This is a genomic window from Bradyrhizobium sp. SZCCHNR1017 (genome assembly GCF_032381375.1).
Taxonomy (GTDB): Bacteria; Pseudomonadota; Alphaproteobacteria; order Rhizobiales; family Xanthobacteraceae; genus Bradyrhizobium.
Genome location: NZ_JAUHIR010000025.1, coordinates 1 through 55,672, shown reverse-complemented (window position 1 = coordinate 55,672; position 55,672 = coordinate 1). Strand labels below are relative to the sequence as shown.

General features: G+C 66.2%; 54 protein-coding genes and 1 riboswitch (1 of these 55 cut by a window edge). Of the genes, 34 read left to right on the top strand and 20 right to left on the bottom strand.

The features are described from left to right. Window positions 1-858 carry the 5' portion of an ABC transporter substrate-binding protein gene (locus tag QW863_RS34300; RefSeq protein WP_315718416.1) on the bottom strand. 546 nt of this gene lie to the left of the window's left edge, so only the first 858 of its 1,404 coding nucleotides appear in the window; its start codon is at window positions 856-858; its stop codon lies off the left edge, out of view. A 331-nt stretch (window positions 859-1,189) separates the two neighbouring features. On the opposite strand from QW863_RS34300, the gene QW863_RS34295 reads away from it, so the two are divergent. Both QW863_RS34295 and QW863_RS34290 read left to right on the top strand, forming a co-directional pair. Then, window positions 1,190-1,852 (top strand): hypothetical protein, encoded by a 663-nt coding sequence (locus QW863_RS34295; RefSeq protein ID WP_315769951.1) that lies wholly within the window; start codon window positions 1,190-1,192, stop codon window positions 1,850-1,852. A gap of 878 nt (window positions 1,853-2,730) precedes the next feature. After that, the gene (locus QW863_RS34290; RefSeq protein ID WP_315718467.1) at window positions 2,731-3,120 is read left to right on the top strand and encodes a DUF1236 domain-containing protein; all 390 of its coding nucleotides are present in this window, start codon (window positions 2,731-2,733) and stop codon (window positions 3,118-3,120) included. Window positions 3,121-3,172: 52 nt separating this feature from the next. On the opposite strand, the gene QW863_RS34285 is transcribed toward QW863_RS34290, so the two are convergent. The 3 genes from QW863_RS34285 to QW863_RS34275 form a co-directional block, all read right to left on the bottom strand. Beyond that, window positions 3,173-3,526 carry a VanZ family protein gene (locus QW863_RS34285; protein ID WP_315718418.1) on the bottom strand — a complete coding sequence of 118 codons (354 nt, stop codon included), beginning with the start codon at window positions 3,524-3,526 and terminating at the stop codon, window positions 3,173-3,175. 130 nt (window positions 3,527-3,656) lie between these two features. Beyond that, complete coding sequence (locus QW863_RS34280; protein WP_315718419.1) at window positions 3,657-4,256, bottom strand: thiamine pyrophosphate-dependent enzyme; 600 nt, start codon at window positions 4,254-4,256, stop codon at window positions 3,657-3,659. After that, the gene (locus QW863_RS34275) at window positions 4,253-4,804 is read right to left on the bottom strand and encodes a thiamine pyrophosphate-binding protein (RefSeq protein ID WP_315718420.1); all 552 of its coding nucleotides are present in this window, start codon (window positions 4,802-4,804) and stop codon (window positions 4,253-4,255) included. The genes QW863_RS34280 and QW863_RS34275 overlap by 4 nt, the downstream gene beginning before the upstream one ends. Window positions 4,805-4,955: 151 nt before the next feature. Here QW863_RS34275 and QW863_RS34270 point away from each other — a divergent pair, with 151 nt between their 5' ends. Next, on the top strand, window positions 4,956-6,005 hold the full coding sequence (locus tag QW863_RS34270; RefSeq protein WP_315718421.1) for a hydroxyacid dehydrogenase: 1,050 nt from the start codon (window positions 4,956-4,958) through the stop codon (window positions 6,003-6,005). 431 nt (window positions 6,006-6,436) lie between these two features. Next, window positions 6,437-6,649, top strand: coding sequence for a hypothetical protein (locus QW863_RS34265; protein WP_315718422.1), 213 nt, complete (start codon window positions 6,437-6,439; stop codon window positions 6,647-6,649). 9 nt (window positions 6,650-6,658) lie between these two features. Here the strand turns inward: QW863_RS34265 and QW863_RS34260 are convergent, their stop codons facing one another. After that, on the bottom strand, window positions 6,659-7,231 hold the full coding sequence (locus QW863_RS34260) for a GNAT family N-acetyltransferase (RefSeq protein ID WP_315718423.1): 573 nt from the start codon (window positions 7,229-7,231) through the stop codon (window positions 6,659-6,661). An 8-nt stretch (window positions 7,232-7,239) separates the two neighbouring features. Next, entirely contained in the window at window positions 7,240-9,597 is a 2,358-nt protein-coding gene (locus tag QW863_RS34255; protein WP_315718424.1) for an Orn/Lys/Arg decarboxylase N-terminal domain-containing protein, read from the bottom strand. Window positions 9,598-9,740: 143 nt separating this feature from the next. Here QW863_RS34255 and cobT point away from each other — a divergent pair, with 143 nt between their 5' ends. From cobT to QW863_RS34240, 3 genes are read left to right on the top strand one after another with little or no spacing between them, the layout of a single operon-like run. Continuing rightward, a complete protein-coding gene (gene cobT, locus QW863_RS34250; RefSeq protein WP_315718468.1) occupies window positions 9,741-10,796 on the top strand; it encodes a nicotinate-nucleotide--dimethylbenzimidazole phosphoribosyltransferase in 1,056 nt (351 codons plus the stop codon). Further along, window positions 10,796-11,389: a histidine phosphatase family protein gene (locus QW863_RS34245; protein ID WP_315718425.1), complete on the top strand. Its 594-nt coding sequence runs from the start codon at window positions 10,796-10,798 to the stop codon at window positions 11,387-11,389. The genes cobT and QW863_RS34245 overlap by 1 nt, the downstream gene beginning before the upstream one ends. Next, window positions 11,386-12,105, top strand: coding sequence for an adenosylcobinamide-GDP ribazoletransferase (locus QW863_RS34240; RefSeq protein WP_315718426.1), 720 nt, complete (start codon window positions 11,386-11,388; stop codon window positions 12,103-12,105). Before QW863_RS34245 ends, QW863_RS34240 begins: the two co-directional genes overlap by 4 nt. Here QW863_RS34240 and cobD read toward each other — a convergent pair. Further along, on the bottom strand, window positions 12,102-13,133 hold the full coding sequence (gene cobD, locus QW863_RS34235; RefSeq protein WP_315718427.1) for a threonine-phosphate decarboxylase CobD: 1,032 nt from the start codon (window positions 13,131-13,133) through the stop codon (window positions 12,102-12,104). The genes QW863_RS34240 and cobD overlap by 4 nt on opposite strands. 37 nt (window positions 13,134-13,170) lie before the next feature. Between cobD and cbiB the strand changes: the two genes are divergently transcribed. Next, window positions 13,171-14,142 carry an adenosylcobinamide-phosphate synthase CbiB gene (gene cbiB / locus QW863_RS34230; protein WP_315718428.1) on the top strand — a complete coding sequence of 324 codons (972 nt, stop codon included), beginning with the start codon at window positions 13,171-13,173 and terminating at the stop codon, window positions 14,140-14,142. On the opposite strand, the gene QW863_RS34225 is transcribed toward cbiB, so the two are convergent. Genes QW863_RS34225 through cobU form a run of 3 tightly spaced genes read right to left on the bottom strand, consistent with a single transcriptional unit; the run spans window position 14,129 to window position 16,788 of the window. Further along, window positions 14,129-15,622, bottom strand: a complete 1,494-nt coding sequence (locus tag QW863_RS34225) for a cobyric acid synthase (RefSeq protein WP_315718429.1) — start codon at window positions 15,620-15,622, stop codon at window positions 14,129-14,131. The genes cbiB and QW863_RS34225 overlap by 14 nt on opposite strands. 4 nt (window positions 15,623-15,626) lie before the next feature. Beyond that, complete coding sequence (cobO, locus tag QW863_RS34220; protein WP_315718430.1) at window positions 15,627-16,235, bottom strand: cob(I)yrinic acid a,c-diamide adenosyltransferase; 609 nt, start codon at window positions 16,233-16,235, stop codon at window positions 15,627-15,629. Window positions 16,236-16,251: 16 nt separating this feature from the next. Beyond that, window positions 16,252-16,788, bottom strand: a complete 537-nt coding sequence (gene cobU / locus QW863_RS34215; RefSeq protein ID WP_315718431.1) for a bifunctional adenosylcobinamide kinase/adenosylcobinamide-phosphate guanylyltransferase — start codon at window positions 16,786-16,788, stop codon at window positions 16,252-16,254. A gap of 34 nt (window positions 16,789-16,822) precedes the next feature. After that, a riboswitch (cobalamin riboswitch) is annotated at window positions 16,823-17,016 on the top strand. A 118-nt stretch (window positions 17,017-17,134) separates the two neighbouring features. Here cobU and QW863_RS34210 point away from each other — a divergent pair. The 8 genes from QW863_RS34210 to cobJ are packed head-to-tail and all read left to right on the top strand — an operon-like array spanning window position 17,135 to window position 26,068. Next, entirely contained in the window at window positions 17,135-17,767 is a 633-nt protein-coding gene (locus QW863_RS34210) for a HupE/UreJ family protein (RefSeq protein WP_315718432.1), read from the top strand. Between the two features lie 3 nt (window positions 17,768-17,770). After that, window positions 17,771-18,166: a DUF1636 domain-containing protein gene (locus QW863_RS34205; protein WP_315718433.1), complete on the top strand. Its 396-nt coding sequence runs from the start codon at window positions 17,771-17,773 to the stop codon at window positions 18,164-18,166. A 20-nt stretch (window positions 18,167-18,186) separates the two neighbouring features. Next, window positions 18,187-19,224: a cobalamin biosynthesis protein CobW gene (gene cobW / locus QW863_RS34200; RefSeq protein WP_315718434.1), complete on the top strand. Its 1,038-nt coding sequence runs from the start codon at window positions 18,187-18,189 to the stop codon at window positions 19,222-19,224. Window positions 19,225-19,233: 9 nt separating this feature from the next. Continuing rightward, window positions 19,234-22,653: a cobaltochelatase subunit CobN gene (cobN, locus tag QW863_RS34195; RefSeq protein ID WP_315718435.1), complete on the top strand. Its 3,420-nt coding sequence runs from the start codon at window positions 19,234-19,236 to the stop codon at window positions 22,651-22,653. After that, window positions 22,650-23,924, top strand: coding sequence for a precorrin-3B synthase (gene cobG / locus QW863_RS34190; protein ID WP_315718436.1), 1,275 nt, complete (start codon window positions 22,650-22,652; stop codon window positions 23,922-23,924). The genes cobN and cobG overlap by 4 nt, the downstream gene beginning before the upstream one ends. Further along, window positions 23,917-24,549, top strand: a complete 633-nt coding sequence (locus QW863_RS34185; protein WP_315718437.1) for a precorrin-8X methylmutase — start codon at window positions 23,917-23,919, stop codon at window positions 24,547-24,549. Before cobG ends, QW863_RS34185 begins: the two co-directional genes overlap by 8 nt. After that, window positions 24,546-25,304 (top strand): precorrin-2 C(20)-methyltransferase, encoded by a 759-nt coding sequence (locus tag QW863_RS34180; protein ID WP_315718438.1) that lies wholly within the window; start codon window positions 24,546-24,548, stop codon window positions 25,302-25,304. Before QW863_RS34185 ends, QW863_RS34180 begins: the two co-directional genes overlap by 4 nt. Next, complete coding sequence (cobJ, locus tag QW863_RS34175; RefSeq protein WP_315718439.1) at window positions 25,301-26,068, top strand: precorrin-3B C(17)-methyltransferase; 768 nt, start codon at window positions 25,301-25,303, stop codon at window positions 26,066-26,068. The genes QW863_RS34180 and cobJ overlap by 4 nt, the downstream gene beginning before the upstream one ends. On the opposite strand, the gene QW863_RS34170 is transcribed toward cobJ, so the two are convergent. After that, window positions 26,032-26,805: a cobalt-precorrin-6A reductase gene (locus QW863_RS34170; protein ID WP_315718440.1), complete on the bottom strand. Its 774-nt coding sequence runs from the start codon at window positions 26,803-26,805 to the stop codon at window positions 26,032-26,034. The two genes, cobJ and QW863_RS34170, sit on opposite strands and share 37 nt — an antisense overlap. Before the next feature lie 14 nt (window positions 26,806-26,819). On the opposite strand from QW863_RS34170, the gene cbiE reads away from it, so the two are divergent. From cbiE to cobM, 3 genes are read left to right on the top strand one after another with little or no spacing between them, the layout of a single operon-like run. Beyond that, window positions 26,820-28,055: a precorrin-6y C5,15-methyltransferase (decarboxylating) subunit CbiE gene (gene cbiE / locus QW863_RS34165; protein ID WP_315718441.1), complete on the top strand. Its 1,236-nt coding sequence runs from the start codon at window positions 26,820-26,822 to the stop codon at window positions 28,053-28,055. After that, on the top strand, window positions 28,052-28,456 hold the full coding sequence (locus QW863_RS34160) for a cobalamin biosynthesis protein (RefSeq protein ID WP_315718442.1): 405 nt from the start codon (window positions 28,052-28,054) through the stop codon (window positions 28,454-28,456). The genes cbiE and QW863_RS34160 overlap by 4 nt, the downstream gene beginning before the upstream one ends. After that, window positions 28,453-29,214, top strand: coding sequence for a precorrin-4 C(11)-methyltransferase (gene cobM, locus QW863_RS34155; RefSeq protein ID WP_315718443.1), 762 nt, complete (start codon window positions 28,453-28,455; stop codon window positions 29,212-29,214). Before QW863_RS34160 ends, cobM begins: the two co-directional genes overlap by 4 nt. Here the strand turns inward: cobM and QW863_RS34150 are convergent. Then, entirely contained in the window at window positions 29,184-30,314 is a 1,131-nt protein-coding gene (locus QW863_RS34150; protein WP_315718444.1) for a cobalt-precorrin-5B (C(1))-methyltransferase, read from the bottom strand. The genes cobM and QW863_RS34150 overlap by 31 nt on opposite strands. A 47-nt stretch (window positions 30,315-30,361) precedes the next feature. Here QW863_RS34150 and QW863_RS34145 point away from each other — a divergent pair, with 47 nt between their 5' ends. After that, window positions 30,362-31,702: a cobyrinate a,c-diamide synthase gene (locus QW863_RS34145; protein WP_315718445.1), complete on the top strand. Its 1,341-nt coding sequence runs from the start codon at window positions 30,362-30,364 to the stop codon at window positions 31,700-31,702. Next, window positions 31,699-32,355, top strand: coding sequence for a 5,6-dimethylbenzimidazole synthase (bluB, locus tag QW863_RS34140; protein ID WP_315718446.1), 657 nt, complete (start codon window positions 31,699-31,701; stop codon window positions 32,353-32,355). The genes QW863_RS34145 and bluB overlap by 4 nt, the downstream gene beginning before the upstream one ends. Here bluB and QW863_RS34135 read toward each other — a convergent pair whose 3' ends face one another. After that, entirely contained in the window at window positions 32,356-33,081 is a 726-nt protein-coding gene (locus tag QW863_RS34135; protein ID WP_315718447.1) for a formyltransferase family protein, read from the bottom strand. 18 nt (window positions 33,082-33,099) lie between these two features. Then, window positions 33,100-34,431 (bottom strand): hypothetical protein, encoded by a 1,332-nt coding sequence (locus QW863_RS34130; protein ID WP_315718448.1) that lies wholly within the window; start codon window positions 34,429-34,431, stop codon window positions 33,100-33,102. Window positions 34,432-35,372: 941 nt separating this feature from the next. Between QW863_RS34130 and QW863_RS34125 the strand changes: the two genes are divergently transcribed. The 13 genes from QW863_RS34125 to cyoB all read left to right on the top strand — a co-directional run bounded on the left by QW863_RS34125 (window position 35,373) and on the right by cyoB (window position 49,446). Continuing rightward, window positions 35,373-36,077, top strand: a complete 705-nt coding sequence (locus tag QW863_RS34125) for an RNA polymerase sigma factor (protein ID WP_315718449.1) — start codon at window positions 35,373-35,375, stop codon at window positions 36,075-36,077. A 138-nt stretch (window positions 36,078-36,215) separates the two neighbouring features. Then, window positions 36,216-37,040, top strand: a complete 825-nt coding sequence (locus QW863_RS34120; protein ID WP_315718450.1) for a flagellin — start codon at window positions 36,216-36,218, stop codon at window positions 37,038-37,040. 61 nt (window positions 37,041-37,101) lie between these two features. Beyond that, entirely contained in the window at window positions 37,102-38,817 is a 1,716-nt protein-coding gene (fliD, locus tag QW863_RS34115) for a flagellar filament capping protein FliD (RefSeq protein ID WP_315718451.1), read from the top strand. Further along, window positions 38,817-39,242, top strand: a complete 426-nt coding sequence (locus tag QW863_RS34110) for a flagellar export chaperone FliS (RefSeq protein WP_315718452.1) — start codon at window positions 38,817-38,819, stop codon at window positions 39,240-39,242. Before fliD ends, QW863_RS34110 begins: the two co-directional genes overlap by 1 nt. A gap of 231 nt (window positions 39,243-39,473) precedes the next feature. After that, window positions 39,474-39,746: a hypothetical protein gene (locus tag QW863_RS34105; RefSeq protein WP_315718453.1), complete on the top strand. Its 273-nt coding sequence runs from the start codon at window positions 39,474-39,476 to the stop codon at window positions 39,744-39,746. Window positions 39,747-40,110: 364 nt separating this feature from the next. Then, window positions 40,111-40,776 carry a flagellar hook assembly protein FlgD gene (locus QW863_RS34100; protein ID WP_315718454.1) on the top strand — a complete coding sequence of 222 codons (666 nt, stop codon included), beginning with the start codon at window positions 40,111-40,113 and terminating at the stop codon, window positions 40,774-40,776. Between the two features lie 22 nt (window positions 40,777-40,798). After that, window positions 40,799-42,037, top strand: coding sequence for a flagellar hook protein FlgE (flgE, locus tag QW863_RS34095; RefSeq protein WP_315769942.1), 1,239 nt, complete (start codon window positions 40,799-40,801; stop codon window positions 42,035-42,037). A gap of 2 nt (window positions 42,038-42,039) precedes the next feature. Further along, window positions 42,040-42,309 (top strand): hypothetical protein, encoded by a 270-nt coding sequence (locus tag QW863_RS34090; RefSeq protein WP_315718456.1) that lies wholly within the window; start codon window positions 42,040-42,042, stop codon window positions 42,307-42,309. Window positions 42,310-42,324: 15 nt separating this feature from the next. Then, on the top strand, window positions 42,325-42,777 hold the full coding sequence (locus QW863_RS34085; RefSeq protein ID WP_315718457.1) for a flagellar protein FlgN: 453 nt from the start codon (window positions 42,325-42,327) through the stop codon (window positions 42,775-42,777). A gap of 27 nt (window positions 42,778-42,804) precedes the next feature. Continuing rightward, the gene (flgK, locus tag QW863_RS34080) at window positions 42,805-44,562 is read left to right on the top strand and encodes a flagellar hook-associated protein FlgK (RefSeq protein WP_315718458.1); all 1,758 of its coding nucleotides are present in this window, start codon (window positions 42,805-42,807) and stop codon (window positions 44,560-44,562) included. Window positions 44,563-44,577: 15 nt separating this feature from the next. Then, complete coding sequence (locus QW863_RS34075; RefSeq protein ID WP_315718459.1) at window positions 44,578-45,486, top strand: flagellin; 909 nt, start codon at window positions 44,578-44,580, stop codon at window positions 45,484-45,486. Window positions 45,487-45,657: 171 nt separating this feature from the next. Next, window positions 45,658-47,427, top strand: coding sequence for an SDR family oxidoreductase (locus QW863_RS34070; RefSeq protein ID WP_315718460.1), 1,770 nt, complete (start codon window positions 45,658-45,660; stop codon window positions 47,425-47,427). Window positions 47,428-47,442: 15 nt separating this feature from the next. Continuing rightward, window positions 47,443-49,446 carry a cytochrome o ubiquinol oxidase subunit I gene (cyoB, locus tag QW863_RS34065; protein ID WP_315718461.1) on the top strand — a complete coding sequence of 668 codons (2,004 nt, stop codon included), beginning with the start codon at window positions 47,443-47,445 and terminating at the stop codon, window positions 49,444-49,446. A gap of 60 nt (window positions 49,447-49,506) precedes the next feature. Here cyoB and QW863_RS34060 read toward each other — a convergent pair whose 3' ends face one another. The 6 genes from QW863_RS34060 to QW863_RS34035 form a co-directional block, all read right to left on the bottom strand. Next, window positions 49,507-50,019 carry a hypothetical protein gene (locus QW863_RS34060; protein WP_315718462.1) on the bottom strand — a complete coding sequence of 171 codons (513 nt, stop codon included), beginning with the start codon at window positions 50,017-50,019 and terminating at the stop codon, window positions 49,507-49,509. A gap of 140 nt (window positions 50,020-50,159) precedes the next feature. After that, complete coding sequence (locus QW863_RS34055; RefSeq protein WP_315718463.1) at window positions 50,160-50,561, bottom strand: BA14K family protein; 402 nt, start codon at window positions 50,559-50,561, stop codon at window positions 50,160-50,162. A gap of 124 nt (window positions 50,562-50,685) precedes the next feature. Then, entirely contained in the window at window positions 50,686-51,468 is a 783-nt protein-coding gene (locus QW863_RS34050) for an alpha/beta hydrolase (protein WP_315718464.1), read from the bottom strand. A 4-nt stretch (window positions 51,469-51,472) separates the two neighbouring features. Beyond that, window positions 51,473-52,768 (bottom strand): O-acetylhomoserine aminocarboxypropyltransferase, encoded by a 1,296-nt coding sequence (locus QW863_RS34045; RefSeq protein WP_315718465.1) that lies wholly within the window; start codon window positions 52,766-52,768, stop codon window positions 51,473-51,475. Between the two features lie 92 nt (window positions 52,769-52,860). Then, the gene (locus QW863_RS34040; RefSeq protein ID WP_315718466.1) at window positions 52,861-53,481 is read right to left on the bottom strand and encodes a nitroreductase family protein; all 621 of its coding nucleotides are present in this window, start codon (window positions 53,479-53,481) and stop codon (window positions 52,861-52,863) included. Window positions 53,482-53,562: 81 nt separating this feature from the next. Beyond that, window positions 53,563-54,492, bottom strand: a complete 930-nt coding sequence (locus QW863_RS34035) for an aliphatic sulfonate ABC transporter substrate-binding protein (protein WP_315718469.1) — start codon at window positions 54,490-54,492, stop codon at window positions 53,563-53,565. Window positions 54,493-55,672 lie beyond the last annotated feature (1,180 nt).

Genomic DNA, 55,672 nt, shown 5'->3' with positions numbered 1-55,672 from the left:
CTTGGCTTCTGAAAGCTCCTTCTTGGCCAGGATCAGGTGATTGACGCTGATCGTGTCGACCTTGTCCTCCGGCCAGGCCGGTTTCGCGTTGAAGACGCTGGCTGGAATTTCCTCGGCCTCGTAGCGCGGATGCTTCAGGGCAATGGCCTCCGATGCTTCGATCGGAAGAAACGTCGGAGCTCCGCGGGCTCGGGAGGTCGCGGTGATGGCGTCCACCGTGATCCTGCTGTCGAGCGGACCGACGGCGAGATACGCATCGAGGGTAAGGTCTTGCGCAAGCTTCTCGATCTCGTCTGTCCCGAATTGAGCCGTGGCAACCTTATCGGGTTGCACGCCGGACCCCTCCAGAATGGTCTGGAGCACTGCGACGTTTGCTCCGGTCCTCCCGATGATGCCGACCTTGTGACCTGCCAGATGGGCGATATCTGCGATCTTGCCGCCGGCCTTCTGCTTGGGCTCGCTGCCGCGTCGCCCGGAGGGCGACCACAGCACGACATAGTTCTTGCGTAGGACCGCCAGCGTTTGCGCGTCGGGCGGCATGCCGAGGTCACCGCGGCCGACCGCCAGATCGGTTCTGTCGGCGGCCAGCAGGGCCAGGGATTCAGCCGCTCCGCCGGTCGTGATCGGGGAGAGCCGGACGGTCCTGCTTTCCTCACCGAAGGCGTCGGCCATCGCCTGGACCACCTTGTGGTCGTCGCTCGCCGCCGGTCCGACGGCGATCCGGAGAGTCTCGGGTTGCAAGACGTAGAACAGGCCGGCCGCAGCGGCGCCAAAGGCGACAAATCCCAAGGCCAACACGATCAGCAGCCTTCGTTGACGGCGGTCGTGAGCACTCCTGACCACATAGGACGATGACATCAGCGGACCCCTTGAGAAAACGCGTGTCGGCTCCAAGCGCACTGGAACTTGGGCGAACCGGTGTCAACCCGGAATGTTCCGTCGGCTGGATCAGGTACAGGGAACTTGGGGTCGACCTCGTCGATGTGCAAATGTCCGGTGCGCCATGGACCAGCTGTGGATGAAGCCCCCGCAACGGTGCTCTCAGAGAACAGACGTTTCTTGCGTCCAGTCGGAAGGTCCGCCGCCTCGGGCCGCAAGCAGACATGACCATCGCGCGTCTTTCGAAGCGATCATTTCATGGCTTATCAATCTGCGGTCAATATGATTGGAGCTTGATAGAGGAGTTGGAATGAAGCCCAGCCGATCATCTCAGCCGTGCCTTATGATTCTACGCATCTTGGTCATGGGTCTCGGGCTTCTCCACCCGCACCGGGCGACGGCCGCTGACGAGCTGCAATATTTCCACGACTGCGTGAAGCACGAACTGCCCGCGGCTTTGCGCCGCTTCGTCATCGCAAATGGTCCAGACAGACTGAACCGCGCGGAGGACAGTGCAAGAACTGACATTGTTAATGACCTGTTTTCGGCCTGTCGGCAGAGCGCATTGGATAGCGCGCGCCGCGCAGATGAGCGGTCCTACGTTGACGAGGCCGTAGGATCATTCTTCAAGGAGATCCCCTGGATCGTCGAACTGCAGCACCGGACGGAGCAGCTCTTGAAGACGGATCCAGATAAGGCGTTCGAAGAGCAAGCTGTACGCGCCTATTCCTTCTGTCTCGAGGGCACTGCTCGGCGGTTGGCTCAAACGTCCGAAGATCCTATCGACACGATTGAGCAAGGGGCACTCGTAGGGTGCAGCAGAAACAGACAAGTTGTCTTCGATACATATTCAAGTCATGGAAAGTCCTTTGCTCCAGTGGAGATGAAGGCTTTGGAGAAGGAGTTTCATGATAAAGTGTCTGCCATCGTGACAAAAATCCGGAACGATGTGCGTAAGACAAAGCAGCAGTAGCTGTGTCTGCTGTCGTCATTGATTTCAACCTCTTTGGAAACGTCAGAGTTGAGCTCGTGCCACGGCCTTCTTTCGTGCTCGTCGGGCAAATCACTGATGGGACTCGGCATGCGCCGTCCCATTTCGCGGTCGGATCGCCGAAGGTGTGTCCTTGAATCGATTCGAAAATCGCTAACTTGCTCAATCAGATGTCATCGATCGCCGTTGAGGAAGTGAGAATAGATGTTTCTTTTTTACAGAAATCATGCATGATGCACCCATCCTGTCTCGCCGAGAGGGGCGTTGCGCGCGATCGTCACGACACGTGGGGCAGGGATGCGGTGGCCGTGAGGTGTCGCAGCATGCGCTTACGCGCATGTGGACGAACGATGCAGCACGGACGCGAAGTCGTGTGGTCCTGGCCTCCCGGTGCCGAGGTCAAGCGCGCGACGAGGGCTCATGCCCTCGCGCGGGCGACGGGGTCAATCAGCCGGTCCCCGAGGAGAGCGCGAAAGAAGCGTTAAGACTGCCGCGCAGGGAATGCCGGTTGATCGGCTGAACCTGTGGTACCTGCCGCCTGCATTCTTTCAGCAGGCGGGCCATGGGTGAGGCCTTCACCCGGCATTCCCTGCGCCCTCTCGATTCATCGAAGGGCCGTCGATCGCGGGACTCGGGCGTGATCCGCCGCGAGAGTGCGAACCTGCGCGCGGTTGTTTGAAACGTGGATAGCAACTGAGCAATCTCTCCATCATCTCCGACGATGGTGAAGAGTTCGAGGTTTGGTTCCCTTGGCATGATGGTTCCCTTGGCATGATGAAGTTTCGGCCATTTGGAACCGGAACTGCAGGCGATCCCTTGGTGTTGAACGGCATCTCGAAAGCACTGGAGGAGAGACAATGATGAGAACCCGTCTTGCCGTTTCGCTGATCGCCACCTCGCTGCTGGCGTCGACCGCTGCGTTCGCCCAGTCCACGACCGTCGAAGGTGCCGCCAATGGTGCTGCGGCCGGCGGCGCCGTTGCCGGTCCGGTCGGCGCCATGGTTGGTGGCACGGTCGGCGCCGCCGTCGGTGCGGGCCTGGAGATTCCGAACGCGGTCATCAACTCGATCGAGGCCGAGCGCGCGCCGTCGGTGGTCGTCCATGAGCGTGTCGTGGTCGGCGAGCCGCTGCCCGCCACCGTCGAACTGCGTCCGGTACCGCGCTACACCGAGTATCGCTACGCCGTCGTGAACGATCGCCGCGTGATCGTCGATCCGCGCACGCGCCGCGTCATCAAGATCATCGAGTGATCTGACATTCTGACAGGCAGGGGCCTCGTCGCATCAGCGGCGGGGCCTCTTGTCATGCGGTTTGCGTGCGGATCTGTCGGATGAGCCAGTCGATGGCCGCGGACAGGCCGAATCCGATGCAGGCGGTCGCGGCGTCGACGACGAAGTCTTCCAGCCGTGCGTGACGCCCTGGCGCCAGGAACTGCGCGAGTTCGAGTGCACCGATCAGGATCACCGCAATCCCGGTGGTCAGCAGCCGATGACTGCGATAGGCGAGGCCGAACGCAAGGCCGATCAGGATGAAGGCGAGGGCGTGTTCGCCGTCCTGTCCAAGCTGCGAATGGGGCCTATAGCTGGGCGGGCCCAGCGTTGCGAAGGCAACGGCTGCGGCGAGCAGCCAGGCCGAGAGGCGGATCGCGATCTTCATGGACGCTGCTTAGCACGTTCCGGGCCACGAACCGGGGTCACGGTCGCTTGAGGCACCGGTGTAGTTAATGCGGCTCGGAAGCCGGACGTTGGCCTTCCCATCGTACCGCAGACAGCTTTCGTCAGGCGCCTCAGATCGGCTGCCGGACTCCCAGACCCTGCATGAAGCGCTCGCGGATCTGTGCCGGATCGCGCCTGGTGGCGCCCACACCGGGCTTGTCGTCGATCTTCGCCGCAATCAGCACCGGGCCGGGCGCCTCGAACGCAACATCGATCAAGCGTTCGAAATCTTCCTCGTCTGCGGCCCAATGGCTGGCGCCAATGCCGCAGCCGGCGGCAATGGCGACGATGTCGGCGTTCCGGGCCGGCGTCGGCTGGTTTCCGGTGATCTGGTAGACGCCATTGTCCATGACGATGATGGCCAAATTCTTCGGCGCCAGCGTCGCAATCGTGGTCAGGCAGCCGAGCTGCATCAGCAGCGAGCCGTCGCCCTCGAGCGCGAACACCCGGCGCTGCGGCTGCGCCAGGGCGACGCCGAGCGCGATCGGGCAGGCAAGCCCCATGCTGCCGAGCATGTAGAAATTCTGCGGCCGCGGGCCCGCCGCCCACAGATCGAAATTGGTGTTGCCGATGCCGCCGATGACAGCTTCCTCGTGCTTGAGTTTTGCGACCAGCCGGCAGGTGAGGTCAGCGCGGTTCATGACCTTGGTGTTGCTGATGGTCGCGCTCATGCGAACACCTTTCCGCCGGTCAGCAGCGGCGACAGGATGAGCGCCACCGGCGCCTGCGTCGCCACCGCCTGCTTGATCGAGCGGTCCATGATGAATTCGAGCTCGTCGAGGCGCGTCATGGTGTGATGCTCCATCGCCAGCGCATCGAGCACGGGGCGCATGGTCCGGCACACCAGCGACTGGCCGTAGTTGAATTCGCCGAGCGTGCCACGCTCGGACACGATCATGATCAGCGGGATCTGGCAGGGCACGACCAGCGAGGCCAGCACGTTGGGCAAGGTCGCGAAGCCCGATGTCTGCATCAGGAGCGCGCCGCGCCGCCCGCCCATCCAGGCGCCTGCGAGAATGCCGACCGCTTCCTCCTCGCGCGCCGTCGCAAAGGTCGTGAAGAACGGATCGTCGTGCAGGCTGTGGATCAGCGGCGTCAGGACACGGTCGGGAACGTAGGGGATGAGGTCGAGGGCGTTGCGCTTGAACGTCTGCAGCACGATCTCGTGCCAATTCGGCACGGTGCTTGCGGATCGCGCCGCATCGGCATCGGCGGCCATTGCTATTCCTCCGGTCGTCCCTGATGGGGGGCGCTGTTTGGCGCTGAGCTTGACGGCACCGGGACGATTGTCAACATGCCGGCCCGGCCGGTCAGGCATCCGCCTTTCAAGTCCGACATCAAGAACCAAGACACCAGGAGGTCGCCTGTTCATGGCCGCGAATTCCAAGCGCGTCTTCTACGTCAAATATCTGGCCCACCCGATCTTCAGCGAGCTGCTCGCCGTACGCCCCGACGTCCGGCTCGACCGGCTGGAGAACGAGAGCTCCGAGGCCGAGACGGCGCCGATCCTCGCGGCGGCCCACGCCTACCAGATCGGGGCGGCCCGCGACGAGCTCGCGCCGCGCTTCCATGTCGATGCAGACCTGCTGCGCCGCGCCCCAAACCTCCTCGTCGTGTCGAGCAACGGGGCTGGATACGACCCGGTCGACGTCGACGCCTGCACCGGGGCCGGCGTCCTCGTCGTGAACCAGTCCGGCGGCAACGCGCATTCGGTGGCCGAGCACACGCTCGGCATGATGCTGACCCTGTCGAAGCGCATCATCCAGTCCGACCGCCGGCTGCGGCGGGAGCGCGACGTCAACCGCAACGATCTGATCGGCAACGAGGTGCAGGGGCGGACGATCGGGATCGTCGGGCTTGGCCATGTCGGCCGCCGGGTTGCCGAGCTGTGCCGCGGCCTCCTCGGCATGGCGGTGCTGGCCTATGACCCGTATCTCTCGCCGGAGGAGATCGCGGCACGCGGCGCGGAGAAGGTGGAACTCGATGACCTGATGCGGCGCTCTGATTTCGTCTCGATCAACTGCCCGCTCACCAAGGAGAGCCGGGGCATGATCGGCGCCCGCGAGTTCGCACTGATGCAGCCACACGCCTATTTCGTCACCACCGCCCGCGGCTTCATCCATGACGAGGAGGCGCTGTTCGCCGCCCTCAGCGAAAAGCGCATCGCCGGCGCCGGCCTCGACGTCTGGGCCAAGGAGCCGCCGCCGCCGGACCATCCGCTGCTCCAGTTCGACAACGTGCTGGCGAGTCCCCATACGGCCGGCGTGACCCGCGAGGCGCGACAGAACATGGGCCGGATCGCCGCCGAGCAACTGCTCGCCGCGCTCGACGGCGGGCGGCCGCCGCGCCTCATCAACCCCGAGGCCTGGCCGCGCTACAGCGCCCGTTTCCGCGAGGCATTCGGAGTGACACCCGCCTAGCCGGGAGAGGGGAATTGCGAGGAGAAGATTTCATGCGTCGCAAGCCGCGAGGTGGCGACAAATCTTCTCTCCCGGGCGGCTTCCGCGAAGCGGACATTGCTATTTTCCGAGCTGTCTCGACAGCTCGATGAAGGCTGATCATTTTTCCTGTGGCGCCATGAGCTTAGGCCACGTTTTTCGCTCGGCGCGGAAGGGAAGTTGGTCCGATGCGCAGGCTGAACGCGATCCTGAAGTCGACCCACGGCCGCGTCCGTCGCGCCGTCTCGCAGTTCGTCGCAATCGCCGCGGCGAGCCTGCCTTCGGTCGGTGCCTGAGCGCCGGTTCCACGAGCTGCGTCAAATATTTGCATCGACCGCTTGATATCGGTCAACAGCGAGCTGGGAAGCGCGGTAACATCACCTCCGAGCACTCCGTGAGAGACAGGAGGTTGCATGTCGCGCTATGTCATCCATTTCATGAAGGACGTGCTGGGCGAGAACGGCCGCCAGTGCGAGATTTGCCAGAGCACGCTGGAGGTTGAGGCCGAGAGCGAAGACGAAGCCGCAGAGATCGCAAAGTCCCGGTTCTGCGAACAGCAGGAGCTGCGCGACTGGTCGCTGCATGCCGACCGCATCGAGGTGAAGGCGGCCGACTTTCCCTCCTGACCTTGCGGCTCAGCGGCGCAGCCCAGCCGGTGCGTCGCTGGCCCCGGGGCCCAGCGAGCGCTGCACCATCACGGTGTCGCACCAGCGGCCGTAACGGTAGGCGACGCCCGGAAGCAGCCCCACCCTGGCGAACCCGAAGCGCTCATGAATGCCGAGCGAGGCGACGTTGTCGGCGTCGATATAGCCGATCATCTGGCGATATCCGGCCGCTGCGGAAGCATCGATCAGCGCCTGCATCAGCAGCCGGCCGACACCACGGCCGAGATGCTCATGGTGGACATAGATCGAATGCTTGACCGCGAACCGATAGGCTGGCCGCTTCCTGAACAGGACGACATAGGCATAGCCCACGACCTCGCCGCGGAATGTCGCGACCAGATGTGGCAGCCGATGATTGCGCAGATTCTTGCGCCGCTGCTTGAGATCGTCCGGCTCGGGCGCCCCGGAACCGGCGGCGCTGTCCTCGACCCCGCGGCGGACGTGCCGCCGGTAGATCGAGAGCATGGCCTCGACATCTTCGTCGCGTGACGGCCTGACGAGGACCGTCGGCTCGGTCTCGCGAGCCGTGATCGCGCTGTCCATGGTTCGAATTACTCTGCGCAGACATAGGTATGGAGCCGGATCCGGCCGGACTCGTCGAGCTCCTTGTACAGCCCCTGGATCTCGACGTCGAAACCGGGGTAGGCGTTGAACGCCCGCTCGAACATCTTGAGGTAATCGATCATCGGCTGGGCGCGTTCGGACAGCCGTTCGCCCGGAACGATGGTGGCGATGCCCGGCGGATAGACCACGAACGGCGTCGTCGCGATGCGCCCGGCGATCTGGTCGATCGGCAGGTAGTCGACCTCGTTTCGCATCAACGCACGCGCCGCCTCGCGCGGCGACATCGCGATCTCGGGCAAGTGCTGCGGCTGGAACTGCTTCGCCTGCAGCGCGCTCACCTCGGCCTCGCGGTAGAAGCGGTGCATCTCGGCGCAGAGGTCGCGCAGCCGCAGCTTGCCGTAACGCGCAAAGCGCTTGCGGGTGAACTCCGGAATCGCGTCCTCCAGCAGCACGTTGTCATCGTGGAGCCGCTTGAAGGCGACCAGGCCGCTGATCAGGGTTCCGGCCTTGCTCGCCTCGACCCCCGGCGTCAGCAGGAAGAGCAACGAGTTGAGGTCGTTCTTCTCCGCCACGATGCGGTTCTCGCGCAGATATTGCGCGACGATCGGAGCCGGGATGCCGTGCTCGGCATAGCCGCCGGTGGCGCGATCGAACCCTGGGGTCAGCAGGGTCAGCTTGTTGGGGTCGGTCATGGTGAAGCCAGCGGCGAGATCCGGAAAGCCGTGCCATGCCGCCCCGGGCGCGAGCTGCCACAGCGCGGCATCGGTCGCAAGCTGGTCGGTCGAGAGCGCCTCCCAGGCCACGTCGTGGCTAGCCCCGGGATTGGCCGCATCGGGGATCGATACGCGATCCGGAACGAATGGCTCGAAGAACCAGCGCCGCGCCGGATCCTTCTCCTTCTCCTCGAATTCGCGGCGCATCGCCCGGATCTTCTTGCGCAACTCGATGCCGAGCCGGATCGTGTCGTCCCACAGGACCTCGCCGGAGCGGCCCTTCATCATCTGCGCGCCGACGTCCAGCGAGGCGAACAGCGGGTAGAACGGCGAGGTCGAGGCGTGCTGCATGAAGCTTTCGTTGAAGCGGCGATGCTCGATCCGCCGCCGCTGTCCCTTGATGTGGCGGTCCTTGACGTGGATCTGCGATGCCTGGGAGAAACTCGCGAGCTGCTTGTGGGTCGATTGCGTGGCGATGATGCCGGGAGCGTCGGGCCCGAGATCGCCGAGGCCCATGGCGAAGCGGCCGGCGTAGAGCGGGTGGAATTTCATGAAGCCCGCCCAGGCCTCGTCGAACATGATGTAGTCGCAGAGGTGCCCGATCCGCTTCAGGATCATCTCGGCGCTGTGGATCGTGCCGTCATAGGTGCACTGCTCGACCACTGCGACGCGGAATGGGCGTGGCTTGCGCCAAGCGTCGGGGTCCCTGACCAGCGGGTTGTCGCGGATCTGTTGCCGGAGGTGCTCCTCATCGAGCAGATCCCAGCGCATCGGGCCGATCAGGCCCCAGGGGTTGCGAACCGTTGGGACGTAGATCGGGACGCCGCCGGAGATCAGCAGCGCGCCGTGATGGGCGGCCTTGTGGTTGTTGCGGTCGAACAGCACGAGGTCGCCGTCGGTGACCAGGGCCCCGAGCACGACCTTGTTGGAGGTCGAGGTACCGTTGAGGACGAAATAGGTCTTCTCGGCGCCAAAGATCTGCGCCGCTTCCTTCTGCGCGCGCAGCGCCGGCCCCTCATGGGTCAGGAGATCGCCGAGATCGAGCACGGAATTGTCGAGGTCGTCCCGGAACACGGCCTCGCCGAGATGCTCGACGAACACCCGACCGATCGGGCTGCGGCTATAGAACACGCCGCCATTGTGGCCGGGGCAGGTCCAGAGCTGGTTGCCTTCCTCGGCGTAGTCGACCAGCGCGCCGAAGAATGGCGTCTTCAGTGTCTCGGCATATTGCTTCAGCCGGCTGACCAGGTTCTTGGCGATGAAGGCGGGAGTCTCCTCCGACAGGAAGACGTATCCGTCGATGAAGTCGAGCACCTCGACCGGCAGATCCTCGAACCGCTTGCGGCGGATCAGGAGGATGATCGGGAAGTCCAGTCCGCGACGGCGCATCAGGTTGATCAGCGACGCCGTCTTGCCTTCCAGGCCCTTCTTGCCCCAATCGACAACCATGCAGCCGATCGCGGCATCCGTCTGCACGGCGATCTCGGCGTCCTCCAGCTTGCGGGCGCGCACCACCTCGAAGCCCGAGCGCTGGATCTCCTCGATGATCTGGTTGAAGCGGACGCCCGCAAGGTCGTCGGTCTCGAAGACCGGCGCGGCGAACAGGAAGGTGAAACGGCGGAAGTATTCCATGAGAGTCTTTCGGGCTGCGTGGGCAGCCACCTGTCGTCACGTTCGATGACGGTTCGATGACAATAGGGCGCCTCACGGAGCTTGTCTCGGCCGCCTCGCAGTGGCAATCGTCCTGAACCCGAGTGATGCTGAAAGGATCCGTGGTGCTTCCCGAATGGATCAGCCTTGATTGTGTGGCCCCGTCCGAGCTCCATCGGCAGGCGGCGCTGGAACGCCAGGCCCAGTTGACCAAGCCGATTGGCGCCCTTGGGCGATTGGAGCAGGTGGCGGTCGAGCTGGCGGCGCTGCAGGCGTTGGAGCGGCCGGGGGCCGATAGGGTCCCGGTGGTGCTGTTCGCGGGGGACCATGGCATCGCGGCACGGGGCGTGTCGGCGTATCCGCCGGAAGTGACGGTGCAGATGCTGCACAACTTCGCGGCCGGTGGCGCGGCGATCTCGGTGCTGGTGCGCAGCCTGGGCTGTCCGCTCGAGGTGGTCGATGTCGGTACGCTGGCGGATGAGCCGGTGCCCGGTGTCGTCGTCGACAAGCCGCGGCGCGGCACGCGCGACTTCAGCACCGGGGCGGCGCTGACGCCGGAGGAGGTTGCGTTCGCGGCCGACGCCGGACGGCGCGCGGTGGCGCGGCAGGCCGATCACGCGCCGCAGCTCGTGATCTTCGGCGAGATGGGGATCGGCAACACGACGTCGGCGGCAGCGATCGCCGCTGCGCTGCTGTCATGCGCGCCCGCGGACATCGTCGGCAGCGGCACCGGGCTCGACGCCGCCGGGCGGGCGAGGAAGGCCGCGGTGATTGCCGATGCGTTGGGGCGACACGGGCTCACGGCGGGAGCGGCCGTCGCGGACGTCCTGGCTGCCGTCGGCGGCTTCGAGATCATTGCGATGGCCGGCGCGATCGTCGCCGCCGCGCAGCGGCGCTGGCCGGTGCTGGTCGACGGCTTCATCGTCTCGGTCGCGGCGCTGGTCGCCGTCCGCCTCAATCCCTCCTGCCGTCCGTGGCTGCTGTTCTCGCATCGCTCGGCCGAGCGCGGCCACGCCATCGTGCTCGATGCGCTCGGTGCCCGTCCGCTGATCGACCTCGATCTGCGGCTTGGCGAGGCCTCGGGCGCCGCCACTGCGCTGCCGATCATCCGGCTCGCCTGCGCACTCCACAACGGCATGGCGACGTTCGCCGAGGCCGCCGTATCGGGTCGCGAAGCCTGATGCGGATCGATCTGCTGCGGCACGGGACGACAGGACGGGACGGCCATCTCGACGGCCGTACCGACCCGCCGCTCAGCGAGCCCGGCTGGGATCAATTCCGGCGGCAGACGCGGAGCCGGATCTGGCACAGCGTCGTCAGCTCGCCGTTGGCGCGCGCACGTGCGGCCGCGGAGGATTATGCCCGGCTGACCGGCTGCGCGCTGGACATCGACGCGGATTGGAGCGAGCTCGATTTCGGCCTCTGGGACGGGCGGACGCATCGCGACATCGCCGCGGAGCCCGGAGGCGAAGCCTTGCTCGACACCTTCCATGCCGATGCTGAGGTCCGGGCGCCGGGCGGTGAGAGCTGGTCCGATTTGCAGGCGCGAGTGGCGCGCGCAACACATCGTATCCTTGCCCGGCCCGAGCCTGCGCCGGTTCTGGTGGTTGCGCATGGCGGCGCCATGCGCGCAGCGCTCTCGCATCTGCTCGGCTGGCCGCTGCGCCAGCTGTGGAGCCTGCGCATCCGGCCCGGCACGCGGATCACGCTCGAAGCCGGGCTGGGCGGTGATGGTGTATCTTGGGGCGAAATCGTCGAGATCATCCAGCCATGAGTCTGCGTGAATTCTGGATCGCATTGCAGTTCCTGACACGGCTGCCGACACCGCGGGTCGCTGAGTCGCGACCGGACGATCTTGCACGGGCGTCGGTCTGGTTTCCGGCAGCCGGACTGGTGATTGGCGCCTGTCTGGCGCTGGTCGGCCGCCTTTTTCATGATGCCGATCCCTGGATCGTCGCGCTGACCGTGCTGGTCGCCTGGATCGGGATCACCGGCGCGCTGCATCTCGATGGGCTCGGCGACGTCGCCGACGCGTTCGGCGCCTCGCATGGCAAGCCGGAACGCTTCATCGCCGTGCTGGGCGATCCCCATGCCGGCAGCTTTGCCGTCGTCGCGATCAGCTTGCAGATCGCCGCCAAGCTGGTGCTGATCGCCGAGCTGGCGACGGGCCCGACGGCCTGGGCGCTGGTGCTGATCCCGGCCTGGGCACGCTGGGGGACTTTGATCTGCAATAAGACCCTGCTGTCGTTGAAGCCAGGGCTGGGGGCGAGCATCTCGAACAGCGTCGGCTGGAACGTCATCGTCGCCTGGGGCGGCGCGCTCGCGATCGGCGCGCTGGCCGGTGCGGTGCCGACGCTGATCGCGATCGCTCTGGTTCCGGGAATCGCGCTCTATTGGCAATGGCGGCTCGGCGGCATCACCGGCGATTGCCATGGCGCCAGCATCGAGGTCACGGAAACGCTGCTGCTTGCCGCCTGCGTTCTCGGCTAGGACGCGCTGCCGAGCGCCTGCGCTAGCCGCTGCCAGCCTGTCTCATGGCCCGGCAGGCCGAAGCGCAGCCAGCTTGTTTGAGCCGGAAAACGCCGGACATGGATGCCATGGCGGGCGAGCCGGTCGGCAATGTCAGGCGCGCTCGGCGATGTGATCAGTCTGAACAGCGGCGTGCCGCCGAGGACCGCGCAGCCGGCCATGCTCAGAAGATCGTCAATGCGCGAACAATCCTTCGCGAGACGGGCGCGTGTCTGGTGCAACCAGTTTTCATCCGCCAACGCCGTCGTTCCGATCGCGAGCGCCGGTCCGGACACGGCCCAAGGCCCGAGCGCATCACGGAGTTGCCGTACAATGTCGACGGAGCCGATCGCGAAACCGAGGCGGACGCCGGCAAGGCCGTAAACCTTGCCGAACGAGCGCAGCACGATCGTCGCCGGCGGCAAGTCGGCTGCCAGGCTGGCATCGGCGGGATAAAGATCGATGAATGCTTCGTCGACGATCAGCAGACCATCGCGCCGGCGCAGCCCCGCTGCGATGCTGACCAGTGCGTCGCGCGGCAGCAGGCGGCCGGTCGGATTGTTGGGATTCACGACCACGGCGACATCGGCGCCAGCGAGCGCATCGAGATCATCGACCAGACTGACGCGATGACCGCAACGGCGCCAGCACAGCGCATGCTCCTCATAGGTCGGCGCGAGCACGGCGACGGTCGCGGGTGGGCGCAGTCTGGGCAGGATCTGCAAGAGCGCCTGCGTGCCGGGCGCGGCAACGATCATGTCGGGCTCTGCCACGCCATGGCGAGCCGCGGCCGCTGCGCGTAAAGCGTCATTCTCGTATTTGCCAGGCAGACGCGCCCAGCTCTCAGCCGGGATCGCCGGCACGGGATAGGGGATCGGGTTGATTCCGGTCGACAGATCGATCCACGGCGCTGGCGCATCCGGATAGCGACGGCTGATCGCAGCGAGATCGCCGCCGTGAAGGATCGCTTCCGGCTCGTCCGCGCGCATGCTAGTCGCTCTGTCGTCCATCTCTTTCCTTTACATGTCTTTCCTTCAGCGGAGATCGATGTTCGTCTCTCTCGCGCTCACGGCGCTCCTCGTCGAGGCGGCGGTCGGTTATCCCCAGGTCCTGGTGCAGCGGATCGGTCATCCCGTGATGTGGGTGGGCGCGCTGATAGCATGGGGGGACCGCCGCTGGAACAGGGCAGCAGACGGCTTTGCCGCACGACGCGCGCGCGGCATTGCGCTCGTGTGCCTGCTCGTCGCGGGGATGATGGCCACCGGTCTCGCCGCAACATGGGTCATGCAGGCGCTCGTCGGCGAACCGGTCGCAACCATCATCCTTGGTGTGGCGGCAAGCAGCCTGCTGGCCCAGCGCAGTCTCGACACGCATGTCGCCGCGGTTGCAGAGGGACTGGGGCAGGAGGGGCTCGAGGGCGGCCGCAGAGCCGTCTCGATGATCGTCGGCCGCGATCCCGATCGGCTGGATGAAGCCGGCGTTGCGCGGGCCGCGGTCGAGAGCCTGGCAGAAAACTTCTCCGATGGCGTCGTCGCGCCCGTGTTCTGGCTCGTCGTCGGCGGGCTGCCGGGCATCCTGATCTACAAGGCTCTCAACACCGCCGACAGCATGATCGGTCATCTCTCGGACCGTCACCGCGCGTTCGGCTGGGCGGCGGCGCGGCTCGACGATCTCGTCAACCTGCCGGCCTCGCGCCTGTCCGCGCTGTGGATCGCAGCCGCCGCGGCCTGCATCCCGAGCGCCTCGGCTTCGGCCGCGGTGCGAGCCGTTGCACGCGATGCGTCGAAGCACCGTTCGCCCAACGCCGGCTGGCCCGAAGCGGCGATGGCCGGTGCGCTCGGACTGCGCTTGGCGGGGCCGCGCGTCTATCACGGTCATCTCGTCACCGATGCCTGGATGGGCGACGGGCGCGCCGATCTCGACGCGTCCGACATCCGGCAGGCCTTGCGGCTGTATCGGCTGGCCTGTCTGGTTCAGGCCCTGGTCGTCGCAGGACTCGTCCTGGTCAGGATCCTGTAGCCGCCACGGGCGGCGCGGGCTTGCTCGCCAATGCCAGGATACGGTCAACGTCGACGTAGCGCTCGAGATGCGCCGCGAGTGCATCCAACGTCGTGTCCACATCGATCTCATAGGAGAGGCCGCTGGTCGTCGCGCCGAGGCCGCGCAGCCAATGGCTGCGCAGGCCGTCGTCGGCGAACAGGCCATGCACGTAGCAGCCGGCTACCAGGCCATCAGGCGCGATGGCGCCATCGCGCCGGCCATCGGAGAAGGTCAGGAAGGGGCGCTGTGTCGCCCGTCCCTCCGTGCGGCCGATGTGCATCTCGTAGCCGCGGAACGAGAGCTTATCGTGCGTCAGCGTGCCCTGGACCTCGCGTAACGCCTTGTCATCGGTCAGGGTCGTTTCGACGTCGAGCAGGCCAAGTCCCGCGACGGAACCAGCTGCACCCTCGTGCCCATCGGGATCGCTGATCACGCGCCCCAGCATCTGATAGCCGCCGCAGATGCCGAGCACGCGACCGCCGCGGCGAAGATGCGCGATAAGATCGATGTCCCAGCCGGCGCCACGCAGGGCGGCGAGATCGGCGATCGTCGCCTTCGAGCCCGGCAGGATCACCATCGATGCGTCGCCGGGGATCGGCGTGCCTGGCCGCAAGAACTGCAGATCGATTCCATCTTCCAGCCGCAACGGATCGAACTCGTCGAAATTGGAAATGCGCGGGTAGGCGAGGATGACGACCTTCGGCCGTTGTCCTCCCGATGATCCGCGTTCAGCCAGGCCAAGCGCGTCCTCCGCTGGCAGGCGGCGCGCATCCGAAAAATGCGGAATGAGCCCGAGCGATGTCCACCCCGTCCGCTGCGCGATCTCGTTCATGCCCGACGCAAACAAGGCGGGGTCGCCGCGAAACTTGTTGACGAGGAAACCTGCCACGCGCGCGGCATCGTCGGGCGCGATCACCGTCTTGGTGCCGACCAGGCTCGCAATCACGCCGCCTCGATCGATGTCGCCGATCAGCACCACCGGAATCTGCGTCGCCTGCGCGAAACCCATGTTGGCGATGTCGCCGCCGCGCAGGTTGATCTCGGAGGCGGAGCCTGCGCCTTCGACCAGCAAGATGTCGGCATCCGCCGCGAGTTGATGGAAGCTGTCGAGCACGGCCGCCATCAGTTGCGGCTTCATCGCCTGATAGGCGGACGCCTTGGCGGTGCCGATGACGCGGCCCTGCACCACGACCTGCGACCCGATCTCGCTTTGTGGCTTCAGCAGCACCGGGTTCATGTGCACCGTCATCGGCCGCCGCGCCGCGCGCGCCTGCAGCGCCTGGGCACGGCCGATCTCGCCGCCATCAGCGGTGACGGCGGCGTTGTTCGACATGTTCTGCGGCTTGAACGGCGCCACCTTGAGGCCGCGCAATGTCAGCGCGCGCGCGAGCCCCGCGACGATCAGCGATTTGCCGACGTCGGAGCCGGTGCCCTGGAACATGATGGCCCGCGCGCTCATGAGCTCAGTACTCGATGCCTTCCTGCGCCCTCACGCCGGCCGCGAAATGATGCTTCACGAGGTTCATCTCGGTGACGAGATCGGCGGCCTCGATCAGCTCCGGCTTGGCGTTGCGCCCGGTGACGACGACGTGCAGATCGGGACGGCGCCCTGCGAGCGTGGCGACGACGTCTGCGATATCAAGGTGATCGTAGCGCAGCGCGATGTTGAGCTCATCGAGGACGAGCAGCCGGATCGACGGATCCGCCATCAGCTCCTTAGCCTTCGCCCAGGCGCGCTCGGCCGCGGCGACGTCGCGCGCACGATCCTGCGTCTCCCACGTAAAGCCTTCCCCGAGCGTGTGCCACGACACCTGATCGCCGAACTTCTCGATCGCCTTGCGCTCGCCGGTTTCCCACGCGCCTTTGCCGAACTGCACGACGCCGATGCGAAAGCCGCGGCCGAGTGCGCGCAGCATCAGGCCCCACGCCGCCGTCGATTTTCCCTTGCCCTTGCCGGTGTGAACGATCAGCAGGCCCTTCTCCACGGTTTTGGAGGCGACCTCGGCATCCTGCACCGCCTTGCGGTTCTCCATCTTCGCCTTGTGGCGTGAATCGTCGGCGCTTCCGGTCATCGGCATTGTCTCCTCGTCACTTCAACGTCAGCGGCAGTCCCGCCGCCATCAGGATCACGCGATCCGCTAAGGCCGCGATGTCCTGGTTCAGTCGCCCCTGGGCGTCGCGAAAGGCGCGCGCGAGCGCGTTGTCCGGCACGATGCCCAGTCCGACTTCGTTGGACACCGCCACGATCGGGCCATGCGCGTTCCTGAGCGCGTCGATCAGCTCGGCTGATCTTGCCGCCACGTTCATGTCGGCGAGCATCACGTTGCTGAGCCAGAGCGTCAGGCAATCGATCAGCATCGGTACGCCCGATTCTCCACTTGACCGGACGAGGCCCGCGAGATCATGCGCCGTCTCCAGCGTCTGCCATCCCTCGGCGCGGCGCGCCTTGTGCTGGGCGATCCGGTCGGTCATTTCGGCGTCGAAGGCCTGCGCGGTCGCAACATAGGTCCAAGGCGGCGGAAGGGCGGTGACGAGGGCCTCGGCATGGCGGCTCTTGCCCGAGCGCGCACCGCCGAGCACCAGCGTCAGGCGCGGCAGGGCGGGATGCGGCGGGGCGGGGACCATGGGGACGATTCCGATTGACGGGCTTTGGTGCGACCCGTATCTAACAGATGACGGTTCTCCGAAAGGAGAGATTTAGGGAACACGGTGCGGGTTCTTGACCCAAGGCCGTGGCTGCCCCCGCAACTGTAATCGGCGAGTGTGAGGCCAAGACACCACTGGGAAACCGGGAAGGTGGCTTCATGCGGTGACCCGAGAGCCAGGAGACCTGCCGTCGACATTGCTGTTGGCCGACCCGTCGCGCGGGGAGTCGCGATGCTGGTTCTGATCCCGCCGGGATGGGCGGGGTGCCGTCGGATGCAGCGCATCGTCCGGTCCTCTGGGGAGCCGGCAAGCGACGGAGACGGCCATGAAGTTGACCCGTACCACGACCTTTGCAGCCGCGAGCCTGATGCTGCTCGCCACCGATCCCGCCTTCGCGCATCACATGATGGGTGGCAAACTGCCGCAGACGTTTGCGCAGGGGATGCTGTCCGGCCTCGGCCATCCTGTCATCGGAATCGACCATCTGGCGGCGATCGTGGGCGCGGGCATCGTTGCAGCGCTTCTGGGCCGCGGCTTCGCGCCGGTGCTCGCCTTCACCACCGCGATGATCGCGGGCGTCGGCCTTCATGTGGCCAAGGCCAACATCCCGGCTGCCGAGCTGCTGGTCGGCCTGACCACCGTCGTGGTTGGGCTGGTGGTGGTGATGCGTGGCCGTTTCGGTGTGCTGCCCGTCGCCGGCCTGTTCGCCGTGACCGGCCTCGTCCATGGATATGCGCTGGGCGAATCGATCGTCGGGGCCGAGAACACCCCGCTCGGGGCCTATCTCGTCGGTCTGCTCGTGATCCAGACCATCATCGCCGCCGGCGCGTTCCTCGGCACCAGGCTGCTGTCGGCGAAGGCCAAGACGGCTGCGCCGCTGGCGCTGCGGCTCGCGGGCGCTGCCATCGTGCTGGTGGGTGGGGTCGCCGCGGCGACCGCGGCTGGCGTGATCGGCTGATTGATGACCGCATCGGAGACTGGTGAGACGACGCTGTTCGTCTGCGTCACCTGCCGTTCGCAGGGGACGGAACCTACGCCGCCTGATCAGCCGCGGGCCGGAGCCCGTTTGCTCGCCGCGATCGAGACGTTGCCGACCGCGCAGCGCGCCGGTGTCACCGTTGTCGGTGTCGAGTGTCTGTCGAACTGCAATCGTGCGTGCACGGTTGCGGTGACGGCGCCGGGCAAATGGACCTATGTGCTCGGCGCCCTCGATCCGGATCTGCATGCGCGGGATGTGCTGACATTTGCGCAACTGCATCAGCGCCATGACGCCGGCCTGCCGGCCTGGCGCGAGCGTCCCGAATACATTCGCAAGAACACCGTCGCGCGCGTGCCTGCGCTGTCAGCGCCACGCTGAAAACGAGAGATCGTATCGCCATGACGAAGTCGTTCGCCAAGACGCCTTGCACCATCGTCACCGGTTTCCTCGGCGCCGGCAAGACCACGCTGGTGCGCAACCTGATCGAGACCGCGAACGGTCGCCGGCTCGCCATCATCGTCAACGAGTTCGGCGATGTCGGCATCGACGGCGACATCCTGAAGGGGTGCGGCGTGCCGGATTGTCCGGAGGATCGCATCGTCGAGCTGTCGAACGGCTGCCTGTGCTGCACCGTTGCCGATGATTTCGTCCCCGCGCTCAGGAGCCTGCTGGATCAGAAGGAGCCGCCTGAGCATATCGTGATCGAGACCTCGGGGCTGGCGCTGCCGAAGCCGCTGGTGCAGGCCTTCAACTGGCCCGAGATCGCGACGCGCGTCACCGTCGACGGCGTCGTTGCGGTCGTCGATGGTCCGGCGGTGGTCGCGGGACGCTTCGCCGATGATCCCGAAGCGCTCGCCGCGCAGCGCGCCACCGATGCGTCGCTCGATCACGACAATCCGCTGGAGGAGGTCTACGAGGACCAGCTGTTGTGCGCCGATCTCGTCGTGATGAACAAGAGCGACCTGATGAGCGAGGAGCAGCGCAAGGATGTCGCCGCCGAGATCGCGGCCAAGGTGCAGCGTGCCGTCAAGGTGATCGCGACGGAGCACGGCAGGCTGTCGGCTTCGGTGCTGCTCGGACTCGGTGCCGCCGCGGAGGACGATCTCGCGGCCCGGCCGTCGCATCACGACAACGAGGCCGAGCACGATCACGACGATTTCGAGAGTTTCGTGCTCGACGTTCCGGCGCAGGCTTCGCCCGATGCGCTCGTCGACCGCATCGCGGCCGCCGTCGACGCACATGATGTGTTGCGGGTGAAAGGGTTCGTGGAAGTCGCCGGCAAGCCGCTGCGCCTCCTGGTGCAGGCCGTCGGCAGCCGCATCCAGCATCAGTTCGAGCGCCCGTGGCGCTCGGGCGAATCGCGGCAGGGGCGGCTGGTGATCATCGGCGAGCGCGGCCTCGATGCCGCCGCCATCCAGAGCCTGATCACAGGATAGGCGTCACCGATGCACCTGCTGGCGACAACGGGCGCGGATCTCGACGACCTCGAACAGGCCGTGGATCTTGCACAGTCGCCGGCCGAGATCGTCGTGCTGTCGTTCTCGGACACCGACCTGTCGGCGCTGGCCGAAGCCTGGACCGTGTCGTCGGATGACCTGCCGAGCCTGCGCCTCGCCAGCTTGAAACGGCTGAAGCATCCGATGTCGGTCGATCTCTATGTCGACCGCGTCGTGCTGGGCGCGCGCGCCGTCGTCGTGCGCTGTCTCGGCGGGCTCGACTATTGGCGCTACGGGCTGGAGCGCATCGCATCGGTCTGCCGCAGCCGCCACATCCTGTTCGCGGCACTGCCGGGTGACGATCGCGCCGACGACAGGCTTGCTGAGCTCTCGACCTTGCCGCAGGACGCGACCTCGCGTCTCTACGGTTATCTGCACGAGGGCGGGGTCGGCAATGCGCGCGAGGCCCTGCGCTATCTCGCGACGCTGCTCGGGCGCGACGCGCAGTTTGCCGAACCGATCGCGATCGGTTCGATCGTCGGCTTCATGCCCGATCGCGGAGCCGTCGGCATCGATGATCTCTGCAGCCATGATGATGCGCGGCCGAGCGCGCTGATCGTGTTCTACCGTGCGAGCCTGCTCGCTGCCGATACGGCCGGGATTGCTGAGCTGATGCGGGCGATCGAAGCCAAAGGGCTGGCGGCAGTCGCGGTCGCGGTGACCAGCCTGAAGGATCCCAATATTGGGGATGCACTGGCGCGACTCGTCCAGCGCCGGCGTCCTGCGATCATTTTGAACGCCACCGCGTTCTCGGCGCTGCGCGACGACGGCACCACGGTGCTCGACGTGGCCGATGCACCAGTTCTGCAAATCATCCAGGCGCAGAGCACGGAAGAGGCCTGGGCCTCGTCGGCGCGCGGACTGTCGCCGACGGACCTCGCGATGAATGTCGTGCTGCCGGAGCTCGACGGCCGGCTGTTGGCGCGCCCGATTGCGTTCAAGGGCGAGGCGCCGGCGGATGAGCGTCTGCAGTTCAGCGCGATGCGCTATGTACCTCAACAGGACCGCATTGCTTACGTCGCGCAGCTGGCGGCGCGATGGGCGCAATTGCGGGGGCTGCCGGCCGGCGAGCGGCGTGTGGCGCTGGTGCTCTCCGATTATCCGTCGCGCGGCGGCCGCCGCGGCTACGCCGTCGGTCTCGACACCAGCGCAAGCGCAGCCGCCATTGCGCGGCTGTTGGCGGAGGCGGGGTACGACATCGGCCGCGTAGCGCCGACCACGGACGATATCGAAACGCTGCTGCGGGACGAGGCGGATGAGCTCGTGGTGCCGCTCGCGGCCTATCGGTGTGCTCTGGTGCTGTTGCCGGACGATCTGCAGCGTGCGCTACATGACATCTGGGGAGAGGCGGAAGCGGACCCGGCGTTCCGGGATGGCGCCTTCCATTTTCCGGTGCTGCGTGCGGGAAAACTCCTGATCTTGTTGCAACCGGATCGTGGCAGTCGCGCCGATCGCAAGTCCGGTTATCACGACACCAGCGTGCCGCCGCGGCACGCCTATGTCGCGCTCTATGCATATCTGCGAGAGGCCGAGCTGATCGATGCGCTGATCCATCTTGGTGCGCATGGCACGCTGGAATGGCTGCCGGGCAAGGCGCTGGCGCTGTCAAATGCCTGCTGGCCGGAGGCCGTGCTGGGCCCGCTGCCGGTGATCTACCCCTTCATCGTCAACAATCCCGGCGAAGCGATGCAGGCCAAGCGGCGGTTGTCGGCACTGACGCTCGGGCATCTGACGCCGCCGCTGTCGCAGGCCGGTCTGCACGGATCCCTGCTGGAGCTGGAGGGGCTGGTCGAGGAATATGCTGAGGCGGATGGCCTCGACAAACGCCGCCTGAAACTGCTCGAGGAGGAGATCGTCGCGCGGGCCTGGCAGGGCGGCCTGGCCGCCGATTGCGGGCTCGACCGTGCCATGACCGGACGCGAGGCGATCGCGCAGCTCGATGCGCAGCTCTGCGACATCAAGGAGCTCGCGGTGCGCGACCGCCTGCATGTGTTTGGGGAGGCGCCCGACACGGCGGCGACCGCCCTGCTGGCCGATGCGATCACGGCGGCGATGGGGCAGGCGGTGACGGTCGATCGCGCCGACATCGCCGCACGGATCGCCGCGAGCGCTGCGGCCGAGCGAAGCGCGTTGCTCGCGGCACTCGACGGTCGCCGCGTCGCTGCCGGTCCCGCCGGCGCGCCGAGCCGCGGCCGTCTCGACGTGCTGCCCACGGGCCGCAATCTGACCGCGATCGATCCGCGCGCGATCCCGACCCGGACCGCGGCCGTGGTCGGCGTACGCGCGGCTGATGAGGTGATCCGGCGCTATTTGCAGGATCATGGCGACTACCCGCGCGCGCTCATGCTCGATCTCTGGGCGTCCGCATCGCTGCGCACGGGCGGCGACGATCTGGCCCAGGCCTTGGCTTATCTCGGCGCGCGGCCGCGCTGGGACCTCAACTCCAATCGGGTCACCGGCGTCGACGTGCTGCCGTTGGCGATGCTCGACCGCCCGCGCATCGATGCGACGCTGCGGATCTCGGGGCTGTTCCGCGACCTGTTCGAAGCGCAGATCGCGCTGTTTGATCTCGCCGTGCAGAAGGTGGCGTCACTCGACGAGGACGATGCCGACAATCCGCTGGCCGCGGCACGGCGGCGCGGCGAGAGCCTGGCGCGCGTGTTCGGCGGCGCGCCCGGCAGCTACGGCGCCGTTGCCGCCGACCTCGCGCTCGGGATGGACTGGACGAGCCGGTCGCAGCTCGGCGAAGCGTATCTTGAGAGCACCGCTTACAGTTTCGGCGGAGCGCATGACGGCGTGTCGGCCTCCGACACGTTCCGCGCCCGTGTCCGCAGCGCCGATGCCCTCGTGCATCCGCAGGACGATCGTGAGCGCGACCTCCTCGATGGCGAGGAGGTGGCCGATTTCGCCGGAGGCTTCGCAGCCGCTGCAGCGTCGCTCGGCGCGTCGCCCGTACTGCTTCATCTCGACACCAGCCGTCCGGAGGCGCCGGCGGCGCGGAGCTTCAGCGAGGAGATTGCCCGCGTGGTGCGCGGCCGTCTCACCAATCCGCGCTGGATCGCGGGAATGCTCGCGCATGGCTACCGCGGCGTCGCCGAGATCGCGCAGGGCGTCGACGCGCTCTACGCCTTTGCGGCCACCTCCGACACCGTTGCCGAGCACCTGTTCGATCTGGCGCATGGTGCGCTGCTGCGCGACGAGGCCGTGCTGGACGGCATGACCGCACGCAATCCCGCGGCCGTCGCCGCGATCGTGGCGCGATTCGAAGACGCGCTGCGACGGCAGCTGTGGGTGCCACGCCGGAATGCCGTCGCCGATGAGCTTGCGCATGCCCGCGCGCGCCTGACGCAAGCGGAGAGCGCGTCATGACCGCCTCGGTCGAGATCAAGGGCTGGTGCCCGGGCGCGCGGAGGCCGATGCCGAGCGGCGACGGCCTCATCGTTCGTGTCCGGCCGCATGGTGGCGCGTTGCCGGTGTCGGCGCTGCGTGAGCTTGCCGAGGCCGCTCGGCGCTACGGCAACGGCCAGATCGACCTCACGCGCCGCGCCAATCTGCAAATTCGTGGCGTATCGTCCGAGACGCTCGCGCCGCTGTGGGAGCTGATGGCATCGCTCGGCCTGCTCGATGACAGCGCCGAGCTCGAGGCCATCCGCAACATCGTCGTCAACCCGCTGGCGGGACTCGACCCGGCCGAATGGGTCGACATGCGCCCCGTCGCCGCCGAGCTGGAGACGCTGCTGGCCTCGGATCAGGCGCTCCATGCGCTGCCGGCCAAGTTCGGCTTTGCGCTGGACGGCGGCGGCAGGCTGCCGCTGACCGGGCTCGCCGCGGATGTTCGTCTCGTCGCCTGTGGTGGCACTGAGGCAAGGCGGATCGCCGCCGGCATTGCCGGTTCGAACGACGATGTGTGGCTGGGAACGGCAGCCGTGACCGACGCGGCGTCGACGGCCGTTCACCTCGCGCGGCTGGTGCTGCAACACAGCCCGACGCGACGTTCCGCGACGTTGCAGCCGCAAGCGAGCGCTGCCATCCGCGCTGAACTGGGCCTCGATGTTTCAAACGCCATCGCAACGGCGTCAGCAACCATTTCGCAGCGACGTTGCGGCGTCATCGCTCTGACGGATCAAACCTGCGCCGTCGGTCTCGGCGTGCCGTTCGGCCGCATTGATAGCGGCACGCTGGCGCGGCTCGCGGCCATGCTTGCGGCACATGATGTCGCCGAGGTCCGCTTGTCACCATGGCGCGCGCTTTATGTCGCCGCGGGTGCCGTGACCGCGGAGCAACTGGCGGCGGATGCCGCCCGGCTCGGCCTGGTCGTCGACGATGCCGATCCACTGATGCGCATCGACGCCTGCTCGGGCGTCGGCTGCTGTCCATCGACCGGACTGGCGACGCGACAGCATGCCGGCCTGCTCGCGGATGCGATGGCTCGGACTGGATTCAACGGTACGCTGCACGTCTCCGGCTGCGCCAAGGGCTGCGCACGCTCGGCAGCCGCGGACGTCGTGCTGGTCGGCGAGGGCGAAGGTTATCACGTCGTCCGCAACGGCACGGTGAAGAGCGAGCCCTGCGGCATGCTCGATCCCACCGAGATCGACGTCGACGGACTGTTCGAAACGAAAGAAAAGGCCGATGTCTGAGCTGCGCGACTACATCAAGGACGGCGCGGAGATCTATCGCCGCTCGTTCGCGACCATCCGCGCCGAGGCCGATCTGTCGCGCTTCCGCGGACTGGAAGAGAAGATCGCCGTGCGTATCATCCATGCCTGCGGCATGGTCGAGATCACCTCCGACATCGCGATGTCCGAACACTTCGCCGCCGCGGCGCGGGAGGCGCTCGATCGTGGCGCGCCGATCCTGTGCGATGCCAAGATGGTGGCGCAGGGGATCACGCGGGCGCGGTTGCCGGCGAGGAACGAGATCATCTGCACGCTCGATGCGCACGAGGTGCCGGCGCTCGCCGCGCAGCTCGGCACGACCCGATCCGCAGCAGCGCTGGAGCTGTGGCGGCCGCACCTCGGCGGCGCCCTGGTGGCGATCGGCAATGCGCCGACGTCATTGTTTCATCTGCTCGACATGCTCGATCAGGGCGCGCCGCGACCGGCGGCGGTGATCGGAACGGCTGTGGGGTTCGTGGGAGCCCGCGAGTCCAAGGAGGCGCTCGCGGCCGATGGTCGGGTACCGTATCTGATCGTCAAGGGCCGCAAGGGCGGCAGCGCCATGGCGGTTGCGGCGGTGAATGCGATCGCGAGCGACGTCGAATGAGCCTGCTCGACACCATCGCGGGCTCGGCCGATCCGGGTACGCTGTACGGCATCGGCGTCGGTCCGGGCGACGTTCGCTATCTGACCTTGCGCGCCGCTGGTCTGGTTCGGTCCGTCGATGTGGTGGCGTTCTTTGCCAAGCGCGGCATGGAAGGCAACGCGCGACGGATCGTGGCGCCGTTGATGGAATCCGGCCGCCACGAGCTGCGGCTCGAATATCCGGTCACGGAGGAATTGCCCGTCGCCGACTTGTCCTATCAGTCCCAGATCGCCGATTTCTACCGGCGCGCGTCGGAGAGCATCACCGCGCATCTGGCGGCGGGGCGATCGGTCGGTCTGCTGTCCGAAGGCGACCCGTTCTTCTACGGCTCGTTCATGCATATGTGGCGGCGGCTCGAGCGCGATCATCCGGTCGAGGTCGTCCCGGGCGTCACCGGCATGTCCGGCTGCTGGACCAAGGCCAATGTTCCCATCACCTGGGGCGACGATGTCCTGTCCGTGCTGCCGGGCACGCTGGGCGAGGACGTCCTGCATGACCGGCTGACGCGTTGCGAGGCCGCCGTCATCATGAAGGTCGGGCGCAACCTTGCTAAAGTGAAGCGCGCGATCATCAGCGCCGGATTGCTCGATCGCGCGCTCTATGTCGAGCGCGGTACGATGGAAGCGCAGCGTGTCGCGCCGCTGGCCGAGGTGGAACTGGACCGCGGCCCCTATTTCTCGATGATCCTGATCCCCGGACAAGGGCGTCGGCTATGACGGGTACGCTGACGATCGTGGGCGTCGGCCCGGGGCGGGCCGAACTGATCACGCCGGCCGCCGCGGCCGCCATCGCAGGCGCGACCGATCTGATCGGCTATGGACCGTATCTCGACAGGGTGACGACGACGAGTCCGGGTCAAATCCGGCACGCCAGTGACAATCGCGTCGAGCTCGACCGCGCCCGCCACGCACTCGGGCTCGCAAGCGACGGCAAGCAGGTCGCGGTGGTGTCGGGCGGTGATCCCGGCGTGTTCGCGATGGCCGCGGCGGTGTTCGAAGCGGTCGAGGCGGGACCGGCGGCGTGGCGTGACCTCGACATCCGCGTCGAGCCTGGTGTCACCGCGATGCTGGCGGCGGCGGCCGAGGTCGGGGCGCCGCTCGGTGGCGACTTCTGCGCGATCTCGCTGTCCGACAATCTCAAGAGCTGGACGACCATCCGCCGCCGCCTCGAGGCGGCTGCCGCCGCCGACTTCGTCATCGCGCTGTATAATCCGCTGTCCAAGGCGCGACCTCATCAGCTGGGCGAGGCGTTCGCGCTGTTGCGGCGGATCAAGCCGGAGTCGACCGTCGTCGTCATGGTGCGGGCCGCCGGCAGTGGTGATGTCCGACGGATCATCACCACCTTGGGTGAGGTCGATCCCGGCAAGGCGGACATGCGAACGCTCGTGCTGATCGGATCGACCGCCACGCGCCTGATCGCGCGCGAGGGAAAGGCGCCCTACGTCTATACGCTGCGCCGCGAGGTCGAGGGCGGCGCATGAGCCAGTCGTGCCTCCAGCCATTGCAACGCGGCTCGCGCGCCGCCCAGCGCGACGCCCTGCGGCTTGTCGGGTCGGGCGATCATCACCACGGGAATCGCGAGCCGCCGCGCGGCTGCGATCTTCGGATAGGTCGCGGCGCCTCCGGAGTTCTTCGACACCACGAAGGCGATGCGCTCCTGGGTCAGAAAGGCTCCCTCTGTCGCCTCGTCGAACGGCCCGCGATCGTGGACGAAGCGAATGTCGGGCGGCAACGCGACGTCGCCAGGCGGATCGATGGTTCGCGCGACGTAGTGATGCTGAGGGGCTGCTGCGAAGGCTGCGAGCTCCAGGCGACCAAGGCTGAGGAACACACGCGCCGTATCTGCTCCGAGCGCGGAAGCCGCGTCGTCGGCACTGCTGACCTCGATCCAGCGGTCGCCGTCCTGACGTTGCCATGCCGCGCGCCGGATCGACGCCAGCGGCACCGACAGCGCATGGCAGGCTGCAACCGCATGTCGCGAGATCTGGTCGGCGTAGGGATGCGTGGCATCGACGACGGCGTCAATTGCATGATCGCGCAGCCAGGCTTCCAGTCCGGCGATGCCGCCGAAGCCGCCGATGCGCGTCGGCAGCGGCTGCGGTCTGGGCGAAGCGGTGCGGCCGGCGAGCGAGAGCGTCGCAGCGAACCGGTCGTCGCCGGCGAGCAGCTTCGCCAGCTCCGAAGCCTCGGTCGTCCCGCCGAGAATGAGGATGCGCATGCGGGGCAGGGTCCATGGTGAACTCGGCCGCAACTTGCAACGCGCAGCGCTGGCTGTCCATCGTCGGGATTGGCGAGGATGGTGTTGACGGTCTCTCAACGTCTGCACGACGTCTCATCGCGCAGGCGGCGCTCGTGGTCGGCGGCGCGCGCCATCTCGAGCTTGCGGCGCCGTTGATTGCGGGGGAACGGCTGGCCTGGCCCAGCCCGCTGAAGCTCGCGTTCGACCAGATCGCGGCGCGACGGGGAGAGCCCGTCGTCGTTCTCGCAAGCGGCGATCCTTTCAACTACGGCGTCGGCAAGCAGCTGATGCAGCGTTTCGCGTCCGCCGAGATGCTTTGCGTCCCGCAGCCCTCGGCCTTCAGCCTCGCAGCGGCACGGCTCGGCTGGCCGCTGCAGGATGTGACGCAGGTGACGCTGCACGGCCGCCCGCTCGAAGGGATCATCCGCCATCTCGCGCCGGCGGCGCGCATTCTGGCCCTGGCCTGGGACGGTTCCACTGCCGCACGGCTCGCCGCGCTGCTGACCTCACGCCGCATGGGACGCTCGCGCCTGACGGTGCTGGAAGCGATCGGCGGCGCGCACGAACGGGTGCGCAGCGCGTCGGCCGACGCGTTCGATCTCTCTGATATTCATCCGCTGACGACGATCGCGATCGATGTCGAAGCGGAGGTTGATGCGCCCGTGATCCCGCTGACCGCCGGTCTTGCCGATGACCTGTTCGAGCATGACGGCCAGTTGACCAAGCGCGAGCTCCGCGCCGTGACGTTGTCGGCCCTGGCGCCGCGTCCGGGCGAGCTGTTGTGGGACGTCGGGCTGGGCTCGGGTTCGGTGGCAATCGAGTGGCTGCTGCGTCATGGCTCGTTGCGCGCAATCGGCATCGAGGCGCGCCAGGACCGGGCCGACCGGGCGATGCGCAACGCGCTGGCGCTCGGCACTCCCGAGCTGACACTGGTGACGGGGCGCGCGCCAGCGGTGCTGGCGGATCTCGAAACGCCGGATGCGGTCTTCATCGGCGGCGGCATTTCGGAAGCGGGGGTGTTCGAAGCCGTCTGGTCGCGGCTGAAACCCGGCGGCCGCCTCGTCGCCAACGTGGTGTCGCTCGAAGGCGAGACGCGGCTGAGCGCGTTGTTCGGCCAGCATGGCGGTGAACTGATCCGCATCGCCGTTTCGCGCATCGAGCCGGTTGGCCGCATGCATGGCTGGCGGCAGGCCATGCCGATCACGCAGTGGCGGGTGACGAAGCCATGATCGCGCTCGGGATTGGTTGCCGGCGTGCCGCCGACGTCGCAGATATCGAGGCGGTCATCGCGCATGCGCTCTCGCTTGTGCGCCTCGCGCCCGCAGACGTGGCGGTGCTCGCCACTGCGGCTGACAAGGCCAGTGAGCCTGGCGTGATCTGCGCCGCGCAACGGCTTGGCCGTCCGCTCGTCGCCATCGCCTCTGCTGACATGGCGGCTGTTGCCGATCGCGCGATCACGCGGAGCGATCGCGTCAGGTGCTTGAAGGGTGTACCTTCGGTTGCCGAGACGGCGGCGCTCGCTGCCGCCGGCGTGAATGCCCGACTGATCCTCGTGCGCGTCGCAAACGCCGTAGCGACCTGCGCGGTGGCGGAGGGCGACGGCGCCATTGTTGCGGAGCCTGCCTCATGACGGTGCATTTCGTTGGCGCGGGTCCAGGCGCGCCGGACCTGATCACCTTGCGCGGCCGCGACCTGATCGCGCGCTGCCCGGTGTGTCTCTATGCGGGCTCGCTGGTCCCTCGGGCGCTGCTCGATCATTGTCCACCCGGCGCGCGTATCGTCGACACGGCACCGATGTCGCTCGACGAGATCGTCGCCGAAATCGAGCGCGCCACGCTCGCGGGCGAAGATGTGGCGCGACTGCATTCCGGCGATCTCTCGATCTGGAGCGCGCTCGGCGAGCAATTGCGGCGCCTCGATGCGTTGCGGATCCCGTACACGATCACACCGGGCGTGCCGTCGTTCGCGGCGGCTGCCGCCGCGCTTGGCCGCGAACTGACCTTGCCGGGCCTCGCCCAATCGGTGGTGCTCACGCGGACGTCCGGCCGCGCGTCGGCCATGCCGGAGACGGAGCAGCTCTCGCTGTTCGCGCAGTCGCGCGCCACGCTCGCCATCCATCTCTCGATCCACGTTCTCGATAGAGTCGTTGACGAGCTGCGGCCGCATTACGGCGACGACTGCCCGGTGGCGATCGTCTATCGCGCGAGCTGGCCGGATCAGTTGGTCCTGACCGGCACGCTGGCGACGATCGTCGGACAAGCCGCGGCTTCCGCCGTGGAGCGGACCGCGCTGATCCTCGTGGGCCGCGCGCTCGCAGCCGAGGATTTTCGCGACAGCGCGCTGTACGATACCGGCTATCAGCGGCGCTTCCGGGGGAGGGGCGAATGAGCCGGTCCCTGACTTTGTCCCACCAGCCGGCCGTCACGGTCGAACACGGCGACGTCGAGGACCATGTCGTTGTCGCCCAGCGCACGCCGCGCCGTCTTCCAGGCGGCGAGCGCGACGGCCTCGCCGGCGGGAAATCCGACCCGCTCGGCCTCCTGCAGCACCTGCAGCGCGGTGTTGGCCGTGCGTGCGCTCGTGACCAGCGTGGCCGGCGCCCCCGCGTCATGCAGCGTGTTCGCGAGCCAGCCGAGATCGACCTCGCCGGCGCGCGAATGCAGGTCGAGCAGGCCCTGGCCGAGCTTGGTCATCTTGGCGAAGCCGCCGGCCACGGTGACGCGGGCGACCGGATGCCGGCGCAGATATTTCAACATGCCGCCGGCGAAATCGCCCATGTCGATCAGCGCCGTCTCCGGCAGGCCATGGAGCTGCTGCACGGCCTTCTCGGACGTGCTTCCCGTCGCGCCGGCGATGTGCGGCAGGCCAGCCGCGCGCGCGACGTCGATACCGCGATAGATGGAGTGGATCCAGGCAGCACAACTGAACGGCACCACGATTCCCGTGGTGCCGAGGATCGACAGGCCGCCGACAATGCCGAGCCGCGGGTTCAGCGTCTTCCTGGCGAGCTCCTCGCCGCCGGGAATGGAGATCTCTACGGCCACATCGCGCGCCGCGCCGAGCGCTGCAGCGGCCTCATTGATCGCCGCCGCGATCATCTCGCGCGGCACCGGATTGATCGCAGGTTCTCCCGGCGGCAGCGGCAATCCCGGTCGCGTCACTGTGCCGACGCCGGGGCCGGCGCGGAACGTCACGCCGGACTTGTCTGCACCGCGCTGCAGAGTCGCTTTGACCAGCGCACCGTGCGTGACATCGGGATCGTCGCCGGCGTCCTTGACGACGCCCGCGGTTGCCTTGGTGCCGTCGGTCTCATGCATCGCGATCGCAAAGCCGACGCGACGTCCGCCGGGCAAGGCGATCTCGACCATGGCAGGACAGTTGCCCGTGATCAGCAGCTCGTAGGCGGCGCGCGCCGCAGCCGTGGCGCAGCTGCCGGTCGTCCAGCCACGCTTCAGCGGTTGGTTCGGCGGATCCGCAGTTTCCTTCATGTCCGTTCGCATAGCACATTTTGCCAAGCCTCGGCGGCGTTGCGGCCATGACCATGGTGGCGCCCAACGGAATCATCGTCGCCGCGCCGCGTTCCGGCGCCGGCAAGACGACGGTCACGCTCGGGCTCTTGCGTGCGCTCAGCCGGCGCGGCGCGCGCGTGCAACCCTTCAAATGCGGCCCGGACTATATCGATCTTGCCTATCACACGGCCGCTGCAGGACGGACGAGCTACAATCTCGACGGCTGGTCGATGTCGGCGCGGCAACTGCTCGGGCTTGCCTGCAGCGTTGCCGCCGACGCCGATATCGCCATCATCGAGGGCGTCATGGGCCTGTTCGATGGTGCGTCACATCCCGGGCGCGCGGGCAGCGGCTCGGCCGCGGATCTCGCAGCCCTGACCGGCTGGCCAGTCGTGCTCGTTCTCGATGTCAGTGGGCAGACCGAGACGGCCGCCGCCGTCGCGCTCGGCTGCGCGCGTTTTCGCGACGATGTTCGCGTGGCCGGGGTGATCCTCAATCGGGTCGCGAGCGAGCGCCACCGAGCGCTCATCGAGCCGGCGTTCGCGGCTATCGGAATCAAGGTCCTCGGCGCTCTGGCGCGGGACGCGCAATTGACCTTGCCGGAACGTCATCTCGGCCTGGTCCAGGCCCAGGAGATCACGGCCATCGAGGCCCATCTCGAGCGTCTCGCGGCCAGCGTGTCCGGATCGGTCGATCTCGACGCGCTGCTCGCTCTCGCGAACCCGATCCGCGCGCCCGATCTGGCGGCGCAGACATCCAGCCTCGGCCTCAAACCGCCCGGACAGCGCATCGCGTTCGCAGCAGATGCCGCCTTCTCGTTCAGCTATCCGCACCTCCTCCGGCACTGGCGCGCTCAGGCCGCGGAGACCATTCCGTTCTCGCCGTTGAACGACGAGGCTCCCGATCCCGCAGCCGACGCGGTCTGGCTGCCAGGCGGCTATCCCGAATTGCATGCGGGACGGTTGGCCTCGGCGCGGTCGTTCCTCGATGCGTTGCGCGCGATGGCGTTACGCGGCGTGCCGATCCACGGTGAGTGCGGCGGCTACATGACGCTGGGGACAGGACTCGAGGATGCTCACGGTGTCCGGCATGCGATGGCCGGGCTGCTGTCGCTGGAAACGTCGTTCGCGCGCCGCCGCCTGCATCTCGGCTATCGTCAAGCGACGCTCTTGGCCGACTGCAGTCTCGGCGGAAGAGGGGCCGTCGTTCACGGTCACGAATTCCACTATGCAACCATCCTGAGCGAGGCAGACGATCCGCTGATCGCGTGCCGCGATGCGTCGGGCGGCGTTGTCGCCGAGCACGGCGCCCGGCGCGGGTCGGTGACCGGATCGTTCCTGCACGTCCTGAGCGGGGAGGGCGCATGAGCGAGCCAGGCCGAAGCCCTCCGCAGTTCGACGCGACATTCCGGCAGCGCTTTGCCGAGCTGGTGCGCTGGCGTCGCGACGTCCGCCGTTTCCGCGCCGATCCGGTCTCCCCAGAGCTGATCGAACAGTTGCTCGCGCTCGCGTCCCATGCGCCATCCGTCGGCTTCTGCCAGCCCTGGCGGTTCGTGCTCGTCGAGAGCCCTGAACGCCGCGCGACGGTCATCGAGAACTTCCAGCACGCGAACCAGGCCGCGCTCGCCGGCTATGATGGTGAGCGCCGCGCGCTCTATGCAAGCCTCAAGCTGGAAGGCTTGACGCAGGCGCCGGTCCATCTCGCAGTCTGTGCCGACGAGGGCGCTGCCACCGGCCATCGTCTCGGCCGCGCCACGATGCCGGAAACGCTCCGCTACTCGGTGGTGGCCGCGATCCAGACGTTCTGGCTGGCAGCGCGCGCGGAAGGTCTCGGCGTCGGCTGGGTGTCGATCCTGGACCCGGCGGCTGTCTGTCGTGAACTCGAGTTGCCGTCCGACTGGAGCCTGATTGCGTATCTCTGCGTCGGCTGGCCGCAGGAGGAGCATGACGATCCCGAGTTGGAACGTCACGGCTGGGAAACGCGGCTCGACCAGACCGTGATCAAGCCGCTCAAGCGCTAGTCACGATGCGAGCGCCAGCGCCGGTGCGTCAACCGTCATCGGCTCGCCGACAGCGTCCGCGGCGCGCATGAGCTGAAACCGTGTGCCGTGCAGGTTGAGGGTCAGTGGAATGCCGCGGAAATCGTCGTGAAAGGCGCGGATGCGGCGCGCCATTTCGGCCGGATCGATGTCGACGGGCATGTCGCACATGGCGGCGTACATCTGCCGGGTGCTCTTCGCGCCGCTCCAACCGGTGCCGAGTGCCGGCAGCGGGCCGGCATGGCAGGCGAGGTCGCGCGACATCCGCCAGAACAGATAGGCGAGCCGCACGAACGTCATCTGCTCCAAGCCGCGGACATCGACGCCTCGCGGGATGTCGAACGTCTCGACACCGACGATCGCGCCGCAGTCGACCCGGGCCTCCATCGCATGGGCCGTCGCGCCGAAGCGCGTCGCACCGTCGTACATCGCGAAATGGGCCGGTGCCCAGCCGGGATAATCCGGCGGGCCCGGATGAAAATTGTAGGCGCCGTGGCCGACCGCCTGAAGGATGGCGGCGGGCACGATGACGCCGGTCGTGAAGGCAAGCAGGCGGGATCTGCCGAGCACGTCGCGCTCGATGGCTTCGATGTCCTGCAGGCTGACCGCGAAACGGAATGCGAGGGCAGGGTTGTGCGCCCGCAGGAGCTCCGACAATGCGAGCTGCTGGTCGCGGCTGCCGGTGAGAAGGATGATGGTGTCGAACATGATTTGTCCTGGCTGGCGTCAGTGGCGATGGGCGTTGAAGCTGGCGGGCCGGCGCGTCGCTTCCGAGGCGGCGGTGGCGGCGAACAGATCCGCCGGCAGTTCCTGACCGGGGATGATCTCGAGCACCATGTTGTCGGCCAGCAAAGCGGCCTCCCTCGCGATGCGAACCTCCGGCGGCCACGAGCACAGCGAAAGCTCGAGGCGGCCAAAGCCGCCGCAATCGGCGACGAAGGCGCTGGTCAGCCTCTCGATGCTGTCAGCCGTTGCGCGTGCGCTACTGCGTTCGACGTCGCGCAGGATGACCGTGATGCCCCGGTCGGACTTCACTCTCGAGCGCACCACGAGCAGCGACTCCAGCGCGCCGACGCGCCCAGCCCGCCGCGGCGACCGCGCCACCTCGGCGAAGTCCGGGTCGGGACCAAGATCAGCCTTGGTCGGCTTCAGATTGTGCACGATCGTCGCGTTGCGGACCCCGGCTTCCCCTGCAACGGCATGAAAGCTGCGGGGAAGCCAGACCGTGTCGAGCGCGATCTGAGACGTTACCGCACTCCAGGCCTGGTCGATCAGATAGCCGCCCCAGACATCGGGGTATGACGAGGCGATCTCGCGCCAGGTCGTCAGCATTGTCTCGGCCGCCTTGGAGCGACCGAAATAGAGGGTACGCGCCGACATCTCCCAGCCGTTCCACTTATGGACGGCGAAGTCGCAGCCCGTCAGATGAGGAAGGTCCGGGGGGGCTTGAAACATCACGTCGGCCTCGACGTACAGCAGCGGCTCGCGGTGACGCTGCCACATCCACGCGATGAAGTCGGCCTTGTCGGCAGCGCTCAGACGCTCGCCGGGGCGTCGATCGATCGCCTCGATGTCGAATGGGAGCCCGAACCGCTGCAGCGAGCGTCTGAGATGATAGACGTGCAGGTCGCCGACCGTCGTTGGATGGCAGGACACGACACGCATCGCGGTTGCGGGTGCCGCCTCCGGAGCAGGCCAGTCGCGGCCGCCCCACCACAATTCATGCGGACCGTCGGCTGAGGTGCCGACGGTACCGAACGCGGTCAACTTGGATTTCAGGAAATCGAACGCAGGATTTTCGCCGAAGGGGATGACCACGGCGTCATACGTTGTCAGCGAGCCATGCAGCAGTTCGGCACCCGCGCCCGTTGGCGGGTCGAGCAGGACGACCGTACGGCCACGGCCAAGCGACGGACGGTCGCCGCAGTGAATCGGCGGCCCGAACGTCCGCGACAGCCATTGGAGACGACGACCTTGCTGCTGACCGAGCTTGACGCCAAGAGCGCGCAGGGCTTGCACCGGGTCGTCGTCAATGGTCTTCGGGTCTTGTCGCGTCATGCCGGGTCCTCCTGCACAATCAAACGGACCACGTCAGCCAATCAGGCGCGTCGATCGCGCATGTGCTTGCGCTGATGAATTGCGATGATGCGCGTAGGACGAGGCTCTCGACACGGAAAACGCGAACTTCGTTTCGCAATGTTGCCGGGCGCGCCGCTCGAATCCCCAACGGTTGAATCGACATCGTGATTGCAGAAGCGGAAGTACGAGCATTCGCGTCCGGTCTGATCAAGTTAACCAGCACTGACGTGAGCGATTGGGCGCGCAAAAGCGATCGCTGTGCGGATCCCGCGCTTCACGCTGATACGTTGAACGCAACTCCGCTCCGGAGAGTCTGTATCGATCGAAACATTCAGCAACATTCGGTGACGCTATGGACATCGATGGACATCCAGGCATGTGTCGATGGCGCGCGACGCATCACGTCGTTCCCTCCATTTTGTCGCGTCATCAGCAACTACAACGTACGAACGCGACAGATCAGGCGCGTCATGTCGCAAAAATCGTCACGCGATTCAAAAATCGCGTCTGCGGCAACTGACAGAGTCGAAAAATGAGATAATTTCGTCGAGGTGATTCGGAAAAAATTGCCGAGCGAGATGATCGTTTCGCAAGAATTCCGGACCTTGCGCGAGCGCGGATTTGGCGTGCGCGGTATGCATCCACGGATGCTGCTAGTAAGCGTTGCAGCTCGCGTTTTCTGCTGAATTCGTCTTCCGGAATGAAATCCCCGCCATGCCGAACATCGGCCTTTCCTCCTCAACGACCGTCGAGCGCTCGATCCGCGTGCGGCAGAATTTGCCTGTCCCTAGGCAAAACATTCCACCTAACTACCTGAAAAGTCACAAAAAATCTTCGCCTGCTTCTCTCGATCGCAGCGTTCAACGATCGGAAGCCGTCTGCGAATTGCGTAGTCGGCATTGCGGGTTGGAGATTCGGAAATGAGCTACGCGCTGGACGTCTGGGCCCCGGCCGATGGCGTATCTTCGAAGGAGCCGGAGGCGCCGGACGTTGCGACGCTGCTGTCGAGCGAGTCGGCCAGCACCGTTCCCGACTCCGCGCCGCCAGGCGAGGCCGCGATCTGTGACGAGGACAAGGATCTGCTCGACCGGCTGGCCACCGGAGAGGAACTCGCATTTCGTCTCCTCGTCGAGCGCCACATCGACCGCGCCTATGCGATTGCGTTGCGCATCGTCGGCAATGCCGCCGATGCAGAGGACGTCGTGCAGGATACGATGTTGAAGGTCTGGACGCACCGCGGGCGGTGGCAGCACGGCCGCGCCAAATTCTCGACCTGGCTCTATCGCGTCGTCAGCAACCGCTGCATCGACATCCGGCGCAAGCCGCGGACCGAGAATGTCGATGTGGTGCCCGAGGTTGCGGACGGCAAGCCGGATGCAGTGAGCGTCATCGAGCGTGCGGAGCTCAGCGACCTCCTGGAAGGAGCGATGCAGCGGCTTCCGGAACAGCAACGGATCGCTGTGATCCTGTCGTATCACGAGAACATGAGCAACGGTGAGATCGCCGAGGTGATGGACACGACAGTGGCCGCCGTGGAGTCGCTGTTGAAACGGGGACGCCAGCATCTGCGCGACATGCTGCGGCGTCACGAGCGCGACATTCGCGGCGCCTTCACGGATTGCTAACCATAAAAATCCCGTCGCGGGAGAATTCCCGCCTGATTCCCTCAGGCGCTTCCGTTTGATCGGTCAGACGGGGCCGATCCGCACCGTCAGTCCTTCCACGATGCGGCGTGCTTTGCCGATCACTCAGGAGTCCTCACCGTGCCCGCAATTTCCACCAACATCGCCGCCAACTCCGCCGTCCGCTACCTGAACATCAACTCCAACCAGGAGACGAGCTCGCTCTCCAAGCTGTCGAGCGGTTCGCGCATCACGTCAGCCTCGGACGACGCGGCCGGTCTCGCCATTTCGACGCGCATCTCGTCGGACATCACCACGCTGCAGCAGGCCGCGACCAACACGGCGCAGGCGACGTCGATCCTGCAGACCGCGGATGGTGGCGCATCCAACATCAGCGACATCCTGGCGCGCATGAAGTCGCTGGCCTCCGAGTCCGCATCGGGCACCACGGTCGGAACTAGCCGCACCTACATCCAGTCGGAATTCTCGCAGCTCACCAGTGAAATCTCGTCGATCGCGACCGGAACGCGCTATAGCGGCCAGAGCCTGCTCGACGGCACCAGCACCTTCTCGTCGGGCGTCTCGGTCCTGGTCGGCTCGTCCGCGTCCGACACCATCAATATCACGCTGTCGGATCTCACCGCGAGCACGCTCGGCGTCTCGTCGCTCGACGTCAGCACCCAGACCGGCGCGACCGCAGCCTTGACCGCTCTCGACACCGCGATCGACACCGTGTCGAAGGCCCGCGCCGACATCGGCGCGCAGGAGTCGCGCTTCAACTTCTCGGCCGACTCGATCTCCACGCAGACGCAGAACCTGCAATCGGCCAATTCCGCGATCAAGGACGTCGACATCGCGTCCGAGCAGGCGAAGCTGTCGTCGGCGCAGGTGAAGACCCAGGCCGCGGTGTCGGCGGAAGCCGCCGCCAACCAGATCCCGCAGTACCTCCTGAAGCTGCTGGGCTGAGCCGTGATCTGCCGGGCCGGCGCCTCGCCGGTCCGGCTTTTTCCTTGGAGGACGACGACGGATGACGGTGAGCAGCGCAACCTCGAGCACGAGCAGCACGACGTCGTCGTCTTCATCATCGTCGACGAGCTCGAGCAGCTCGCTCACGACGTCGGGCACGAGCACGACGAGCACGATCGACTGGACCGCGCTGATCGAGTCCGCCGTCAATGCCAAGCTCACCCAGGCGACCCAGATCTCGACCAAGATCACGGCCAATGAGGCCAAGATCACGGCGTATCAGACGCTGCAGACCGCGCTGAAGACGCTGTCATCTGGATTGTCGTCACTGGCGACGTCGATGGTGAACTCGCTTGCGACCAACGCCTTCGCCACGCGGGCCGCCACCATCAGCGCGACCGGCGACGTCAGCGCCTCATCGGCTCTGTCGATGTCGGTGAGCAACGGAGCCGCGACCGGCAGCCACACGCTGACGATCAGCCAGGTCGCCACGGCTCACAAGGTGACGGGCGCGACGCAGTCGAGCCAGACCGCGGCACTCGGCTATTCCGGTACGTTCTCGCTCGGCCTGTCCGGGGGCAGCACGGCCGACATCACCATCACCAGCGGCATGTCGCTGCAGGATGTCGTCGACGCGATCAATGCCCAGAGCTCCACGACCAATGTCGAGGCGTCGATCGTCCAGGTATCGAGCGGGTCCTATCAGCTGGTGTTGACGGGGACCCAGGATGCCGCGGACATCACCTATGCAAGCTCGTCCGGGGACGACATCCTCAACAAGCTCGGGGTGACCGACAGCTCGGGAGCCTTCGCGACGGTGCTGCAGACGGCCCAGGCCGCGGAGTTCACGCTCGATGGGATCAGCCTGACGCGCGATACCAACGACATCACCGACGTTCTCAGTGGCGTCACCTTCGACCTGCTGCAGGCGACCCCGTCCGGAACGACGCTGACCGTCACGATCGGGACGGACACGAGCCAGATCTCGTCGGCATTGCAGACATTCGTTACCGACTACAATGCATTCCGCGATGCCGTGATCGCGCAGCAGACCACCAATTCAGACGGGACGGCGTCCTCGAGCTCCGTCCTGTTCGGCGACGGCACCATGCGCGACATCATGAATTCGCTTCAGGCCGTGCTCGGAACCTCGGTCGGCGGGTTGACGATGGCCGACCTTGGCCTGTCGTTCAACGAGAAGAACGAGCTCGAACTCGATACCAGCACGCTGTCGACGATCCTCAGCACCAATCTGAGCGGCGTGACGACGTTGTTGTCGGCGCAGACCAAGACCTCGTCGAGCCAGCTCAGCGTGGTCAATACCGGGTCGTCGCCGCAGTCGTTCACCCTTGATCTGACGGTGGATTCGTCGGGAAATCTTTCGGCGGCGTCCGTCGGTGGCGACAGCTCCCTGTTCACGGTGAGCGGCAACACGATCGTGGGCAATTCCGGGACGATCTATGCCGGGATGGCCTTCACCTATGCCGGCTCGACGTCGCAATCGATCACCGTGACCTCCACACAGGGGCTCGCGACCCAGATCTACCAGATCGCCAAGACCGCATCATCCAGCACGGGATCGCTGCAGACGCTGATCGACAATCTGACCTCGCAGGACGACACGATGCAGGCCAAGGTCGATGACATCAAGAGCTCGGCCGCCACGTTCCAGACGCAGCTTACGGCGCAGTACGCCAAATATCAGGCTGCGATCGAGAGCGCCAACAACACGCTCACTTATCTCAAAGCCCTTCTCAACGCGAGTTCGAGTAACTGATGACCCAGAATTCGATGGCGCAATTCGCAAGTCAGGCCTATCGCGGCGCTGCGGTGGCCGTTCCGCCGCTGCGGGCCGTCATCATGCTGCTCAATGGAGCGATGATGAGCTTGCAGAAGTCGCTGCAGGCGCAGGAGGCTCGCCGCTTCGAGGAGGGGCACATCCATGTGACCCGGGCGACCGCCATTCTGCGCGGCTTGAGTCTTCACCTCGATCCGACGCGCGGCGGGCCGGTCGCCGACCAGCTGTTCGGAACCTACAACGCCCTGATCGTGGCCGCGCTGCGGGCCTACGGTCGACCTCACATGCGCGAGAATTTCCAGCGGATCACCGAAAGTCTGCTGGCGCTGCGGGAGGCGTGGGAGGCGGTCGAGGCGGCAGCCCGGGGAAAGCGAGCGGCCGGTGATTCGGCCAACCCTCGGTAGCTCTGGCGAATCAGGCCCCTGCCGCACTGCGGAAATCTTGGGAAACGGATCAGAAACGGGCTGCATTGTCTCCCGTTTCGGTATCCAGTGCGGCCTCGCGTGCATACGGCTCCCGAAAAATACGGAGTTTTCCGTGTCCGGTTGCGGTCGATCGCCACAATTGCCGATATCAATTTCGTTCGCGGGCTGAATGCTTTATGACCAAGCTGGAAGCGCTGGATTGGGCGGACGATGGACGTCAGGGAATTCGAGGATCTGATCGGCAGGCTGGGTGAGGACATCTCGCGCTGGCCAGCGGAGCAGCGTCAGTCAGCTGCTGATCTGCTTGCCTCCTCTCCCGAAGCCGATCGATTGCTGTCCGAGGCACGTCTTGTTCGTGAGGCGCTGTCGTCGCCGCCGACGCGTGCACCCGCGGGCTTGACGTCGCGCATCCTTGCTGCGGCCCATCGCCTGACCCAAGAGGAAGCGGCAACCGCCCCGGCCGACGCCCACCAGCCTGGCTGAGCCCTAGCCAGGGCCGAGCTTGGGCGGCTACGCTTTGGCCGGTTGGACTTCGGCGCTGGAAGCGCAACACCATCGCATCTGTCATCTCGCTCAATCTGTCGAGCTCGCTTGCGCGCGAATCCAGGCGCCCGAGTGCGGCGACGGCGAGCCGTCGCGCCGATGCAGATCGGGGCCTCGCACCAGGCGATTTTTGCCCACTCAGCGCAACCGCGCGGCGGCAAAATCTGCCGTCGGATCAACTAATTCGACCGACTAATTGTGCGCCTGGAATCGGCGTTCCGGCCGTTTGATCAGCAAACGCCTTCACGACCGCGTGGTCGTGCTGTGTCCCGCCGCCGTTCGCGGCGCGAGCCGGAGTTCTGCCATGACCGTTTCCGCCGCGAGTTCGTCGACTGCGACCACCTCATCGACCTCATCATCCAGCGACACATCTCGTACGACGCTCAGCTCGACCGACTTTCTTCAGCTCCTGGTGAGCGAACTCCAGAACCAGGATCCGCTCAACGCGACCAGCGTGACCGACTTCATCAACCAGATGACGTCCTACGCCAACTACACCTCGCAGCAGTCGCTCAACAGCAGCATGACCTCGCTGGCCGGCTCGTTCTCGAGCCTGGTGACGCTGAATTCGGTGAACTACATCGGTCACACCGTCGAGGCCAAGAGTGACACCGCCGTTCTATCGAACGGCTCGGCGACGTTCGGCTATTCGCTGTCGTCGGCGGCATCGAACGTTTCGATCTCGATCAAGGATTCCTCCGGAAGCACGGTCTGGACCGGCACCGGGACCGGCAACAAGGGCGCCAATTCGATCACCTGGGACGGCACCGATTCCAGCGGCAATCAGCTCAGCGACGGCGGCCAGTACACGATCTCCGTGACGGCGACGGACTCCGCGGGCACCTCGGTCCTCAACTACACGACGGTCACCGGGACCGTAACCGGCATCGACACCTCGACCAGCACGCCCTCGCTCACCGTCGGCGGCGTTCCTGTCAGCGCCAGCAACATCATCGGCGTCACCTCCTGACGGCATTACCCGGAGTACAATCATGAGTCTTTCTGGAGCCCTGTCATCGGCGATCTCGGCGCTCAATGCGCAGAGTTCGTCGCTCGCCATGATCAGCGACAACATCTCCAACGCCGATACGACCGGATACAAGACCACCTCCGGCCTGTTCGAGCAGCTGGTGACGGCATCGAGCAGTTCGAAAGCCTATTCCTCGGGGGGCGTCTCGGTCTCCGGCCGTGCCAACATCACGCAGCAGGGGCTGCTGGCCGCCACCACCAACGCGACCGACGTCGCAATCCAGGGCTCGGGTTTCTTCGTCGCGACCAACTCGACTTCGGCCGGAGGCGAGACTTTCTACACCCGCAACGGCGCGTTCACCACCGACAATGCCGGCTATCTCGAGAACGACGGCTACTATCTCGAAGGCTGGCGCACCGATGCAACCGGCAACGTGGTCGGCAACGGCCTCGAGCCGGTCAATACGAAGGTGGCGCTGACGAATGGTGGGGCGACGACCAAGACGTCGCTTGCGGCCAACCTGCCGGCCGATGCCGCGAGCGGAGACACCTTCAGCAGCTCGATGACCGTGTACGATTCGCTGGGGCAATCGCACACGCTCAACGTCACCTGGACCAAGGGGGCGACGGCGAACGAATGGACCGCTGATTTCGCGCCGGCGACGGCGTCGGACGGCACCGTGACGAGCGGCACCTATACGATCGATTTCAACTCAGATGGTTCGCTCAGCACGGTCTCCTCGACCAATCTCGGTATCACCTGGAACAACGGCGCCGCGGCGAGCTCGATCGCGCTCAGCTTCGGCACCACCGGCGGCGGTACCGACGGCCTGACCCAGTTGTCGTCCGGCAGCACGACGCCGAGCGTCTCCAACTTCAGCGCCAATTCCGATGGCATCTCGTTTGGCACGCTGAGCAGCATTTCGGTCGGCAAGAATGGTCTCGTCGAGGCGACCTATTCCAACGGACAGACGGTTCCGATCTACAAGCTCGCGGTAGCGACCTTCGCCGATCCCAATGGTCTCGTGGCGCATAGCAGCGGCATGTACACGTCGACGGCGACGTCGGGCAATGCGACCCTGCAGGCGTCCGGCGAGAATGGTGCAGGAACCATCTACGGCAGTGAGCTGGAATCGAGCACGACCGACACCACGGGCCAGTTCAGCAACATGATCTCGGCTCAGCAGGCCTATTCGGCGGCATCGCAGGTGATCTCGGCCGTCAACAAGATGTACGACACGCTGATTTCGTCGATGAGGTGATCATGGCCGACCTGAAGAGGGAGCGGCTCGGCGAGGGCGAGGCTCTGCTGAAGAGGCTGCGGCGGCTGAGACTGCGCGCTGCGACCGCCGGCAAGGACGACCGCGCGCAACTGCTGGCCTTGATCGACGATATCGAAACGGTCCGACGAAAGCTGCTGCGTGAATGCGCGCTGCTCGACGAAGAGCTCAAGGTCGCCACCGTGAGGGTGACGGCGCTGAATACCTACGCCCGTGTCGCGCAGATCAGCCGCCGACCGCAGCGTGAACAGTAGGATGGGAGCGACAGGATGAAACACGCAATTCAGGCCGATCAGCGGCCGGCCAGCGAAGATGAAGTGCGGACCTTGATCGCGCTGATCGACGAACTCATCGCGGTGGTGTCGGAGGAGAATGCGGAGCTTGCCAAAGGGCTCCCGGCCTCGCGTTCCAAGCAGCTCGACGACAAGAATCGGCTCGCCGGGCTGTTTGAGCAGCGGGTCGCCGAATGCGCCAGGCGAACGGCGAGCCTCGACGTCCGCGACCGTGTGCTGCGCGAGCAGCTCATGGAGCACATCTTCAACCTTCGTGGCGCGATGGACGAGAACCTCGTTCGGCTGCGGGCTGCGATCGAAGCCAGCAATCGTCGCATCGAGGCGGTGATGCAGGCGATCCGCGAGCAGATCGCGAATGCCTCGCCCTATGGCGCCGGTGGACGTCGTACCGCGCGTGCGACGTCCTGTGGAACCAACGTGAGGGCGTGATGGCCAGCCAACAGCGGGAGTAGGGCAATGTCGCTCGACATAGCACGGCTGGTCGCCTTCAGCGGCATCTCGGCCACGGAGCTGCAGATCAGCGTGGCGTCGTCGAACATCTCGAACGCCGACACGAAGGGGTATACGCAGAAGACGGCCAACCAGGTCACGAACGTGACCGGCGGAGTCGGGACCGGCGTTTCCATTACCGGCATTTCGAGCAATGTCGACAAGCTGCTGCTGAAATCCTTGATCGGAGCCAATTCGGAGCTCGGCGCGGCCGACACCACGAACAACTATCTGACGCAACTGCAGCAGCTGTTCGGCAGCGCGTCCACATCCGGCACCTCGACGACGGGAACGTCGCTGGCAAACTCGCTGGCATCGCTGGAGTCCGCCTTGTCGTCGCTGGCGAGCTCGCCCAGCAGTGTTTCGCTGCAATCGGCAGTCGTCAGCGCGCTGGATGACTTCGCCAGCCAGCTGCGCAGCACGTCGAGCGGTGTGCAGACGTTGCGGGCCAACGCCGACAAGGACATCGCGTCGTCGGTTCAGAGCGCCAACGACGACCTGCAACAGATCGCCGATCTCAATGTCGAGATCCGCAAGATGGCGGCGTCCGGCCAATCGACCGCCGATCTCGAGGACGAGCGCAATGCCGCGTTGCAGGACCTTTCGTCCTATATGAACGTCAGCTACTACGCGGCGTCGAACGGCGACCTTCAGGTCTATACCTCGTCGGGGCGAGCTCTCGTCGACAGCTCGGCGCACACGCTGAGCTATACGGCCTCGGCGAATGTCTCGGCGGCGTCGAGCTATGCGTCCGGCGGCTTCAGCGGCATCATGGTCGACGGCGTCGACGTCACGTCGCAGATCACGTCGGGCAAGATCGGTTCGCTAGTCACGTTGCGGGACGAGACCCTGCCGGCCGCGCAGACCCAGCTCGATCAGCTGGCCTCGCAGCTGAAATCGTCGCTGAATGCGATCACCAATGGCGCATCGGCCGTTCCACCTCCGACCGCTCTGACCGGGTCGGCGAGCGTCAGCAGTACGACGGCCCTGTCGGCGTCCGGAACGGTCCGCATCGCCGTGGCTGACCAGAGCGGCAATCTCGTTTCGTACGAGGATCTCGACCTGTCGTCCTATGCGACGGTGGGCGATCTGGTCACGGCGCTCAACGGCATCTCCGGGGTCTCTGCCTCGATCGATTCCAGCGGACACCTGTCGATCAGCGCCACGTCGTCGTCGAACGGCATCGCGATCAACGACATGACCAGCGCGGTCGGCGGCAGCGGCTTCTTCGACTATTTCGGCATGAATGACCTCGTCACCGGCACGAGCGCCGCCAATTTTGCCGTCAACAGCAGCATCCTGAGCGGCGCGGCCGGTTTGCCCACCGGCACGCTCGACGGCTCCGCGACGTTGACGACCGGCAGCCAGGTGCTGACGGCCGGCTCGGCGACGGTCATCGACGCGCTCGTTGACAAGCTGACCGGCTCGACCAGCTTCGCCTCGGCTGGCGGCCTGAGCGCAACGACCGGCTCGTTCGCCGACTACGCCGCGGCGATCGTCGCCAATGTCGCCAGCAAGGCGTCGCAGGCCTCCACTGCCTACACCGCGAAGTCGACGGCCCAGTCGAGCTATGCCAGTTCGCTGTCCTCGCAATCGGGCGTCAACCTCGACGAGGAGACGGCGCGGCTGAGCTCGCTGCAGAACAAATACGCTGCCGCCTCGCAGCTGATCTCCGTGGTCAACAGCATGTTCTCGTCGCTGCTCACTGCCGTGCAATCGACCTAGTCCGGAGTGGACATCATGACGATGCGGATTGCGACATTCTCGAACTCCGACCAGATGATCACGGGCGCGCTGCGGACGCAGGCGACCATGGCCAACCTCCAGGTGCAGGAGGCCTCGGGGCTGAAGGCCGAGTATCTCGCCGGTTACGGCGCCGACACCCAGCACGTCGTCAATCTGCAGGTCTCTGTCGCGCGGGCGCAGTCCTACATCGACGCTGCGACTCTGGCGGACAGCAAAGTGCAGGTCATGTACTCTGCCGTGGGGCAGGTGTCGGACATCGTCAGTCAGCTGCGCACGGCCCTGAGCGCTGCGAGCTCCGGCAGCAGCACGGGAACCACGTCCGCGATCAGCAGTGCGCAGCAGTTGCTGCAGCAGATGTCGGGCATTCTGAACACCCAGTACGACGGGCAATATCTGTTCGGCGGTGCGCGGACCGCGACGGCGGCGGTCGATACGTCGAGCTTCGCCTCCGGCACGGGATCGTTGACCACGACGGATACCAGCTATTGTCAGGGCGACAGCGAGCTTGCCTCGGTCCGGGTTTCCGATGGGCAGTCGGTCACCTATGGCGTTACTGCCGACAATCCGGCGTTCGAGGAGGTCATGCGGGTCCTGAAGTTCGTGGCCAACAGCTCGACCCTGTCCGGAACCGACATCACCTCCGCGCTGTCGCTTGCCGATCAGGCGGTCGACGATGTCGCCACGGTACAGGCCAAGCTCTCCGATGCGGCGTCCCGGATCGAGAGCGCGAAGTCGCAGCAGACCGATTACAAGAGCTATGCCGAGAGCCTGGCGACCGACCTGACCAGCGTCGATGTGGCGGCGGTGACCGCCCAGCTCTCGACTTATCAAGCCCAGCTCACGGCGAGTTATACCGCCATCTCCAAGATCCAGAGCCTGAACCTGGCCAGTTACCTGCGTTGAGCCCCGACTTATCGCGCGGCGATGCAGGGCGCAGGGACCCGAGCAGAGCCGGATCTGCCGGGCGGGCATAGACCTTGCCGGCGGCCGGCCTTGGGATCCGCATTCCCAGCCGATTGAAACCATGCGCCGCGCCGGAGGTTTGTTGACGGGCATCTCGTCGGCGGAACTCTCATGGACCAGATAACTCAGCCTCGAAGCGACGGCCATGGCTTGCGGCCCGTGGCGGACAATGTGTGGATCGTCGACGGCGGCCGGATTCGGGCCGCCGGACTGCCGCTCTCCGTGCGCATGACGGTGATCCGCCTGTCGAGCGGTGATCTGCTGCTGCACTCGCCCACGCGCTTCACTCATGCGCTGCGGGAGGAGCTGGAGCAGCTGGGACCCATCAAATATCTGCTCGCGCCCAACGTCGCGCACTGGATGTTCCTGCCGGACTGGCAGGCGGCCCTGCCGAATGCGCAGGTCTTCGCTGCGCCGGGCTTGGCAGAGCGCCAGCAGGTTCGCCGAAGCGGCCTGCGTATCGATCGTGAGCTGACCGATGTCACGCCGGACGAATGGTCCGCAGATATCCAGTTGGTGCTCGTTGCCGCACCGATGTTCACCGAAGTGGAGCTGTTTCACAGGCCGAGCCGCACACTCGTCCTGACAGACCTCGTGCAGAACCTGGCACCGGAAGGTCTGGGCATCGTGGCGCGGACCGCGGCGAATCTGCTCGGGATCACCGCGCCTGATGGCAAGGCACCGACCCATCTGCGGATGCTGCTGCGGCTCGGCGGCCGTGCCGTCCGGCTCGCGGCGGCGCGGTTGATTGCGCTGGCGCCCGAACGTGTCGTCTTTTCCCATGGCCGATGGTTCGACACCGGCGGCGCGCACCAGCTGCGCCGCGCGCTCGGCTGGCTGCTGGATGCCTCCCCCGAGGCGCGCCGGCTGATGCGTGATCTGAAGGGAACGCGCGTCGTGGTGACGGGCGCCTCGAGCGGCATCGGCCGGGCGACGGCACTCGCCTTGGCGCGGGAAGGGGCCAGCATCGTGCTGGCCGCGCGGCGCGTGGACGTTCTGAAAGACGTCGCGGCCGAATGCGAAACCCTTGGCGGGCGCGCCATCGCCGTCGGCACCGATGTGACCGATGCAGCCGCGGTCATGCACTTGGCCGATCAGGCCGTGCAGACGTTCGGTGGCATCGATGTCTGGATCAACAACGCCGGAACCGGGGTGTTCGGCGCCTATCAGGACGCCGACATCGCGCTCCACCGTAAGACCATCGAGGTCAATCTGCTGGGGACGATGAACGGTGCCTATGCGGTTCTGCCGGTCTTCCTGCGGCAGCAGCGCGGAACCTTGATCAACAACATCTCGCTCGGCGGATGGGCTCCGACTCCGTTCGCCGCCGCCTACACCGCCAGCAAGTTCGGCCTCCGCGGCTTCTCGGCGAGCTTGCGTCAGGAACTCGCCGGTCACAAGGATATCCACGTCTGCAGCGTATTCCCCGCGATGGTCGACACGCCCGGCTTCGTGCATGGCGCCAACATGTCCGGCCGCCATCTCGGTCCAGGACCGCTGCTGTATCGGCCCGAGGACGTCGCCGAGACGTTCTTGCAGTTGATCCGCGCTCCTCACGACGAAGTCGCCGTCGGCTGGCCGGCGCGGCTCGGGCAGATCTCCTATGCCCTGGCGCGCTGGCCGACCGAGCGACTCCTGAGCACGGCGTTCCGTTTCCTGTTGTCGCGCGCGAAGGGCGCACCACGCAGCACAGGTGCCGTGTTGGCGCCGATCGCCGCTGGCACCGCGGTGAGCGGCGGCTGGCTCGTGCGCAAGAAGCTGCCGCCGGCCGGGCAGCTCAGCAGAATTGGATTGGCACTTGGGCTCGGAGGCATCGCGTTGGTTGCTCTTGCGCGCGCCCGCCGGCCTTCGCGGCCATCGCGCCGACATATTACTCGCTGATCCCCGGGGGCGTCCATGCTCGGCAAGCTCGATTGGTCGGCGATCCCCTTTGGCCAGCCCATCCCGCTCGTGGCCGCAGGCCTCGTGCTGGTGGCGATCCTCGGTGTCCTCGGATGGGTCTTGGCGAAGGGGTACTTCCCTTATCTCTGGCGTGAATGGATCACCAGCGTCGATCACAAGCGGATCGGCGTGATGTACATGCTGCTCGCCTTCATGATGCTGCTGCGTGGCGGCACCGATGCGATCATGATGCGAACGCAGCAGGCGGTGGCGTTTCATTCCAACGGCTATCTTCCGCCGGAGCACTACAACCAGATCTTCTCCGCCCACGGCACTATCATGATCTTCTTCGTGGCGATGCCGTTCGTGATCGGGCTGATGAATCTGGTCGTGCCGCTGCAGCTCGGGGTACGGGATGTCGCCTTTCCCACGCTGAACTCCGTCGGCTTCTGGCTCACGGCCACCGGCGCGCTGCTGGTCAACGTGTCCCTCGTGGTCGGCGAGTTCGCGCGCACCGGCTGGCTGCCGTTCCCGCCCTTGTCGGAGTTGACCTACTCGCCGGGAGTCGGCGTGGACTATTACATCTGGGCGCTGGAGATCTCCGGCGTCGGGACCCTGGTCAGCGGCATCAACCTGGTCACCACCGTCCTCAAGCTGCGCACCCGGGGCATGAGCTATCTGCGCATGCCGATGTTCTGCTGGACCACGCTGGCAACGAACCTGCTGATCGTCGCGGCGTTTCCGATCCTCACGGCGACGCTGACGATGCTGATGCTCGACCGCTATTTCGGCTTCCACTTTTTCACCAACGAGGCCGGCGGCAACATGATGATGTTCATGAACCTGATCTGGGCCTGGGGACATCCCGAGGTCTACATCCTGGTTCTGCCGGCGTTCGGGATCTACTCCGAGGTGGTCGCGACGTTCTCGAGCAAGTCGCTGTTCGGCTATCGCTCGATGGTGTTGGCGACCATGGCGATCTGCGTCATCTCCTTCATGGTCTGGCTGCATCATTTCTTCACGATGGGGGCGGGCCCCAACGTGAACGCGATCTTCGGCATTGCGAGCATGATCATCGCGGTGCCTACGGGCGTGAAGATCTATAATTGGCTGTTCACGATGTATGGCGGGCGGGTGCGCTTCACGACGCCCATGCTGTGGTCGGTCGGCTTCATGATCACCTTCATGATCGGCGGGCTGACCGGCGTGCTTGTCGCGGTGCCGCCGGCGGATTTCCTGCTGCACAACAGCCTGTTCCTGGTCGCCCATTTCCACAACGTCATCATCGGCGGCGTGCTGTTCGGGGTGTTCGCGGGTGTCACTTACTGGTTTCCAAAGGCGTTCGGCTTCCGGCTGTATGAGAGCTGGGGCAAGGCGGCGTTCTGGTTCACCCTCATTGGCTTCTACGTGACCTTCATGCCGCTCTATGTCGTCGGCCTGCTCGGCATGACCCGACGGATGCAGCACTACGATGTCGCGGAATGGCGTCCCTGGCTTGCGGTTGCGACGTTCGGCACGGCGCTGCTCGCGATCGGCGTCATTCTTCAGATTCTCCAACTGGTCTTCAGCATCCGCGATCGCGATCTCCTGCGCGACACGACCGGCGACCCCTGGGACGGCCGCTCGCTCGAATGGGCCACGTCCTCACCGCCGCCGGTGTTCAATTTTGCGGTGCTGCCGAATGTGACGGGGCAGGATGCGTATTGGCGGATCAAGGAAAATGCAAAAGACCAGCAGCCCCATACGCGGGAAAAGGACTATCAGGACATCGAGCTGCCAAAAAACTCCCCCACGGGATTCGTCTGCGCCTTCTTCGCCACGGTCATGGGCTTCGCGCTGATCTGGCACATCTGGTGGATGGTGGCGCTCGGCGCAATGGGCGCGTTGGCGACATTCGTCGTGTTTGCCTGGCGCGATCACGACGAGTACGTCATCCCTGCGGCGGAGGTCGCCCGGATCGATCGGGGCATCATCGAAGCGCGGCAGGGATTGTCGTCGTCAGCGGCTGCCGGGGCCTGAGACCCATCGAAGGGAAGCTGCCGGTGCGTCGGGCCAGCCGCACGCACCGGCGAATTCACATCACCAGCGATGATGGGCGCGGATCACGCCATGGCCGTGGCGGTGATGGCCCCAACCCGGACCGCGGTAATAGCCGTAGCTGTGGCGCCACGGCCGCGGGCCATAGGAATAGCCGTAGCTGCGATAGATCGGGCGCGGCACGTAGCTGTAGCCGTAGCCGTAGCCGCCGTAATAGGGGCGGTAGGCCGGGTAGTAGCCGCCATAGCCGTAGGGATAGGCGGCGTAGCGATACCCGCCGTAGTAGGGATAGGGCGCGTAGCCGCCATAGTAGGAGGGGGCGGCGATCGCCGATCCGATCAGGGCACCCGCCAACAGCCCCGCGCCGATTGCGGCACCGCCGCCCCAGCCGCCATGCCAGCCGCCGTAGCGGACCTGGACGGCATTCGAGCTTTCGGCGCCCGGTTTGGCGGCTGCCGACAGCGACGTCAGCGGCGCAGCCGATACCGGGTGCAGCGTGGATACAGAAAGTGCGCCGGCGATGGCGAGCGTCGCGGCGGCTTTGAAGGTGACCATCCCGATGTCTCCCGTTGATTCAGGCTCATACTCAACCGGATGAGACGAACTTCGTTGCATTTGTCGCGGCGGACGTTTTGTCGCGCGCCATGGGTCCAGGCGGCGGTCGATGCCGGAGACCGGCATCGGCCTTGGCGTCGCTACGGGCAGGAATGGCGCAGGCCGTCATTGCCGAGATAGGTGCCGGAGCCCGGGTCGTAGGACCGGAAGCGCTGGGCGCAATAGGCCTGGGCATTGGCGGCCTCGGCGCGGCTGTTGGCGATGGCGCCACCGATGATCGCGCCGGCCGCGAGACCGCCGAGGGCGGCGGCACCCGCACCGTAGCCGTGGCGATGCCCGCCATAGCGATGGCCGTAATCGCCGTGGCGATGACCGTAGCCGCCGCGCCAGTGGCGATATTGCACCTGCTGCAGCTCGGTCGCGTTCGTGGCGGCGGCCGGCGCCGGGTGGTTCGGCAGCAACGGCGCGGCGGCGAGCGGCGATGCGGCCGCGAGCGACATCGTTCCGATGGTGGCGACCGTCAAAAGTTTGCGCAGATCCATCTGCGTGCTCCTTTCTGTTCGTTGTGCCGGAGGGCAACGGCTCGCCGTCGCCCTCCGTTCCGCGCCGCGACGGAGCATGTCGGCGGCACGAGGTCGCATCCAATGGCAGAACCGTGACCGCAAGCTACTCGATCAGCGCATCGAGCAGCGCATCCGGACATTCCGCCATCATCGTATGTCCCGCGCCCGGCAGCACGATGATGCGCGATTGCGCGATTGCAGCCGCCAGCGCCTTGCCGGCCTTCAGCGGCGTCATCATGTCCTTCTCGCCGAGGATCAGCCGCGTCGGAACCTTGATCCTGGCCGCCGCTGCCAGCGCATCCTGATAGGCGTTGCAGGCGGAGAGATCGTTGAACAGCACGCCCGGCGCGCAGCGCTCCAGGGTCGCCTGCGCGCCGCCATGCATCCACAGCCCGGGCGCGCGGCTGCCGCCGAGCTCGGCGGCAAAACCGAGGCCCCAGATCGAGACCATGTCGATGGCGGCGTGATCGTTGGCTTCGGCGGCCTTCAGGAGGTCAGGTCCGACCGTCATCGCTGCCGCGGTGCCGATCAGGCTGAGCGCCGACACGCGATCGGGATGGCGCGCCGCGGCATCCAGCGCAATCAGCGACCCCATCGAATGCCCGATCAGGTGAGCGGGCTTCGCGTTCACCGCCTGCAACAGCGCGACGATCCAATCCGCCATGGCGGTGATGGTCGGCAGCGCCGGCCCCGTCGAGCGGCCATGGCCCGGCAGATCGGGCGCCAGCACGGCAAAGCCGTGATGGGCGAACCAGCGGCTGTGCAGCGCCCAGACCGAATGATCGAAGCCGGCGCCATGGATGAAGACGACGGCGGGCAGGGACGAATCGAACTCGCGGCCGCCCGTGGCAGCGAAGACCTCATGATCTCCGATCGACAGTTGCATGGGCTCACACCTTCTGCGAGGCGCGCAGCGCCTGTCCGAGATCGTCGATGATGTCGCCGGCCGCCTCGATGCCGACCGAGAGCCGGATCAGCTCCTCGCCGATTCCGGCCGCGGCGAGCTGGGCTGCGTCCATCTGCTGATGCGTGGTCGAGGCGGGGTGGATCACCAGCGTCTTGGCGTCGCCGACATTGGCGAGATGGCTGATCAGCTTCAGGCTCTCGATGAACTTGCGCCCCGCGGGACGTCCGCCCTTGATGCCGAACGAGATGATCGAGCCGGCGCCGCGCGGCAACAGCTCCTTGGCGAGCGCATGGTCCGGATGCGTCTCGAGCGAAGGATGCAGCACCCAGTCGACGGCCTTGTTGGCGGTCAGCGCCTCCAGCACCGCGCGGGTGTTGGTGACGTGCCGCTCCATGCGCAGATGCAGCGTCTCGACGCCCTGCAGCAGATGGAACGCGTTGGTCGGCGACAGGCAGGCGCCGAAATCGCGCAGGCCTTCGGTCCGCGCGCGCATGATGAAGGCGGCCGCGCCGAACTGCTCGTCGAAGACGATGCCATGATAGCCGGCATAGGGCTCGGTGAGCTGCGGGAACTTGGCCGAGGCGCGCCAGTCGAACCGGCCGCCATCGATGATCGCGCCGCCGATCGCGATGCCATGGCCGCCGAGCCACTTGGTCGCGGAGTGCATCACGATGTCGGCGCCCTGGGAAATCGGCTGGCTCAGATAGGGCGTGGCGAAGGTGTTGTCGATCAGGAGCGGCACGCCGGCCGCGTGCGCGATCGCCGAGACCTTGGGGATGTCCAGCACCTCGAGGCCGGGGTTGCCGAGGGTCTCGCCGATCAGGAGCCGCGTGTTCGGCTTGATCGCAGCGCGGAAACCGTCGTGATCCCTGGGCTTGACGAAGCTCGTGGTGATGCCGAAGCGCGGCAGCGTGTGCGCGAGCAGGTTGATGGTGCCGCCATAGAGCGAGGAGGAGGCCACGATGTGATCGCCCGCATTCAGAAGCGTGGCGATGGCCAGATGCAGCGCCGCCTGGCCGCTCGCGGTGCAGACCGCGCCGACGCCGCCTTCGAGCGCGGCGAGCCGCTCTTCGAGCACGGCCGTGGTCGGGTTGGAGATGCGGGTATAGATGTGGCCGGCGCGTTCGAGATTGAACAGCGCCGCGGCGTGCTCGGTGTCGTCGAACACATAGGACGTGGTCTGATAGATCGGCACCGCGCGGGCGCCGGTCGCGGGATCCGGGTGCTGGCCCGCGTGCAGGCTCAGGGTCTCGAAGGCGGGCGGTTTCGGCGGCGGCATGCGGATCAACTCTCCTCAAGCAGATCGCATCTTCTGCCACAGATTTCGCGGTCCGTCAGGAGCGGCGCGGTGCGCCGCCCCTGCGACATCGATCAGCCGCCGAAGCGCTGCGGGAACAGGCCGGCCGAGGCGATCTCGGCGACGGACAGGCGTGCGCTCGGCTTCTCGCGCTCCTTGAGCATGGCCGGCAGCTTGTCGCCATCGCCCTTGCGGCCGACCGCGATCGCGATCTCCACGGCGAAACCGTCGGGTACCCCGAGCGCTGCCTGTGCGGCGGCGACGTCGAAGCCGCTCATGCCGTGGGTGATCCAGCCGGACAACGCGGCCTGGTTGGCGAAATTGGCCCAGGCCGCGCCGGCATCGAAGGAATGCGTGCGCGTCGGTGCCGGCTCGGTCTTGCCCGCCGGGATGAAGGTCTTCTTCGACAGCACGTAGACGATCGCCGCGGCATGCTGCGCCCAGCCGCGGTTGAACTCGACCAGCGGCGCCAGGAAGGTGTCGAACTCGGCCGAGCCGCGCAGCGCGTAGAGGAAGCGCCAGGGCTGCGAATTGTAGGAGGAGGGCGCCCAGCGTGCCGCCTCGATGAAGGTCAGGAGCTCCGTCTCGGGAAGCGCCTCGTCGCTGAAGCCGCGCGGCGACCAGCGATCGACGAAGATGCGATGCGCCGGATGCTCGGTGATGCGGCCGGTCGGCGGGGGAAGATGGGCAGTCACGGGTGGTCTCCTTCGTTCAGGCTCGTCGTCGGGCCTCGTGCCGCGCTTCGCTGCCGGGCACAATCTCGGCTCCTGTGTGGCTCACGGCGCTTTGGGAGTCCAGATCGCCAACGCCGATGTGTCCACCTTCGCCGGCAGCACGCGCTCCGCCAGGAAAGCATCCGCGATCTTCTGCTGTTCCGACAGGCCGGCCGCGGTGACCGCGCCGACCTGGTAGGAGCGGTGGCTGTTGGCCTCCTCGACGGTGGCGGCATCGATGCCCCACAGGGCAGCGAGCTGGCTCGCCGCGGCGGCCGGATTGGCCTTCACCCATTTGCCGGTTTCGACGAGCTTGCCGTAGATGACGTTGAGGGCGTCGCCATGCCCGGCGGCGTAGTCGGCGGATGCGAGATAGTAGCGCTTGTAGCTGGCAAGCCCGTCGCTGCCGTCCGCGAGCACGCGCGCCCCTGACTGGCGGATGGTGCTGGTCAGGAACGGATCCCACGCGACCCAGGCATCGACATTGTTGCTGACGAAAGCGGTCCTGCCGTCGGCGGGCGGCAGATAGGCGGGGGTGATGTCCTTGAAGGTGAGACCCGCTTTGGCGAGCGCGGCGAGCAGCAGATAGTGGCTGCCGGCGCCCTTGGTCACCGCGATCTTCCTGCCTTTCAGCTCACCGAGCGTCTTGGTCGGCGAAGCTGTTGCCACGAGGATCGCCTGCGCCGACGGCGAGGCGGCCTCCTCGGCGACATAAGCGAGCCTCGCGCCCGCGGCCTGCGCGAACACCGGGACGGTATCGGCGACATCGGCGCCGACATCGATGCTGCCGATGTTGATCGCTTCCAGCAGCGGCAGGCCGCTGGAGAATTCGTGCCACGACACCTTGATGCCGAGCGGCGCCAGCGCCTTCTCCAACTCGCCATTGGTCTTGAGGAGGGCGATCAGGGTCGAGGATCTCTGATAGCCGATGCGCAGCGTCTCGGCTGCGTCGGCTTGCGCAGTGGCGAGCGCGCCGAGCAGGGCCGCGGCCATCATCAGGACGCCGCGACGGGCGAGATGCAAGGGCCGCGCGCGACGCAGGCCGCTGAAGGACGGTGTCATTCGGCAATCTCCCAAACAGGCGGTTGCATGCAATTGTCCAGGATCATTCGCAGGATCGTCAGCCCTGCGCAATTTTGCAGATCTGTTCATATGGAGAGGAAAGTTTCTCATGTGCCCATGCCGCGAGAAGTTTTGTTTTCTTGGCGCGCGAGATCTGACGAGACAGCCGTTCGCATCCTCGCCACGCGCAGAGCGTCCGAGAGATGTCTGCCGTTCGTCCCTCCATCGAGAGAGGGCACAGGGAAGGCCGGGCGTCGACTGACACCCATGGCCCGCGTGCAAAAAAGGAAGCACGCGGCGGTTACCACAGGATCAGCCGGACATCCGGCCTTCCCTGCGCAACGGGCTTACGGCTTATACGCGTTCTCCCCGGCGCGCCGAGCTTTCTGGCCACCGTCGCCTGCGCGAAGCCGAGCCTCGTCGCAGACTTGATACTAGCATCGGAGTATCAGGACCACGCGATTTCGCCGTCCGGCTCCCATCGTTCGTCCGCGCGCTTGACGCACGCTGCGACGAGAACCGGCCATCGCATCCCGCACCAACGTTTCGTGACGTTCGCGAAGCGCCCCTCTCGATCGGGCGGGATGGGGTGATACAACCATGGATTCTGAAAAAAAGAAACATGAATATTTTTCGTGGCGGGACTGGACAGGGCAAATCAGCTTGGGAATGCGGGCGAATTCCGTTTCGTCGCGCAGGCGCGAGGAGAAGCCATTGGCCTGTCACGCAAGCCCTGGGGCTTCGGCATATCACGCCCCTCTGCCGCGACGGCATGGCGGGCCTCGGCCCGGCCATGATGTCTTAGCGACTCTCCGCAGCGGTTTGGGCGGGCTTGTGCGATCGAACTGCCTTGCATCTACCGGCCGAAATGAAGCGCGGGAGCTCCTGAGCGGATTTGGCCGAAGCCCGCAGACTTGCGCGGTGCAGCAAGCCGGCAGCCATTGGGGGCGGGAGCCGCGGAGCGGACGCATTCGGGAGGATAGCCCGTGACTAGGGCAGACCTCTGCGATCGAGTCGGCAGCGTCCGCATTCAGCCGATTCCGTTGAAAAAGTCGGCAGTAGTTTCGTCGTGAACGCCATCTGTTTCGAGGACGAATTGGCGCGTTGTGGT

Coding starts and splice junctions, on each gene's coding strand:
- QW863_RS34295 (WP_315769951.1), top strand. CDS start 1,190: ATGAAGCCCAGCCGATCATCTCAGCCGTGCCTTATGATTCTACGCATC.
- QW863_RS34290 (WP_315718467.1), top strand. CDS start 2,731: ATGAGAACCCGTCTTGCCGTTTCGCTGATCGCCACCTCGCTGCTGGCG.
- QW863_RS34285 (WP_315718418.1), bottom strand. CDS start 3,526: ATGAAGATCGCGATCCGCCTCTCGGCCTGGCTGCTCGCCGCAGCCGTT.
- QW863_RS34280 (WP_315718419.1), bottom strand. CDS start 4,256: ATGAGCGCGACCATCAGCAACACCAAGGTCATGAACCGCGCTGACCTC.
- QW863_RS34275 (WP_315718420.1), bottom strand. CDS start 4,804: ATGGCCGCCGATGCCGATGCGGCGCGATCCGCAAGCACCGTGCCGAAT.
- QW863_RS34270 (WP_315718421.1), top strand. CDS start 4,956: ATGGCCGCGAATTCCAAGCGCGTCTTCTACGTCAAATATCTGGCCCAC.
- QW863_RS34265 (WP_315718422.1), top strand. CDS start 6,437: ATGTCGCGCTATGTCATCCATTTCATGAAGGACGTGCTGGGCGAGAAC.
- QW863_RS34260 (WP_315718423.1), bottom strand. CDS start 7,231: ATGGACAGCGCGATCACGGCTCGCGAGACCGAGCCGACGGTCCTCGTC.
- QW863_RS34255 (WP_315718424.1), bottom strand. CDS start 9,597: ATGGAATACTTCCGCCGTTTCACCTTCCTGTTCGCCGCGCCGGTCTTC.
- QW863_RS34245 (WP_315718425.1), top strand. CDS start 10,796: ATGCGGATCGATCTGCTGCGGCACGGGACGACAGGACGGGACGGCCAT.
- QW863_RS34240 (WP_315718426.1), top strand. CDS start 11,386: ATGAGTCTGCGTGAATTCTGGATCGCATTGCAGTTCCTGACACGGCTG.
- cobD (WP_315718427.1), bottom strand. CDS start 13,133: ATGGACGACAGAGCGACTAGCATGCGCGCGGACGAGCCGGAAGCGATC.
- cbiB (WP_315718428.1), top strand. CDS start 13,171: ATGTTCGTCTCTCTCGCGCTCACGGCGCTCCTCGTCGAGGCGGCGGTC.
- QW863_RS34225 (WP_315718429.1), bottom strand. CDS start 15,622: ATGAGCGCGCGGGCCATCATGTTCCAGGGCACCGGCTCCGACGTCGGC.
- cobO (WP_315718430.1), bottom strand. CDS start 16,235: ATGACCGGAAGCGCCGACGATTCACGCCACAAGGCGAAGATGGAGAAC.
- cobU (WP_315718431.1), bottom strand. CDS start 16,788: ATGGTCCCCGCCCCGCCGCATCCCGCCCTGCCGCGCCTGACGCTGGTG.
- QW863_RS34210 (WP_315718432.1), top strand. CDS start 17,135: ATGAAGTTGACCCGTACCACGACCTTTGCAGCCGCGAGCCTGATGCTG.
- QW863_RS34205 (WP_315718433.1), top strand. CDS start 17,771: ATGACCGCATCGGAGACTGGTGAGACGACGCTGTTCGTCTGCGTCACC.
- cobW (WP_315718434.1), top strand. CDS start 18,187: ATGACGAAGTCGTTCGCCAAGACGCCTTGCACCATCGTCACCGGTTTC.
- cobN (WP_315718435.1), top strand. CDS start 19,234: ATGCACCTGCTGGCGACAACGGGCGCGGATCTCGACGACCTCGAACAG.
- cobG (WP_315718436.1), top strand. CDS start 22,650: ATGACCGCCTCGGTCGAGATCAAGGGCTGGTGCCCGGGCGCGCGGAGG.
- QW863_RS34185 (WP_315718437.1), top strand. CDS start 23,917: ATGTCTGAGCTGCGCGACTACATCAAGGACGGCGCGGAGATCTATCGC.
- QW863_RS34180 (WP_315718438.1), top strand. CDS start 24,546: ATGAGCCTGCTCGACACCATCGCGGGCTCGGCCGATCCGGGTACGCTG.
- cobJ (WP_315718439.1), top strand. CDS start 25,301: ATGACGGGTACGCTGACGATCGTGGGCGTCGGCCCGGGGCGGGCCGAA.
- QW863_RS34170 (WP_315718440.1), bottom strand. CDS start 26,805: ATGCGCATCCTCATTCTCGGCGGGACGACCGAGGCTTCGGAGCTGGCG.
- cbiE (WP_315718441.1), top strand. CDS start 26,820: ATGGTGAACTCGGCCGCAACTTGCAACGCGCAGCGCTGGCTGTCCATC.
- QW863_RS34160 (WP_315718442.1), top strand. CDS start 28,052: ATGATCGCGCTCGGGATTGGTTGCCGGCGTGCCGCCGACGTCGCAGAT.
- cobM (WP_315718443.1), top strand. CDS start 28,453: ATGACGGTGCATTTCGTTGGCGCGGGTCCAGGCGCGCCGGACCTGATC.
- QW863_RS34150 (WP_315718444.1), bottom strand. CDS start 30,314: ATGAAGGAAACTGCGGATCCGCCGAACCAACCGCTGAAGCGTGGCTGG.
- QW863_RS34145 (WP_315718445.1), top strand. CDS start 30,362: ATGACCATGGTGGCGCCCAACGGAATCATCGTCGCCGCGCCGCGTTCC.
- bluB (WP_315718446.1), top strand. CDS start 31,699: ATGAGCGAGCCAGGCCGAAGCCCTCCGCAGTTCGACGCGACATTCCGG.
- QW863_RS34135 (WP_315718447.1), bottom strand. CDS start 33,081: ATGTTCGACACCATCATCCTTCTCACCGGCAGCCGCGACCAGCAGCTC.
- QW863_RS34130 (WP_315718448.1), bottom strand. CDS start 34,431: ATGACGCGACAAGACCCGAAGACCATTGACGACGACCCGGTGCAAGCC.
- QW863_RS34125 (WP_315718449.1), top strand. CDS start 35,373: ATGAGCTACGCGCTGGACGTCTGGGCCCCGGCCGATGGCGTATCTTCG.
- fliD (WP_315718451.1), top strand. CDS start 37,102: ATGACGGTGAGCAGCGCAACCTCGAGCACGAGCAGCACGACGTCGTCG.
- QW863_RS34110 (WP_315718452.1), top strand. CDS start 38,817: ATGACCCAGAATTCGATGGCGCAATTCGCAAGTCAGGCCTATCGCGGC.
- QW863_RS34105 (WP_315718453.1), top strand. CDS start 39,474: ATGGACGTCAGGGAATTCGAGGATCTGATCGGCAGGCTGGGTGAGGAC.
- QW863_RS34100 (WP_315718454.1), top strand. CDS start 40,111: ATGACCGTTTCCGCCGCGAGTTCGTCGACTGCGACCACCTCATCGACC.
- flgE (WP_315769942.1), top strand. CDS start 40,799: ATGAGTCTTTCTGGAGCCCTGTCATCGGCGATCTCGGCGCTCAATGCG.
- QW863_RS34090 (WP_315718456.1), top strand. CDS start 42,040: ATGGCCGACCTGAAGAGGGAGCGGCTCGGCGAGGGCGAGGCTCTGCTG.
- QW863_RS34085 (WP_315718457.1), top strand. CDS start 42,325: ATGAAACACGCAATTCAGGCCGATCAGCGGCCGGCCAGCGAAGATGAA.
- flgK (WP_315718458.1), top strand. CDS start 42,805: ATGTCGCTCGACATAGCACGGCTGGTCGCCTTCAGCGGCATCTCGGCC.
- QW863_RS34075 (WP_315718459.1), top strand. CDS start 44,578: ATGACGATGCGGATTGCGACATTCTCGAACTCCGACCAGATGATCACG.
- QW863_RS34070 (WP_315718460.1), top strand. CDS start 45,658: ATGGACCAGATAACTCAGCCTCGAAGCGACGGCCATGGCTTGCGGCCC.
- cyoB (WP_315718461.1), top strand. CDS start 47,443: ATGCTCGGCAAGCTCGATTGGTCGGCGATCCCCTTTGGCCAGCCCATC.
- QW863_RS34060 (WP_315718462.1), bottom strand. CDS start 50,019: ATGGTCACCTTCAAAGCCGCCGCGACGCTCGCCATCGCCGGCGCACTT.
- QW863_RS34055 (WP_315718463.1), bottom strand. CDS start 50,561: ATGGATCTGCGCAAACTTTTGACGGTCGCCACCATCGGAACGATGTCG.
- QW863_RS34050 (WP_315718464.1), bottom strand. CDS start 51,468: ATGCAACTGTCGATCGGAGATCATGAGGTCTTCGCTGCCACGGGCGGC.
- QW863_RS34045 (WP_315718465.1), bottom strand. CDS start 52,768: ATGCCGCCGCCGAAACCGCCCGCCTTCGAGACCCTGAGCCTGCACGCG.
- QW863_RS34035 (WP_315718469.1), bottom strand. CDS start 54,492: ATGGCCGCGGCCCTGCTCGGCGCGCTCGCCACTGCGCAAGCCGACGCA.